Here is a 57,671-nt window from a genome sequence, read left to right on the forward strand (position 1 = left end):
AGCCCATGCGATGACCGACGGCCTGTTCGAAAGCTGGATACGCACCGCCGGCGCCATCATGATCCCAGGCGGGCAATTGTCGCTGATCGCCAGGCCCCAGTCGATCGCCGAGATCATCACGGCCTGCGGTCGGCGCTTCGGCGGCATCGAGATCACAGCCATCCATCCACGTCAGGGTGAAAACGCCGTACGTATCCTGGTGACGGCGATCAAGGGATCGCGGGCGCGGCTGTCGCTGCGGGCGCCGCTGATCATGCACGAAGAGGGGAGCCACAAGTTCTCCCCTCTCGTCGATGACTTCAACAACGGGCGGGCGGCTTATATGAGACTTTAGATCTCTCGCAATTGCGGACGGAAAACCGCTTCATGCTTTCCCGGATTTGCTTCAGCCGGTGACGAAGTCGAGGAGCAGCTTGACGTTCAGCCCCGCGATCACGATCGCGATCAGATAGGCCAGGCCGCTCAGCCAGCGCGGCGCCACGAGTTCTCCCATCTTGGCCTTGTTGGCGGTAAACATCACCAGCGGGAAGACGGCGAAGGACAGCTGCAGGCTGAGCACCACCTGGGTGAGGATCAAAAGCTCCGCCGTGCCTTGGTCACCATACCAGATGGTGACGATCGCTGCCGGCACGATGGCGATGGCCCGGGTGATCAGCCGGCGCACCCATGGCTTCAGCCGGATCTTGAGGAAGCCTTCCATGACGATTTGGCCGGCAAGCGTTGCCGTTACCGTCGAGTTGAGACCGCAGCACAGAAGCGCGATGCCGAACAGCGTCGGCGCGATGGCGAGACCGAGCAGCGGCGACAGCAGCGAATAGGCATCGCCGAGTTCGACGACGTCGGTCCTGCCGTGCGCATTGAAGGCTGCGGCAGCCAGGATCAGGATCGAGGCGTTGATCAGCAGCGCGAAACAGAGGGCGACCGTCGAGTCGATCGTTGCAAAGGTCAGCGCCTCCTTCTTTTCGGGAACCGTATGGCCGTAGGCCCGCGTCTGCACGATGCCGGAGTGGAGGTAGAGATTGTGCGGCATGACGGTCGCACCGAGAATGCCGAGCGCCAGGTAGAGCATCTCGGGATTGGTGACGATCTCGGTCGTCGGGAAGAAGCCGGTGAGAACCGCGCCCCATTGCGGGTCGGCCAGCAGGATCTGCACGCCGAAGCAGACCGCGATGACGCCGAGCAGCGCGATGATGAAGGCTTCCACCCAGCGGAAGCCGAGCTTCTGCAAAAAGAGGATCACGAAGACGTCGAGCGCGGTAATCAGCACGCCGAGCTCGAGCGGGATGCCCATCAACAGGTTGAGGCCGATCGCCGTGCCAATCACCTCGGCGATATCGGTGGCGATGATGGCGATTTCCGCAAAGGCCCAGAGCGGCAGCGAGACATATTTCGGAAAGGCGTCGCGGCAGGCCTGCGCGAGGTCGCGGCCGGAGGCGATCGCCAGGCGCGCGCAGAGCGATTGCAGCACGATCGCCATCAGGTTGGAAAGCAGCGCGACGGTGAGCAGCGCATAGCCGAATTTCGAGCCGCCGGCGAGCGAGGTCGCCCAGTTGCCGGGGTCCATGTAGCCGACGGCGACCATGTAGCCCGGCCCGGCGAAGGCCGCCGCCCTTCGCCACATCGAGCTGTGACGCCCGGTTCCGACGGTGCGGTAGACATCCGACAGCGACGCTTCTCCGCGTTCGTGCCGCCAGCCGCTCTTTGTATTCGGATTGAGCACGTCCATGCGATTTCCACCTGTTTTATCGTGCACGCACTATGACGAGTTAGAATGATAATGCAAGTCATTCGCAACAACAAATTTAAGCCCGATGTTTTCAGGCCCAATGTTTTCAAGAACGCAGCCATTGCGTTTGCCGTTCCAGCGCATACATGGGTGACGATCGTGCGACCCGAAGCGAAGGATGGGAAATGGCCGGATTCTTGAGAAAACTGATGCCGAAACGGTTCCGCAAGGACGGCATCACCATTCCGGTCGTTCGCCTGCAGGGGACGATCATCAGTGGCGGTGGCCAGTTCCGGCCGATCCTCAACCTTGCCAATGTCTCTCCGGTTCTGGAAAAAGCCTTCGCCATGAAGGACGCACCGGCAGTCGCCATCTCCATCAATTCGCCGGGCGGCTCGCCCGTGCAGTCGCGCCTGATCTTCACCCGCATTCGCGAGCTCGCCCGCGAGAAGCAGAAGAAGGTTCTGGTCTTCGTCGAAGATGTCGCCGCCTCGGGCGGTTACATGATCGCGCTCGCCGGCGACGAGATCATCGCCGACGCCACCTCTATCGTCGGCTCGATCGGCGTCGTCTCCGGCGGTTTCGGCTTTCCCGAGCTCTTGAAGAAGATCGGCGTCGAACGCCGGGTCTATACGGCGGGCGAAAACAAGGTGATCCTCGATCCTTTTCAGCCGGAAAAGGAAAAGGACATCGAGTACCTGAAGAGCCTGCAGCTCGAAATCCACCAGGTCTTCATATCCATGGTGCGCGAGCGGCGCGCCGGCAAGCTGAGGGACGATGCGGCGGTGTTTTCCGGCCTGTTCTGGAGTGGCACGCGCGGCCTTGAACTCGGCCTGATCGACGGCCTCGGCGACATGCGCCAGGAACTGAAGCGGCGCTACGGTCAGAAGACCAAGCTGGAGCTCGTCACCGCCGGCCGCGGCCTGTTCGGCCGCCGGATTCCCGGTGTATCTCCTGTGACACTCGAAGGTGCCGCATCCGGTCTCGCGACGGGGCTTGTCGAAGCGGCGGAAGAGAGAGCATTGTGGAGCCGGTTCGGGCTTTGAGAGGAGCAAGAGAGGGGCATGGCACAGCTTATTACGATCCTGGTCCTGGTTTTCTCAGCCTGGTGGCTCTACCGCCGCTTCGTCTCCGATGCCCGCAAGCTCGCCGAAAAGTCGCGCCGCGCTGAAAAGGAGCGCCAGACCGGCGCGATCGGCACGCTGGTCAAGGACCCGGAGACGGGGGAATACCGGCTGAAGCGCGAGGGAGAATAAGAGGCCTCGCCACTCATCTGCCTCTCATCCGGCAGCGGCTCCGCAGTGCGGGCTTGTGACCCCGTCTGTCCTGCCGCACATCTCCCCACAGGTGGGGAGATCGGCAAGTGGCTAAGGCTTCCCCAAACAACGGAACGCCTGCGCGGAGCCGTTATGAAAGCCGGGACATTCCCCCCAGCCGATCTCCCCCCATGTGGGGGAGATGTCCGGCAGGACAGAGGGGGGTACCCCCGCAGCGCAGAAAGAATTTCTCTTCCCTATCGGCATTCGACGCCTCTCCGCCGCCGCAAAAGTCTTGACCCCCGACGCCCTCCATGGCACCTGTCGCGCCGATAAATCCCAAGCAATCGGTGCCGTTCGATGTCAGCTATCCCAGACCATATGAACCCGAAGCGCTCCTTCCAGGCGCTGATCCTGACCCTGCATAACTACTGGGCGGACAAGGGTTGCGCGGTGTTGCAGCCTTACGACATGGAAGTCGGCGCTGGCACCTTCCACCCGGCCACCACGCTGCGCGCCCTCGGCCCGAAACCGTGGAAGGCGGCCTATGTCCAGCCGTCGCGGCGCCCGTCCGACGGCCGCTATGGCGAAAACCCGAACCGGCTGCAGCATTATTACCAGTACCAGGTCATCCTGAAGCCGAACCCTGCGAATCTGCAGGAGCTCTATCTCGGCTCGCTGGCGGCGATCGGCCTCGATCCGCTGCTGCATGATATCCGCTTCGTGGAGGACGACTGGGAAAGCCCGACGCTCGGCGCCTGGGGCCTCGGCTGGGAGTGCTGGTGCGATGGCATGGAAGTCTCGCAGTTCACCTATTTCCAGCAGGTCTGCGGCATCGAATGCTCGCCGGTCGCCGGCGAACTGACCTATGGCCTCGAACGCCTCGCCATGTATGTCCAGGGCGTCGACAATGTCTATGATCTGAACTTCAACGGCCGCGACGGCGACGAGAAGATCAGCTATGGCGACGTCTTCCTGCAGGCCGAGCAGGAATATTCGCGCCATAATTTCGAATTCGCCAATACCGAGATGCTGCATCGCCACTTCGTCGATGCCGAGAAGGAATGCCGGGCGTTGCTCGATGCCGGCGCCCCCGGCGATAACGCAAACCAGCGCCTGCACAAATGCGTCTTCCCGGCCTATGACCAGTGCATCAAGGCAAGCCATGTCTTCAACCTGCTTGATGCCCGCGGCGTCATCTCGGTTACCGAGCGCCAGAGCTACATCCTGCGCGTGCGTACGCTCGCCAAGGCCTGTGGCGAAGCCTTCCTGCTGACCGACGCCGGCGGCGTCAACCTGGGCAAAGAAGCGGCATAACGCAACAGCTCGCCAGCCGTATCGTCCATATAAACGGCTGGTCGGGCACCCCGAATCCTCACGGATATCGGCGTTTGACGGCAGCCGGCAAAACCGCTTAGTCTCCGCCTCAACTTTACTTCGCTGCGGGGGATTCGCGATGTATATTGCGCTTGGCGTCATCGTTCTGGTCGCGCTCTATCTCGTCTTCGTCTACAACGGCCTGGTTCGCGCGCGGCAGATGGCGGAAGAAGCCTGGTCGGGCATCGACGTCCAACTCAAGCGCCGCGCCGACCTGATCCCGAACCTGATCGAGACGGTCAAGGGTTATGCCGCCCATGAAAAGTCGACGCTCGAAGAGGTGGTTGAGCTCCGCAACAAGGCGCAGGCCGTGCCATCAGGCGATGTCGCGGGCAGGGCGCAGGCGGAAGGGCTGCTTGGCCAGGCGCTCGGCCGGGTCATCGCGCTCGCCGAGGCCTACCCGGATCTTAAGGCCAATGAGAATTTTGCCGAGCTGCAGGCCTCGCTGGAAACCATGGAAGGCGAGCTGCAGATGGCGCGGCGTTATTACAACGGTGCCGCCCGCGACCTGAACGTCAAGGTCGAAAGTTTTCCGTCCAATCTCGTCGCCGGCCAGTTCGGTTTTGCCAAGCGGGAATATTTCGAAATCACCAACGAGGCCGACCGCGCCGTTCCCACCGTGAAATTCTGACGATCCGGCATTTTGCCTTTGCGAGAAAGCGATTAAGAGCAAGGGCAGATCGCGGCCGGCTAGAGCATGTCGCGCAAAAGTGTGCAGCGGTTTTGCGATAACGACATGCGCAAAACCAAAGACCTAAAGCGCGGCAAGCGCTTTAGGGTCGCCCTATGGACGGAAGAACAGCATGACACGCACAGCCAAACTCACGATCATCCCGCCGGGCAGGCCGCTTTCGGGCCGCGCCATGCCGCCGGGCTCCAAGTCGATTACCAATCGCGCGCTTCTGCTCGCCGGTCTTGCAAAGGGAACGAGCCGGCTGACCGGGGCGCTGAAGAGCGACGATACGCGTTATATGGCCGAAGCGCTGCGCGCCATGGGTGTTGCGATCGACGAGCCTGACGATACCAGCTTCGTCGTCACCGGCAGCGGCAGGCTGCTGGCGCCGAAAGCGCCGCTCTTCCTCGGCAATGCCGGCACGGCGACCCGCTTCCTGACGGCGGCTGCGGCTTTGGTCGACGGCACCGTCATCGTCGATGGCGACGAGCATATGCGCAAGCGCCCGATCGGCCCGCTGGTCGAGGCGATGCGCACGCTCGGCATCGACGTCACCGCCGAGACTGGCTGCCCGCCGGTCACCGTCAGGGGCACCGGCCGCTTTGAGGCCGACCGAATCCTGATCGATGGCGGCCTGTCCAGCCAATATGTTTCGGCGCTGCTGATGATGGCGGCCGGCGGCGACCGTCCTGTCGATATCGAACTCGTCGGTGAGGATATCGGCGCGCTTGGCTATATCGATCTCACGACGGCGGCGATGAAGGCCTTCGGCGCCAAGGTCGAAAAGACCAGTCCCGTCATCTGGCGCGTCGAGCCGACCGGCTACCGGGCCGCCGATTTCATCGTCGAGCCGGATGCATCCGCCGCGACCTATCTCTGGGCGGCCGAAGTGCTGAGTGGTGGCAAGATCGATCTCGGCGTGCCGAACGATGCCTTCACCCAGCCGGATGCCAAGGCCTACGAGGCGATCGCCAAATTCCCGCATCTGCCGGCTAAAATCGACGGCTCGCAGATGCAGGATGCGGTTCCGACGATCGCGGTGCTTGCCGCTTTCAATGAGACGCCGGTCCGCTTCGTTGGCATCGCCAATCTGCGAGTCAAGGAATGCGACCGCATCCGCGCCCTGTCCACGGGGCTCAACAACATCCGCGGAGGCCTGGCCGTCGAGGACGGCGACGATCTGATCGTCCATTCCGATCCTGCTCTCGCCGGTCAGACGCTGCCGGCGGAGATCGACAGCTTCGCCGATCACCGCATCGCCATGAGTTTCGCACTCGCCGCGCTGAAGATCGACGGCATCACCATTCTCGATCCCGACTGCGTCGGCAAGACCTTCCCCGCCTACTGGCGGACACTGGCAGCACTTGGCGTGACCTATCAGGACCAAGATTGACGAAACACGCAGCCGAGGCTGCCGGCGGGGAGACAGGGATGGGGCGTCGGTTTTTCGGATTTTGCTTTGCACTCCTGTTGATGCTTGCCGCCACCGCGGCCTTTGCCGCCGAGGTGATCGACAGTTTCGCCTCCGATATCACGCTCGACAAGAACGGCGCGATGTCGGTGACGGAGACGATCACCGTCAATGCCGAGGGAAATCAGATCAACCACGGCATCTTCCGTGACTTCCCGCTCTATTTCAGCGATGCCGCGGGCCGTCGCCGCAGCGTCGATTTCGATATGGTCTCGGTCCAGCGCGATGGCGAGGACGAGCCCTGGCACACCGAATCGATATCAGGCGGTATCCGCATCTATGCCGGTTCTGCCGATGTGACGGTAACGCCGGGCCGTCATCGATATGTCTTCACTTACAGGACCAATCGCCAGATCCGTTATTTCGACGATCATGACGAACTCTATTGGAACGTCACCGGCAATGGCTGGATCTTCCCCATCCGCTTGGCCACCGCGGCGGTGAAGCTGCCGCCCGGCGTCGGCGCGACGGAGACGATCTTCTTCACCGGCCCCGAGGGCGCGACGGGAAAGAATGCCCGCGCCAGCGAGACCGGCGCCGGGCTGGTCTTTTCCACCACCATGCCCCTTGGCCCCAACGAAGGCCTGACCTTTGCAATCCGCATGCCGAAAGGGTCGATCGATCCGCCGAGCGCGGACATGGAAAGCACATGGTGGTTGAAGGACAACCGCAATTATTTCATCGGCTTCGGCGGCCTGATCCTCGTTTTCGCTTACTACACCCGCTCCTGGCTGAAGGTCGGCCGTGATCCCGCCCGTGGTGTCGTCGTGCCGCGCTGGGACGCGCCTGACGGCATCTCGCCGGCGCTGGTCAACTACATCGACAATAAGGGCTTCTCCGGCGAGGGCTGGACGGCGCTGTCCGCCACCGCGCTCAATCTTGCCGTCCGCGGTTACGTCAAGCTGGAAGACCTGAAGAACTCGATCGTCATCCAAGGCACCGGCAAGCCGCTCGGCAAGGAGAAGTTCCAGGCCGGCGAGATCGAATTGCTGAGAGTTGCCGGCGGAGCCGGCGCGACGCTGACGATCGACAAGGCCAATGGCGAGCGGGTGAAGTCCGTCGGCCAGGCATTCCGCTCGGCGATCGAGAAGGAGCATCGCGGCAAATATTACAATTCCAACCTGATCTATACCGCAGGCGGCATCGCGCTCAGTGCCGCGGCCCTGGTGATCCTGTTCGTCTTCGGTTCGCTGGAGCCCGACACCATCGCGGTGATGCTGATCCCGATCGTCATCTCGGTCTTCGTTTCGGTCTTCGTCGCCGGCCTCGTCAGGTCGCTGCATCGCGGCAAGTCGCTGTTCGGCAAGATCATCGCCATCATCTCCGCCGCGATCGGCGTCTTCGTCGGCATCAGCATCCTGGCGACCATGGGGCTGGCGCTTGCCTCCTCCTTGGTGGAACTGCACGAAACGCCGATGCTCTTTGCTGTCGGCGGCATCGTGCTTTTGAACATCCTCTATTTTTTCATCATGGGCGCGCCGACCCCGCTCGGCGCCAAGATGATGGACGGCATAGACGGCCTGCGCCAATATCTGACGCTTGCCGAAAAAGACCGGATGAACACGGCTGGCGCCCCGGAAATGTCGCCGCGGCATTTCGAGACGCTGCTGCCCTATGCGGTGGCGCTCGGCGTCGAAAAGCCCTGGTCGCGCACCTTCGAAACCTGGCTTGCGGCAGCTGCTGCCGGCGCGGCTGCCGCCTATGCGCCCGCCTGGTATTCCGGCAACTTCAACAGTGGCAGCTTCTCCGATCGCATAGGCGGCTTTTCCTCGTCGATGGCCTCGACCATCGCGTCGACAATTCCCGCGCCACCGCCGTCGAGCTCATCCTCCGGTTTTTCCGGCGGCGGCTCGTCCGGCGGCGGTGGTGGAGGCGGTGGGGGCGGGGGCTGGTAAGCTTTCCTGCTTGACCTTTCGGCCCCTGGCCCTTAACCGCCAGACAGAAAAGGAAAGGGTGGCGCATGAAGGTTCTGTTGATCGGATCGGGCGGACGCGAGCACGCACTCGCCTGGAAGCTGGCGCAATCGCCGTTGATGAGCGAATTCTATGCCGCGCCCGGCAATCCCGGCATTGCCGAACATGCCATCCTCGTGCCCTTGAATATCGAGGATCACGAAGCGGTCGCGGCCTTCTGCAAGGACAAGGCGATCGATTTCGTCGTCGTCGGCCCGGAGGCGCCGCTGGTTGCCGGCCTCGCCGACCGGCTGCGCGCCGATGGCCTGGCGGTCTTCGGTCCTTCCGCTGCCGCCGCCCAGCTCGAGGGTTCCAAGGGCTTCACCAAGGATATCTGCGCCCGCTACGATATTCCGACAGGCGCCTACCAGCGCTTCAACAATGGACCGAAGGCGAAAGCCTATATCCGCGCCGAGGGCGTGCCGATCGTCGTCAAGGCCGACGGCCTTGCCGCCGGCAAGGGCGTGACCGTCGCGATGACGCTCGATGAAGCATTGGCCGCCGTCGACGACTGCTTCGAGGGTGCCTTTGGCGCTGCCGGCGCCGAAGTCGTCGTCGAAGCCTATCTCGATGGCGAGGAGGCGAGCTTCTTCTGTCTCTGCGATGGCAAAAATGCGCTGCCGCTCGCAACCGCCCAGGATCACAAGCGGGTGGGCGAGGGCGATACCGGCGTCAATACCGGCGGTATGGGCGCCTATTCGCCGGCGCCTGTCATGACCGCCGAAATGGTCGAGCGGACGATGAAGGAGATCATCGAACCGACGATGCGCGGCATGGCCGAAAGCGGCCATCCCTTCTCCGGCGTCTTTTTCGCCGGGCTGATGATCACCAAGAAGGGGCCGGAGCTGATCGAATACAATGTCCGCTTCGGCGATCCCGAATGCCAGGTGCTGATGATGCGGTTGAAGAGCGATCTCCTGCCGCTGCTGCTCGCCACCGCCCACGGCACGTTGGATCAGGTCAACGCCGAATGGAGCGACGATCCGGCACTGACGGTGGTCATGGCCTCGAAGGGTTATCCCGGCGCCTACGAGAAGAATACACCGATCCTCTCCCTGCCCGACGCAGGCGAGGGTGAGAAGGTGTTTCATGCCGGCACGGGTCTGAAGGATGGCGCATTGGTTGCGACCGGCGGCCGCGTGCTGAGCGTCACCGCGTCAGGCGGCACGGTCGCCGAGGCCAAGGACCGCGCCTATGCGCTGCTTGACAAGGTGAGATGGGAAAACGGCTTCTGCCGGCGCGACATCGGTTGGCGGGCGATCGAGCGCGAAAGCGGCTTGGAATGAGTATAAACCGCCGCGTTCTTTAAATTTTTACCCTTTCCCCTGACGGGATGGAAACAAAGCTGCGCTAATTTGCTCCGAAGGTGAGACGGAGTAACTTTGATGCGTCAGATTTTCCTCGGTGCGGCAATCCTGCTGATGGCAGGTTCTGCAATGGCGTCCTCGATAGAGGTGGTTAGCAAGACCGCGTCGTCCGCTGAAGGCAGCATCGTCACCGAAAGCTGCGCCCATTGCCCGCCACTCCAGGCCGAGCTGACCAAGAGGGACTATACGGTGCCGGAGCTCAAGCCTGGCGTCCTCCAGGCGAGTGAAATCCGAGATGTCGGCGGCGAAAAGAAGATCTATCGTACCGAAGGCTGGATGGGCGGCTCGCCCGTCGTCTTCGTCAGCAAGGCGACCCCGGAAGCGATGCTTGCCGCGGCGCCTTCCGCCCCGCCTGTCGACGGCATCGACATGAATGCGACGACGGCGGCCGTCATCGGCGGCGACGCCAAGCCCGTTGCCGCCGGCATGGCGGAACAACCGGCAGCCCTTAACGTTTCCGAATTCAAGCTGCGTTTCTAAAGCATGTCGCGCAAAAGTGCGCGGCGCTTTAAAACCAAAATTCCCTGCCCCTGCCTGATCAAGGTTTCGATCGATTGGGGTTCCACCACCGGTGGACCGAATGCACCCTCGATGAGCAGCGAGGGTGCATTCTTGTTTTGATATGCTGAGATCCGGCGGTTTTGCTTTGTAAATTACCCCTCGATTTTTAGGGAAACTCGCGCCGCGATCAATAAAGTTAAAGCTTTTTTATAGGGTGAGCATCAAATTGTTCCTTACCCGGTCGCAGCATGTTTGTTCTAGCAGCGGTAGACGCGTCCTCTCTTTGGCGCGCTCGCACAGGCGGTAGAAAACCGCACCGGAATGCAGCCATCCATTCCCGTTGCGAGGCGTCATGAAAAATTTGAAGATATCGAAGCAGCTCATATTGCTGGTCGTCGGCCTGATGATCGCCTTTGCGATCGCCACCTCCCTGCAGATCCGCTCCTCGGTCGATGCGATCTACAAGGAGCGTTACGACATGCTGCGCGCCGAGGTTCAGTCGGCGGTCTCCGTTCTCAAGCTTTACCAGGCCAAGGTCACATCAGGCGAAATGACGCTGGAGGATGCCCAGAAGCAGGCCTACACCACCGTCAACGGGATGAAATACGATCCGGACGGCTATTTCTTCGGCTATAGCTACGACGTCCAGATGATGTTCCATTACGACGCTGCGAAAGTCGGGCAGAACCTGAAGGCTCAGCCGGACAGCAAGGGCAAGCTCTATCGCGAAGAGCTGGTTAAGCTCGGGCAGCAGCGCGGTGGTCTCGTCGAATATTATTCCACCAGCAAGCCGGGCCAGCCGGCCGGCGATTACCGCAAGACGGCCTATGGGCAGGCCTTCGAACCCTGGAAGGTCGTCGTCGTCACCGGCGTCTACATGGACGATCTCGATACTCAGGTAAACAGGACGATCCTGACTGCACTGTCCGGCAGCATCGTCCTGTTCTTCCTTGCCATGGCCGCCGCCTACTTCGTCATCCGCGGCATATCGGGACCTCTCAACAACGTCCATGCCGCTCTGAAGGCTGTCGCCGAAGAGGATGTTTCGATCGCCATCCCGCATATCGGCATGAACAATGAAGTGGGCATGATGGCCAAGGCGACGCAGTCGCTGCAGGAAAAGATCAGGGAACGCCATGCGATGTCCGATCGCGAGGCGGCCCAACAGCTGGCGCTGGAAAGCGAGCGCGAAAACAATCTGCGCCGGCAGCAGGACGAAGCTACGCTGCAGGCGCGGGTGGTGACGACGATCGGCCAGGCGCTGGAGATGATCGCCCGCGGCGATCTCACCGTCCGCTGCGCCGATCTCGGCCAGAAATACGCCGCCCTTCGCGATAACTTCAACGATGCGCTGTCGCATCTCGAAGCCGCCATGGCCAAGGTCAGCGCCAAGGGCACCGATATCGGCACCAGCAAGGAAGAGATCCGCCGCGCTTCCAACGAGCTGTCGCAGCGCACCGAGCGCCAGGCCGCCAGCCTGGAAGAAACCTCAGCCGCACTCGATGAACTGACCGTCGCCGTCCGCCAGACCGCCGATGGCGCCCATGAAGCCAGCAAACGCGTCCACTCGGTCAGCACCGAGGCGACCCACAGCGATGCGATCGTCACCCAGGCGATCGAGGCGATGAGCGGCATCGAGAAGTCGTCGTCGGAGATCACCAAGATCATCGGCGTCATCGACGAGATCGCCTTCCAGACCAATCTGCTGGCGCTGAATGCCGGCGTCGAGGCAGCGCGCGCCGGTGAAAGCGGCAAGGGTTTTGCGGTTGTCGCCCAGGAAGTCCGTGAGCTTGCCCAGCGCTCCGCCGCTGCGGCCAAGGAGATCAAGGATCAGATCGCCCGCTCCTCCAGCCAGGTCGACCACGGCGTCCGTCTGGTCGGCGAGGCAGGCGAGGCGCTGAAGCGCATCTCCGACCAGATCAAAGCCGCCAATGAGATCGTCGCCAAGATCGCCCACAGCGCCTCCGAACAGGATACGACGCTGCGCTCGATCTCCTCGTCGATGAACCAGCTCGATGCCGCCACCCAGCAGAATGCCGCCATGGCCGAGGAGACCACGGCATCGGCCGAAACACTCGCCAGCGATACCGACGAGCTGATCGACCTCATCCGCGGCTTCCGCGTCAGTGGGGCCAACACAGCTACCGCTGCACATCAGGGTCGCCGCGCCGCATAAACGGCGCGGGAACAATAAGAAATTTTATCACCAAATTCTTAGCGGCCGTCGGTTCTCCGGCGGCCGTGCCATTTTGAAGCTCATCGCGCGATACGTTCGATCAACAGTTCGATTTCGCGATCGGAAAACACTTCGACACCGGCTGCTTTCAGCGCCGCCGCCGTCACGCCATTACCGGCCTGCTTGCGGCCGGAAAACGTGCCGTCATAAATGAAACCGGATCCGCAGGACGGGCTGCCGTCGATGAGCAGCGCATAGTGGCAGCCGGTCTGCCTCGCGAGCGCCACGGCATTCTTTGCTGCCCGCAGGAACTCTTCCGTTACGTCGGCGCCCGTCAGCTCGACAACCCGCGCCTTGCCGGCCAGCACCTCTTCGCCGCTTGCCGCCTCTGCGATCTCCGCCGGCGGCCGCGGCACCGTCATGCCCGCCGACATCTCCGGACAGATCGTCACCAGCCGGCCCTCGGCCCGCCATGTCTCGATCGCCGGATGAAGCAACGGCTTCGCTCGCCCGTCATACCGAACGGCGTGGCCCATGAGACAGGCGCTGACGAGAATCTTGCTCTGCATGTCTCTTGAATAGCGCCGCGGCGGCGGCAATGCCAGCGTTGGATAGCCGCTCTTCAAGGGGTAACGACTGCACCAGCCCCTCATCCGCCTGCCGGCACCTTCTCCCCGCTCGCGGGGCGAAGGGGATAGCCGCAACCTCTCCGTTCCTCGCCCACCTCTCGTAGGGCACGTTCCCTCGCCCCGTTACGGGGAGAGGGTTAGGGTGAGGGGCAGATGTTTTTGAGACGGCGCAACATCGGCGCCAAACGTATTTAACGCCAGCACCCACGTGGCAAGCGCCGCGTGCGTACTGGCAACATCACCCCGAAATCTTCGAGAAATCCGCAACCGTCCCCGTCGCCTCGCGGATCAGCCGCAGCAAAGCGAGACGGTTGGCGCGGATGGCGGCGTCCTCGTCGTTGACGAGTACCTCTTCGAAGAAGCGGTCGACCGGGCCGCGCAGCTTGGAGAGCGCTTCCATCGCCGAGCGGAAATCCTCACCGGCAACGGCGTCCGAGGCATCCTTCGAGGCGCTGGAGATTGCGGTGAAGAGCTCCTTCTCGGCATCGAGCTTCAGAAGCGCTGGCGAAACGCCGTCGGCGATCACGGTGCCCTTCTTTTCCTCGGCGGCGAGCAGCTGCGTCGCGCGTTTGGTGCCGGCAAGCAGGTTCTTGCCGTCTTCCGAGGTGATGAAGGCCGTCAGCGCTTCGACGCGGCGCGCCACCATCAACAGGTCGTCGGCATCAGGCGTCAGCACGGCGTCGATCAGATCGTGGCGGGCGCCCTGGTCGCGCAGATAGACCTTGAGACGGTCGTGGAAGAAGGAGAGCAGGTCGCCATCCCTGGTCGTTGCCATCAGCGGCAGGCGGATCCTTCGCTCGAGCAGGATCCTGACGACACCGAGTGCAGCGCGGCGCAGCGCAAACGGATCCTTCGACCCGGTCGGCTTTTCTTCGATCCCCCAGAAGCCGATCAGCGTATCGAGCTTGTCGGCAAGGGCGATGGTGATCGCCACTCTGTCCTCCGGCACGCGGTCCGACGGACCCTGGGGCTTGTAGTGGTCCTCGATCGCTGCGGCAACGGAGGCATTCTCGCCCTGCAGCACTGCATATTTGCGGCCCATCAAGCCCTGCAGCTCCGGGAATTCGCCGACGGCTTCGGTGCGCAGATCGGCCTTGGCGAGCACGGCGGCGCGATCGATGAGAGCCGCGTCGGCGCCGGTGATATCAGCCAATTCCTTGGCCAGCGTGCGGATGCGGGCGACGCGTGCGCCCTGCGTGCCGAGCTTGGCATGGAAGGTCACATTGAGCGCATCGAGCTTGGCCATGCGCTGGTCGAGCGGCTTGTTGATGTCGAGGCCGAACTTTGCCGCCGAAGCCGTGAGCGTATCGAGATCCGGCAGATTGCCCTGGTCGCGCTTCCAGAAATGCAGCGCATCGGAAAGCCTTGCCCGCACCACCTTGCCGTTGCCGTGGACGATTTCCTTGCCGCCGTCGCTTGCCTGGATGTTGGAGACGAGGATGAACTTGTTCGACAGCGTCTCGCTGCCGCTCGCGCGCGTCACGAAACATTTCTGGTTGGTCTTGATCGTCAGCCGGATGATTTCGGAGGGGATCGAGAGATAATCCTCCTCGAAACTGCCCATCAGCACCTGCGGCAATTCGACGAGGCCGGAGACTTCTTCCAGCAGACCTTCGTCTTCCACCAGCTCCAGCCCGTTGGCAAAGGCGATGTCGCGGGCATCGTGCAGGATGATGTCTTTGCGTCGCTCGGCGTCGAGGATGACCTTCGCCTTTTCCAGGTTCGCCGCATAATCGTCGAAGCGCCGCACGGTGATCGCCTCGGGCGCATGGAAGCGATGGCCGTAGGTGATGTTGGAAGCGGTGATGCCGTCGATCTCGAAGGGGATGACGGTAGTCTCTTCATGCTCCGGGCCGAAGGTACAGACGATCGACTGCAGCGGCCGCACCCAGCGCAGGGCGCCGGGCTTCGACGAGGCCTTGCCCCAGCGCATCGATTTCGGCCAGGGAAAATCTCGGATGATGCCGGGCATAATATCGCTGACAATCTCTTCCGTCGCGCGGCCGGGCTTGGAGATGACCGCGACGTAGAAATCGCCCTTCTTCGGATCGCTCACCACCTGCGCCTCGGAAACCGAGGAAAGCCCGGCGCCGCGCAAAAAGCCTTCAATCGCCTTCTCGTTGGCGTCGGTGCGCGGTCCCTTGCGTTCCTCGCGCACATCGGCGGAGCGTGCCGTCAGGCCATGGATGTCGAGCGCAAGCCGCCGCGGCGTCCAGTATTCGCGTGCGCCCTCGTAGGACAGACCCGCTTCGACAAGCGCATCGGTGACGAGCTTCTTCAGGTCGCCGGCAGCCTTGCGCTGCATGCGGGCCGGAATCTCTTCGGAGCGGAGTTCGAGAAGAAGGTTTGGCATGTCGAATTTCCTTGCCTCCCGCGACAGGGGAGGGATGGCATAGGCGCCGGGTCAAAACGTTGCTTCTGCTAGCAAAGAATGGCGCATCTGCACAACCGCAAAATCGCCGTCTTTCCGGCCTGCTTATCCTGTGGATCGGCGCTCGGCCGTAAACTCCAACATTGCCTTGCCGCTTTTCGCCGCTATGGTCCCGCCACCTCTGACGAAACAGGAAATCTCATGGCCGCAGACCTCCGTTTTCTCGCAGCCCGCATCTCCGCCGAAATCAACGCCCGGCCCGAACAGGCCAAAGCCGCCATCGAGCTGCTCGACGAGGGCGCAACCGTGCCCTTCATCGCCCGTTACCGCAAGGAAGTGACGGGTGGGCTGGATGATACGCAGCTGCGCAATCTCGCCGAGCGGCTGGTGTATCTGCGCGAACTCGAAGCCCGGCGCGACGCGATCGTCGAATCGATTACCGGCCAGGGCAAGATGACCGACGAGCTGATGGTGAAGGTCGCAGGCGCCGAAACCAAGGCCGAGCTGGAAGATCTCTACCTGCCCTACAAGCCGAAGCGCCGCACGCGGGCCGAAATCGCCCGCGAACGCGGCCTCGGCCCGCTCGCCGAGACGATCCTTGCCGACCGCGCCAGGGAACCGGCGGCATTGGCCGAAGGCTTCATCACAGCTGATGTGCCCGATGTGAAGACGGCGCTGGAAGGCGCGCGCGACATCATCGCCGAAGGCATTGCCGAAAATGCCGACCTGCTCGGCAAGCTGCGCGCCCATATGCGCCAGGCCTCGCTGCTGAAGGCGAAAGTCGTCGACGGCAAGCAGGCGACGGGCGAGAAGTTTTCCGACTATTTCGACCATTCCGAACGCTGGGCGACCGCCCCCGGCCACCGCGCGCTCGCCATGCTGCGCGGCTGGAACGAGGAGGTGCTGACGCTGACGATCGAGGCCGACGCCGAGACGACTTCTCCGAACAAGCCGGTCGAACGCATGATCGTGGCGGCCTACGAGATCGGTACGAGCCGTCCCGGCGACCGCTGGCTGATGGAGGTCGCAAGCTGGACCTGGCGCGTCAAGCTTTCCATGTCGCTCTCGCTCGACCTGATGCGGGAACTGCGCGAAAGGGCCGAAGAGGAGGCGATCCATGTCTTCGCCCGCAATCTCAAGGACCTGCTTTTGGCAGCGCCCGCCGGCTCGCGCGCGACGATGGGTCTCGACCCCGGCATCCGCACTGGCGTCAAGGTCGCCGTCGTCGACGGCACCGGCAAGGTGGTGGCGACATCGACCGTCTATCCCTTCCAGCCGAGGAACGATGTGCGCGGTGCCCAGGTCGAGCTCGCATCGCTGGTCCGCAAGCACAATGTCGAGCTGATCTCGATCGGCAACGGCACCGGCAGCCGCGAAACCGAAAAGCTGGTGGCCGACATGCTGGCCGAGTTGCCGGCGCCGAAGCCGACCAAGGTCATCGTGTCGGAAGCCGGCGCCTCGGTCTATTCCGCCTCGGCGACCGCAGCGGCAGAATTCCCCGATCTCGACGTGTCGCTGCGCGGCGCCGTCTCCATCGCGCGGCGCCTGCAGGATCCGCTGGCCGAACTCGTCAAGATCGAGCCGAAGTCGATCGGCGTCGGCCAATATCAGCATGACGTCGACCAGCAGAAGCTGTCGCGTTCGCTCGATGCCGTGGTGGAAGACGCGGTGAATGCCGTCGGTGTCGACCTCAACACGGCGTCAGCGCCGCTGCTCGCGCGTGTCTCCGGCCTCGGCCCGTCGATCGCCGACGCTATCGTCCGCCACCGCGACAGCGAGGGCCGTTTCGAGACGCGAAAGGATCTCCTGAAGGTCGCCAGATTGGGCGGCCGCACCTTCGAGCAATGCGCCGGGTTCCTGCGCATTCCCAACGGCAAGGAGCCGCTCGATTCCTCCTCGGTGCATCCGGAGGCCTATGGCGTCGCCAAGAAGATCGTCGCCGCCTGCGGCCGTGATCTGCGCGCGCTGATGGGCGATAGCGCCGTGTTGAAATCGGTCGATCCGCGCCAGTTTATCGACGAGAAATTCGGTCTGCCGACGGTCAGGGACATTATCGCAGAGCTGGAAAAGCCCGGCCGCGACCCGCGTCCGAGCTTCAAGACCGCGACCTTTGCCGAGGGAGTCAACGAAATTTCCGACCTGAAGCCCGGCATGGTGCTGGAAGGCACGGTGACCAACGTCGCCGCCTTCGGCGCCTTCGTCGATATCGGCGTGCACCAGGATGGTCTGGTGCACGTGTCCCAGCTTGCCGATCGTTTCGTCAAGGACCCTCACGACGTCGTCAAGGCCGGCGACGTCGTCAAGGTGCGTGTTGTTGAAGTCGATGCCAAGCGCAAGCGCATCGCTCTCTCGATGAAACGTGATGACGGCTCTTCAGCGCCGCCGCCGCGTGGTGATTCTCGCGGAAGTCAGGGTTCCCGGCCACAGAACGAGCGCCGGCCGGCGGCGCAGAAAGCCGAAAGCCAGGGTGCATTCGGTGCAGCACTTGCCGAAGCCATGAAGCGAAAATAAGGGTTTAGCCGGAATTTCGGCAAAAATGCAACAGTTTGGCAGCGTTCTGAGCGGAGTGCTAAATCCGGCGCTTGTAAGGCGAAAGAGAGCGATTAAGTTGATGTGACCATCCTGTCACATTTGCGAGGCGTCCATGGCGTCGGCATTCTTATCGATCGTCCAGCAAATCGTCCGCAAGGGTTCGTTGAAACTTACCCTTGCCAATGGCGAAACCCACATTATCGGCGACGGCACCGGTGAAACCGTTGTCGCCCGCCTTGCCGATCAGGAGGCCGAGGACGCCATCCGGCGCGACCCGACCATGAAGCTCGGCGAAATGTACATGCAAGGCCGGTTCATTCTCGAACAGGGCAACATCTATGATTTCCTGTCGCTGGTGAAGCAGAACACCACCAACGAGATCTTCGATTTCAAGATGGCGGCACTGCTCCTCGGCCGCATTGCCTGGCAGCAGCTGAAGAGCCGCGTGCCGGTCAATCGCAACAAGCACAATGTCGCCCATCATTACGACCTGTCGGCCAAGCTCTTCGATCTTTTCCTCGACGAGGACTGGCAATATTCCTGCGCCTATTTCGAGCCGCCGGGCATTGGTCTCGACGAGGCGCAGCTCGCCAAGAAGCGCCATATCGCCGCCAAGCTTCTGCTCGAGCCGAACCAGCGCATCCTGGAGATCGGCTCCGGCTGGGGCGGCATGGGCATGTACCTGACGGAGGCGACGGAAGGTGCCGAGTTCACCGGCATCACGCTGAGCGAGGAGCAGCTCAAGGTCTCGCGTGCGCGCGCCGAAAAGCGCGGCCTTGCCGACCGTGTGCGTTTCGAACTGCAGGACTACCGCACCATGACGGGCAGGAAGTTCGACCGTATCGTCTCGGTCGGCATGTTCGAACATGTCGGCATCGGCCACTACGGCAATTTCTTCCGCAAGGTATCGGATCTCCTCGATGACAACGGCGTCATGGTGCTGCATTCGATCGGCCGCCCCAAGCCGAGCTTCGGCACCAATGCCTTCATCGAGAAATACATTTTCCCGGGCGGCTACATCCCTTCCGTCGGCGAGGTCGTGCCGCCGCTTGAAAAGGCCGGGCTGCTGGTCAAGGATATCGAAATCCTGCCGCTGCATTATGCCTATACGCTGCGTCATTGGCGCGAGCGTTTCGTGGCGCGCAAGGCCGAAGCGGTGGCACTTTACGACGAGCAGTTCTTCCGCATGTGGGAATTCTATCTGGCGGGTTCCGAAATGGGCTTCCGCTGGGACGAGCTTTTCATCCTGCAGATCCAGATCGCCAAGAACCAGTTCGCCGTTCCCGACAATCGCAGTTACATTGCGCGGAATGAAGCGAAGTTGAAGGAATTCGAGGCGAGGCGCGCCCCGCTCGAAAAGGTGACATTCTGATCCCCCGGAAATGCCGCTTCCGCTGGCGATTTTGCCGAGGAGCCAATTCTCATGAAAGGTTGTGCCGATGAGCAGTGCGTTTCCCGAGATCTACCTGGTCCGCCACGGCGAAACCGAATGGAGCCTGTCGGGGCGGCATACCGGACGCAGCGATATTCCCTTGACGGCGAACGGCGAGGCCGCCGCCCGCAAACTCGCCGACCGGCTGGCGGGCCTTAGCTTCTCCGCCGTCTGGTCGAGCCCGTCCGAGCGGGCCCGCAAGACCTGCGCGCTCGCCGGGTTCGGATCGGGCGCGGTGATCAACGACGATCTCGCCGAATGGGACTACGGCTCTTATGAAGGCATCACCACCAAGGCGATCCTTGCCAACCGCCCCGGCTGGCAGCTCTTTCGCGACGGCTGCCCGAAGGGCGAATTCGCCGCCGATGTCGGCGATCGCGCCGACGCCGTGATTAGCGGACTTCGTCAAACGGCCGGCACCATCCTGGTCTTTTCGAGCTCGCATTTCCTGCGCGTCCTCGCCGCCCGCTGGCTCGGCCTGCCGCCGGAAGACGGCTCCCGTTTCGTACTCGATACGGCCAGCATCAGCGTGCTCGGCTACGAGCACGATCTGACCGAGCCGGTCATCCGCCGCTGGAACCAGCGGTAAAAACCAGACGCAGTCGTCTGCCTGGTTAACATTGGGGTAACGACATCAGGATAGATGTAGCGACCGCCGCCCTCCGCGGCTTTGTTTTTGCGTTTTCTGGAGTGTGGACGTGTCTCATCGATCAGTCGTATCGATCTCTTTGGCTATTGCCCTTTTATCTGCTGGCTCGGCGGCCGCCCAGGAAAGCGGCCAGCACTTCTGGTCCGGCGACTGGTATTTGAGCGTCGGCGTCGCTGGCTTCTCCGCCCCGAAATTCGAGGGCTCGTCGCACAATGAATTCAAGTTCAGCCCGTTGATCTCGGTCGGTCGCCAAGGCGCCGGCCCGCGTTTTTCCTCGCGCAACGACAATCCGTCCTTCGCCCTCATCGACAAGGGCGCTTTCCGCGCCGGCATCGTCGGCAGGTTCGTGCCGTCGCGCGATGACGGCGACGGCAGCGAGCTGAAGGGCTTGAAGAAGGTCAAATGGGGGGCGGAAGCCGGCGGTTTCGTCGAGGTCTACCCGACAGATTTCCTTCGTGCCCGCGCCGAAGTCCGCCAGGGCATCCGCTCGCATGACGGCATCGTCGCCGATCTCGCGGTCGATGCCTTCACCGATATCGCCCCCGACCTCCAGCTATCAGGCGGCCCGCGTGCGACCTTCGCCACCAGCGGCTATTACGACGCCTATTATGGCGTCAACGCCAAGCAGGCGGCGGCAAGCGGCCTTGATCCCTATAAGCCGTCGTCTGGCATCCAATCCTATGGCGCAGGCGCGGCGCTGACCTGGAAGGCGACGGAAAACCTCTCGGCAAGTTCCTTCCTCGAATATAAGCGGCTGGCAGGCCCTGCCGCCGACAGCAGCCTCGTGCGTGACCGCGGCTCGAAGAACCAGGTCCTGATCGGCGTCTCGGCGACCTACAAGTTCAATTTCTCACTGCAGTGATTGACGCGGCTGCGCATCCCATCTCAGATGCGCAGCGCTGTAATGCTTTGAATTGCCCTATAATTTCACCGTTGGATCAGAATCGATCCAACGGTGATGCAAATGGCAGTGCAATGATCGCTTCTTGACCGCATCGACGGCCCGCCGCTAGATGAGCGGCATGCACGATACCGGCGACTTCAACCATCGCGTCTCCGACGCACCTTCCGATAACTGGGTCTACCGGATCCTGCCGCCATGGCTTTGGCCTTATGCACAGCTCGCACGCTGGGACCGCCCCATCGGCTGGCAGCTCTTGATGTGGCCGTGCTTCTGGTCGGCGACACTTGCGGCCAATGCGGCGATCGGCGAGGGGATCTATTCCGGCAGCTTGCTGGTGTCTCATTTGTTCCTTTATTTCATCGGCGCGGTCGCCATGCGCGGCGCCGGCTGCACCTATAATGATCTCGTCGACCACGAGATTGACATGGAAGTGGCGCGCACGCGGTCGCGTCCGCTGCCCTCCGGCCGCGTCACGCGCGCCCACGCGAAAATCTTCATCGGCCTGCAGGCGCTGGTCGGCCTCATCGTGCTGTTGCAGTTCAACTGGCTCAACGTCTTCCTCGGCGTGCTCTCGCTCGGGATCGTGGCGTTCTATCCCTATGCCAAACGTTTCACCGACTGGCCGCAATTCTACCTCGGACTTGCCTTCTCCTGGGGCGCGCTGATGGGCTGGGCCGGGATTATGGGCGGCCTCTCCTTCGCCGCTATCCTGCTCTACGCCGCCTCCGTCGCCTGGACGATCGGTTATGACACGATCTATGCGCATCAGGACAAGGAGGATGACGAGCTGATCGGCGTCCGTTCCACCGCGCGCCTGTTCGGCGACAGGACGCGGTTATGGCTGATCGGCCTTTACGGGCTGACGCTGGTGCTGATGTTCATCGCTTTCGCTCTTGCCGGCGCCAATCTCATTGCTTTCCTGGCCCTGCTCGGCGCCGCCGGCATGTTCGCCTGGCAGATCGTCCGGCTCGATATCAACGATGCCGACCAGTGCCTGGCGCTCTTCAAATCGAACAACCGCGTCGGCCTGATCATCTTCTTCGGCCTCTTCGTCTCGCTGCTGTTTGCCATTCCCTGATTGGGACGGTGGATGAAACGATAAACCCGGCGCGGGCGCCGGGTTTCAAAATGGCATTGCCACATTGGGACTTTCGCGATCTCGCTTAAGTCCGGGCGATAATTTCCTTGCCCTCAATCTTCATGGCGACGCCCAGCCGGCCGGTGGTGCGGCGCACGAGGAAGCGCGGGCGGCGGTTGGCAAAGTAGGAATGACGGCGGCGCGGCTTGAGGTCGCTGGTGCGCAAGGCGCCGATGTGATCCTCGAGCGGCCGGGCGACGCCGTCGGCCTCGACCATCAGCATCGGAATGCGGAAGGCTTCGGACCAGCTTCGCCAGTCGGCGGCGATGTCGCTGAGATCATGGGCGACGAGCAGCGGAATGCAGAGCTCCGGATCGGTGTGATGGAGTTCGAGAGTGACAGTGACATCGCCGTCGCCATGGTCGATGGCGCGGGCGGCGACGCCCTTGAAAACGCGCTTCGGCAGCGCAATCGAGAGCGGCAGGCCGCTGGAGGGGAGGACCTTGCGCAGGACCGCACCGCGTTCGTCTATGGTGATATTGACGTCATCCGAACAATCGTGGATGGCGTAGCTGACCTGCTGGGGAAAGCGGGACGGATCGAGGCGTAACGTCGTGCCAGCCCAGGCGGGCTTCATAACGGGATTGTTCATTTCATTCTACCCTTGTCTTACCTGAGAGCCGATTTCCGGTCTTCTCCTTGGGACTTTTCGTCCTCTATGGCCGACAATAGGCAGCCGCCGTTCCGTACAGCTTAAAAATTGCGGTTAAGAAAACTTTGCCTCCTCTGATGGTTATCAAAACCGAATCCGGCAGGGTTTCCGGAAGGTGAACGATGTGGTGTCCTGGAATGATGCATCCGGAGGTAAGCCTCAGGTAAGCTTTCTATGGCAAAATATGCTCACCAGCATTTCGTCGTTCTTTTAGAGATTTTGCCGAAAAGGGCGCTTTCCATGATCACGGCTTCCCTCGCTTACACAATCCTGTCGCGGGACATGACGTCGAGCCTCAACAAGGTTGCGTCGCAGACGACGGTCAAGAAGGATGCCCAGTATTACGCTGACCATATCAACAAGGTCACCAATGTCGACGACTTCCTCGGTGACTACAAGCTCTACAGCTATGCGATGAAGGCCTATGGCCTCGAGGACATGACCTACGCCAAGGCCTTCATGAAGAAGGTGCTGGAAAGCGATCTCACCGATCCCGACAGCTACGCCAACAAGCTCTCCGATACGCGCTACCGCGAATTCGCCGCCGCCTTCAATTTCAACGCGCCGGAGAAGGACGTGCAGACGGATGCGCAGGAGGACGAGCTCATCGGCCTCTACAAGCAATCCTTCGCCGATGCCGAAAAGGCCGCGAACGCCGAGAGCACCTATTACAGCAACAATATCGATAGCGTGCAGACCGTCGACGATCTGGTCAACAACACCCGGTTGCGCACCTATGTGCTGAAGACCTTCAAGATCGATCCCACCTATGCGTCGAAGGACTTTCTGCGGCAGGTGCTGACCAGCGATCTCAGCGACCCCACGAGCGTCGTCAATACGCAAGGCGGCGACAAGTATAAAGCGCTTGCCGCCCAGTTCAGCTTCAACGCCGACGGCACCGTCACCGGCACGGCCCAGACCGCCGCGCAAAAGGCCTCGGTCATCGAGTCCTACACACTGAATTCCCAATCGGTCATCATCGACAATTCGGTCGGCTCCGACGTCTATTACGTCGGCAAGACGGCGGCCGAATACAACAAGGCCTATTACACCGCCAAGATCGGCACGATCACCAATGTCGATGACCTGGTCGCCGACAACCGGCTGACCTCGTATATCAGGACAGCCTACAGCATGGGCGCCGACTTTACCGCCGCAGCGCTGCGTACGGTGCTGACCGACCCCGGCTATGCCCAGCTGATGGGCTTTACCAATGTCTACAATGCTTTCAATTTCAAGGCGGACGGTTCGACGTCGAGCACGGCGCGCGCCCAGTCTATCGCCCAGGCGAACAATCTGCAGTCGGCTGCGTCGAACACCGGCAGTTATTATACCTTGACCTCGCAATCGAGCAGCATCACCAATGTCGACGACCTGCTCGCCGATGATGTGCTGGCGCGCTATATCAAGGATGCCTATGGTCTCGGCACGAATTTCAGCAATGCCGACCTCAAGAGCATTCTGACGGATTCGGCCTATGCCGCGGCTCAGGGCCATGCCGACATCAATGCCGACTTCAATTTCCAGGCGGACGGTTCGATCAACGGTTCGATAATTCAGACGGAAGCGCAACGAAAGTCGACCACCGACAAGTCGGCAGCGAACGCCGCGCATTTCAACGGCATGATCGGCAATGTCACCAATGTCGATGACATCATGTCCGATGCCGTTGCCGTCAGCTACATCAGAAACAGCATGCAAATCGCAGACAGCGTCTCCGATGCGACGTTGAGGACCTTCCTGATCGATCCCGCGGCCGCCAGCGCCCAGGGCTATAGCGACGTCCACGATCTTTTCAATTTCAAGACGGACGGTTCTGTCGCCACCCTTTACGCCTCGCAAAGTGCCTCGCAGAGCGCGAGCACCACCAGCAAGGCGAATGATGCGGCCGTCTACTATCAGGCGACCATCGCCGGCATCTCGGACGTTGATCAGTTGCTGGCGGACCAGAAACTGAATAATTTCGTCCGCAACGCCTTCGGCATCCCGTCGACGGTCAGCGATCTCGATCTCAGAAATATCCTGACTGACCAGAGCGGCACCGGCACTTATGCCGACGTTGCCGCTGCCTTTAACTTCAAGGCGGACGGCACACTTGAAGATGGTATGCAGGCGCAGACGGCCGCCCAGATCAGCAATACGAAAATTAGTTCGACAGCCCGGACCAACGACTATTCCGCACGGATGGGGGCGATCGCCAATGTCGATGATCTCATCGCCGATGACGCCATCACCAATTTCCTGAAGAGCACTTACAATCTGCCTTTCGATATCTCGGACGCCGACCTGAAGAGCATTCTGACCGATGCGACGGCGGCTGCAGCAGCCGGTCACGCCGATCTCAATGCCGACTTCAACTTCGCCGCCGATGGATCGCTTCCAGTCGTCAGCTCAGTCCAGACGGCCGATCAGGCGCAGACCACCAATGACAACTATGCGGCGCGCTACGACGACGAGCGCGACGAGGCGATCGACGAGGTCGCATCCAACTACCAGAAGCTCATGGCCGACAGCAGCAGCCTGCTGAATTTCTCCGACGTCAACAGCGTCAATGATTTCCTGCGCAGCAATTCGGCGGCCGATTTCAGCAAGAGCAACGACAATCTCCCGGATCTCTTCCATGTGGCGCTGCAGGCTTTCGGCCTGACCGACCAGGACGTATCGCGTTCGATGATGCGCAAGATCCTGACCAGCGATGCCTATGATCCGAACGGCTATGTCGCTTCGCTCAAGGATGAACGCATCACCAACCTTGCGCGCGCCTTCAACTTCGGCCCCGACGGCAAGGCGGCATCACCCTTCCAGGCGCTGCCCGACGCGACAATGGCCAAATACGGCACCGACTATAGATCGCATATCACCATGCTGATGAAGGACGGTCCGGTGAAGGACAAGGCGGCGAAGGATGCGACGGCGGAAGTCGATTATTTCGCCAAGGGCATGGCAAAGGTAAAGTCGCTTGACGACTTCCTGGACGACAGCCGGCTGACCGACCTGGTGCTGAAGGCGAATAACCTTGACCCCGAGGATTACGACAAGGCAACGCTGAAGAAGATCTTCACCTCCGATCCCGACGACAAGAAGAGCTATCTCAACGCCACCGCCGACGCGCGATTCCAGGACATCGTCGCTGCCTTCAATTTCGACAAGGACGGCAACCTGACCCGCGCCAAGATCGGCACCATCCAGAACAAGGCGGCCGAGGAACACACCCAGGAGCTCTACGTTCAGCAAACGATGGAAAACCAGGAGGGCGAAAGCAACGACGGCGTCCGCCTGGCGCTCTATTTCAGCCGCAAGGCCTCGAGCATCACCTCGATCTATGGGATCCTCGGCGACAGGGCGCTTTATCAGGTCATCACCACAGCCTACAGCCTGCCGTCGCAGATCTCCGGCATGGATGTCGCCAAGCAGGCCGATCTCATCAACCGCTTCGTCAAGCTCGAGGACCTCCAGGACCCGAAGAAGGTCGATAAGCTGCTGCGGCGGTTCACCGCGATGTACGACGTCCAGAACGCCACCCAGCAGTCGCCGGCGCTGATGATCCTGACCAACGGCGGTACGCAGTAGGCGCCTGATGGCGTGCAGCCTCACGCATCGAGGCTGACAACCTTTCCCGGGTTCATGATATCGGCAGGGTCGAAGGCGCGCTTGATGCGGCGCATCAGCTCGATTTCAATCGCTGGCCGGATCGCCGCCAGTTCGTCGCGCTTCAGCTGACCGATGCCGTGCTCGGCCGAGATCGAGCCATCATAGGCAAGCACCAGTTCATGCACGATATGGTTCATCTCATGCCAGCGGGCAATGAAGGCGTCCTTGTCGGCGCCGAGCGGTTGAGAAATATTGTAATGAATATTGCCGTCGCCCATATGGCCGAAGGCGCAGATGCGGGCGCCAGGCATCGCCGCCATCACCGCTTCTTCCGCCTCGGCCATGAAATGCGGGATCTTCGACACGGGCACGGAAACATCGTGCTTGATCGATCCGCCTTCCGGCTTCTGCGCATCCGACATGCTTTCGCGCATGTGCCAGAGCGCCTTCTGCTGCGCCACGGATGAGGCGATTGCGGCATCGAGCACCAACCCGGCCTCAAAACCCTGTTCCAGCACGCCGCTCATCATCCGTTCCGCCGTCTCGGCCGAATCCGATGTCGAAATGTCGATCAGCACGTACCAGGGGTAGGCCGTTTCCAGTGGATCGCGCACGCCGTCGATATGGCGGGTGGTGATCTCGACGCCGAAACGCGGCATCAACTCGAAACCGGTGAGCGAGGCGCCGCAGAGGCTGGAGGCCAGGTTGAAGAGGGCAAGGGCATCCGTCACCGAATTCAGACCGGCGAAGGCCACCTGATGGCCGAGCGGCTGGGGAAAGAGTCTCAGCACCGCGCCGGTGATGATGCCGAGCGTCCCCTCGGCGCCGATGAAAAGGTCGCGGAGGTCGTAGCCGGTATTGTCCTTCTTCAGGCGGCGCAAGCCGTCCCAGATCTCCCCGGTCGGCAGCACCACTTCAAGGCCGAGGCAGAGCTGACGTATATTGCCATAGGCAAGCACGGCCGTGCCGCCGGCGTTGGTGGAAAGATTGCCGCCGATGCGGCAGGAGCCCTCGGCGCCAAGGGACAGCGGAAACAGCCGCCCATGCGCCTCGGCCGCCTTCTGCACCTCGGCAAGGATGGCACCGCCGTCGGCCACCAGCACGTTCGCCACCGGATCGACATCGCGGATCCTGTTCATGCGTTCGAGCGACAGGATGATATCGGACTTGCCCTGACGCGGTGTCTGGCCGCCGACGAGGCCGGTATTGCCGGTCTGCGGCACGATTGCCGTTCCGGTCTCCGTCGCAAGCCGCATGATATCAGAGACTTCTTCGACCGAACCGGGCTTTAAGAGGAGAGGGGAGGAGCCGTGATAGAGCCCACGGTTTTCGATCAGATGCGGTGCAAGATCGGCCTCGCTACGCAGCGCGTATTTTTCGCCGACGATGGCCGCGAAGCGATCGAGGAGTTCGGTGGAAATGCTGGAATTGCTCATCAGGCTCGGTCCTCCATCGTGATGCGCGGTCCTTCAGTCGCGGGGCGCGGCTGCCCGCTGCAGCCGGTCGTTGATCGCTTCGCCCAGCCCGTCCTCGGGAATCGGCGAAAAGGCAATGCTCTGAGCGCCGCTGGCATCGGCCCGCTTCATATAGTCGAAAAGATTGGCCGCCGCCTCGGCAAGGTCGCCGCGCGGGCTGAGATCAAGGACGATCTTTGCACTGTCCGCGCCGGAGACCACAGCGCTGCCGAAGGCGATCAGCGCTTCGCCGGGTTCGACTGCCGTCGCATTGAGGCGCACGGTAGCACCCGGCGCGTAATGGGAGGCAAGCATGCCCGGCGCCTCGATGGCCGCCGATGCCGCCTTCGCCCGCAGCAGCGGTTGGCCTGCAACACGCTCGATCTCGCGCGCCGCCAGTCCGCCCGGCCGAAGCAGCCTGAGTTGGCCGCCCTCTGCCTTGACGATCGTCGATTCGACGCCGACAGCACTTGAACCGGCATCGAGGATCAACGGGATTTTCGCTCCGAGATCGGCTTCGACATGGGCAGCACTCGTGGCGCTGATCCCGCCTGAGGTATTGGCACTGGGGGCCGCGAGCGGCCGTCCGAAGGCGCCGATTAAAGCGCCTGCAAACCCCTTCGGCACGCGGATGCCGACGCTGTCGAGCCCGGCGGTCGCCAGCGAATGGATCGAGCTCTGAAGCTTCAGCGGCAGCACGAGGGTGAGCGGGCCAGGCCAGAAGGCTTCAGCGAGCGCTCGCGAGACCGGGTCGAACTCGGCATGTTCTTCGGCCATTGCGAGGTCGGCCATATGGCAGATCAGCGGGTTGAAGCGCGGCCGTCCCTTTGTCTCGTAGATGCGGGCGATGGCCAAAGGATTGGTGGCGTCGGCGGCAAGGCCGTAGACGGTCTCAGTCGGGATGGCGATGGCAAAGCCGTCGGCAAGAGCGGCTGAGGCCGCCTCCAGCGCTGCCTGCCTGTCTGCCGTGATATCGATCGTGCGTGCCATGTCCTGCCCGTGTTCGTCCCGGCAGTCATTAGGCTTTCCGCCGCCCGCGATCAATCGCTTAAAGCTGCCGGATGATTTCGCGCAGCTGTTCGTTGCGGGCGCCGAGCAGCAGGATGTTGCGGATCGCCGCCTGCGGATCGTGGGTGCGGAAAAGCAGGCCGTTGCCGCGCACCGACCGGTCGATGGTCATCTTTTCCGCGGACTCTTCGCCTGGCTTTATGGCGACGGCGAAATACATGCGGGAATAACCGACGTCGATGCGCTCGAAGAAATTGTCGTTGTCGCCGATGTCGGAGTAGAAATTGGCGATATAGAAAGCCCAGCTCACCTCCTCGTAGCGGGCGAACTTCGTCCGTGCGGCGGTGACGTGGCAATAGCCGAGATGCGGGCTATCCTGCAGCGTCCGGTGGAAGATCATCTTCGGAAACTGGATCGAATGGTGGAAACCGTTGATGTTCTGATGCGTTTTTTCGCCGGCCACCTGCAGCTTGCGGCCGGTCTTTGCGGCGACCTCGTCATGGGTGAAATACCGCTTTTCCTCTGCCAGCCAATGCCGCCGCTCGCGGGGAATGCGGCCGGTGCGCAAGAATTCGGAATGAGCGGCAATCAGCTGCGGCTCTTGCGATCTGCTCGCATCTTTCGCGTCGAAATAACGGAGTTTGGCCATGGTTCGCGTTCTTCGGTCGGTCGGTGATCACCAGGAGGATAGGACCGTATGCTTAAGGCGATGTTAAAAAAATAGTCTCGCAGCCGGCCGGCGGAAGGGCAAATTCCGGCAGATGTCGCAAACGAGACGGCGGTCGATCTCGGCAGCAGACCTCTTTGCGGAGCGGGTCTTTACGCCATGTCGCAATTGACGATAATTGCCCGGAGAGTCGGGCGATGTCATCGACTGGGATCGGCAGCTTGCGGCTTGCCGCATCCTGTCGTCAATTTCGAAGCCGATGTCGCATTACAACCAAGCGGCAGGCAAGCTCGGTGATTAAATGCATGAACAACTCTCCCGAAGGAGAAGGAAGCGGGCGCGCTTTCGCCGGCCTTCTTGCCGGAAGGCGGCAGCCGGGTGCACGAGGACATGAAGATGGATATTCGCAGCAACGTTTTGCGTCAGCTCAAGAGCCGCCGTGAGGGCTTCAGCCTCGAGCAGCCGTTCTATATCGACGAGGATTATTTCCAGCTCGACATGGAGATGATCTATTATCGCGACTGGCTGTTCATCGGCCATGATTGCGAACTGCCGAAGCCGGGGGCCTATTTCACAGTTCAGATCGGTAGCTATCCCGTCGTCATCGTCCGCGGCCGCGACAATGTCATCCGCGCCTTCCACAATAGCTGTCGTCATCGCGGCTCGCGCGTCTGCACCAAGGAGCATGGCTCCTCCGTGCGTCTCGTCTGCCCCTACCATCAGTGGACCTATGATCTCGAAGGCAAGCTCGCCTTCGCCCGCCACATGGGCGATGATTTCGACAAGACCGGGTTCAATCTGAAGCCCGTCCATTGCGAAATCGTCGCAGGCTATGTGTTCATTTGCCTTGCCAACACTGCCCCCGATTTCCAGCCGGTGCGCGACAAGATCGAACCCTATGTCGCGCCGCACCGGATCAGCGAGAGCAAGGTCGCCTTCCAGAGCACGATCATCGAGAAGGGCAACTGGAAGCTTGTCTGGGAAAACAACCGCGAGTGCTATCACTGCGCCGCCAATCACCCCGAGCTCTGCCGCACCTATCCCGAAGCCCCGAGTGTCACCGGCACGGATGGCGGTGCCGACGATCCGGAGATCGCCGGCCATTGGGCGCGTTGCGAGGCCGCTGGCCTGCCGAGCAAGTTCCAGATTTCGCCGGACGGTCAGTTCCGCACCGCCCGCATGCCGCTGATCGAAGATGCCGAGAGCTACACCATGTCGGGCAAGAGTGCCGTCAAGCGCCCGCTCTCCGACGATATCTCGATCAGCCACATCGGCACCATGCTGCTCTTCCATTACCCGACGACGTGGAACCATCTGCTCGGCGACCACGCCATCTCCTTCCGGGTGCTGCCGCTCAGCGCCAATGAGACGGCGGTGACGACCAAGTGGCTCGTCCACAAGGACGCCGTCGAAGGCGTGGATTATAATCTCGAGGAACTGACCCACGTCTGGACCGAAACCAACGATCAGGATCGCCGCATCGTCGAGGAAAACGCCTTCGGCATTCACTCGCCCGCCTATGAGCCGGGCCCCTATTCTTCCCTGCATGAAGGCGGCGTCATGCAGTTCCTCGAATGGTATTCGAACTTCATGGTGAACCGTCTGCAGGGTGACCAGGCGAAAATTTCCGCCGTGGCCTAATGCATGTAGCCCGGAACTGTTACGGTTCCGGGCTAACGGCATGCATGAACAAAGGACTGAAGTGCGTTCCGGGCGACATCATCGGCCTCCCGGTTAATGCCCGGTTCAGATCGATTTCTGTACACATACGAAAGCAGCTGGCCCCGGCCGCTTTCGGAACCATTCCGGCACGAAAGCGTTGCTGAGCAGGCGGTTATCGCTGTTGAATGGGAGAGAAGAATGTTCGGTTTGAGTAACAAGATCGCGACCGCAATTCTGGCGGCCGCCGTGGTGCTGACGGGCTTTGCGCCGTCGCAGGCAATCCAGATGCCCACCGCCCCGCAGGTGGAAAAATCCTCCGCCGTCGAGAACGTGCAGTACCGCCGCTATTATCGCCCCGGTTACCGGCCTGGCTATCGTCCCGGCGCCTACTACCGGCCCGGCTATTACGGTGGCTATCGCGGATATTCCTATTACCGCCCGGGATACCGCCGCTATAACGGCTACTGGTATCCGCTCGCCGCCTTCGGCGCCGGCGCGGTCATCGGCGGCGCGATTGCCGCACAGCCGCGTTACGTCGCACCTGCGCCCCGCATGGGTTCGAGCCACGTCGCCTGGTGCGCCAACCGCTACCGGTCCTACCGCGCCTACGACAACACGTTCCAACCCTATAACGGCCCGCGCCAACAGTGCTATTCGCCGTATTGAGGCTAGGACGGACAACGTCCCCACACTGGCCCCTCACCCTAACCCTCTCCCCGTAAAAACGGGGAGAGGGGACGTGCCATGCGAGAGTTTCGCGGTGGACGGAGAGGTGGCGGCACATCCCCTTCTCCCCGCAGGCGGGGAGAAGGTGGCGGCAGCCGGATGAGGGGCTGCGCGCCCTCAGAATGCCGAAAACTTCACCCTCAAAGAATATCCACCCGCCTCAGCAGCCACCAGGCAAGGGCAACGGAGGCGAGGATGAGGACGACGGCGTATTCGGTGCCGTAGTCGCCGACGGCGAAGGGCAGGTTTGCCGTGTTCATGCCGAAAAAGCCGGTCACCAGGGTCGGCGGCAGCAGGAAGGCCGTCATGATCGACAGCAGATAGAGGTGACGGTTGGTTTCGGAGGATTGTTTCGAATCGATTTCTTCGTGCAGCAGGCGTGCCCGGTCCTGCAGCGCATAGATATCGTGGTCGACCGTTTCCAGCCGGCCCGTCAGCCGCCGCGCCACGTCGTCGAAGCCGAAGGGCATTTCGTCGTCGTCGGCCGCCGCCGCCCGGCGCATCAGCGCCAGCACGGTGCGCAGGTGCCGATGCAGCCTGACCACGGTTCGCCGCACCGGCGCCAGGCGTCGGCGCTCGTCGCGTTGTGCGCTGTCGTAGACGATATCCTCGATCTGGTTCAGTTCTTCGGTGAGCTCGATGACGATCGCGATCAACGTCCGCTGGAATTCGATCACCAGCAGTTCGAACAGATCGACCGGCCGCGAGAATTTGCCCGGATTCTTCTCGATCAGGGCGCGTGCCCGTTCGACGCTGCGCAGCGGCTGCAGCCTTGTTGTGATGAGGAAGCGGTCAGACATGGCGAAATGCAGCCAGCCGAGATTGTTGGTATCCTCAGCGAAATCGCGCTGGCAATCGACGAGCGTGCCATAGAGCATCTGCTCGTCGACGGTGATGGCCGCATGCGTATCCCGCGTCGTCAGCGCCGATTTCGCGTCCTCCGTCAGCCCCTCCAGCGTATCGAGCAAGGCCGGCACGCGGGCGTCGACAAGGTTGAGGTGCAGCCAGTAGAAACAGTTATCCGCGGTCAGTTCCGCCACCGTCGCACTGTTGTTCAGCCGCACCGCGGCCTTTTCATCCGGCGAGAAGCGATAGGCCCAGACAAAACCGGGTATGTTGACGGGCAATGTGTCCACTGTTCGCCGGTCCTTTGCGAAGGCGATGTCTTTCCTTAGAGTTTGTTCATGACGTCCATTTGGCCGACGGTGCAAGCGCAAAGCGTCATTTCAGCCAAACTATCGCATGACCACTAAAGAAATCGAAATTGACGTTTACGTAAAAATCAATTAGCCCTTGCCTCGGAGGGGCTTTGCCGTGCGCGAAGCCGGTCTGCGGAGGAAAAACCATGTACAAGGCGCCCGTCGAGGAAATCGCATTCACGCTGAAGCATGTCGCCGGCATGGGCGAGGCGATCTCAAAGGGGCTTCTCGGCGATCTCGGCGAGGATCTCGTCGACGCCATCCTCGCCGAGGCGGGGCGTTTTGCCACAGAGGAAGTGGCCCCGCTTGCCGAAATCGGCGATCGCCAGGGCGCTCGTCTGGAGGGTGGCGAGGTCCGGCTGCCGGATGGCTGGCGCGATCTCTACCGCCATTGGATTGCCGGCGGCTGGAACGGACTGACGGCGCCCGAGACTTTCGGTGGCCAGGCCTTGCCGCATATGCTGAATGTCGCAGCCCTCGAAATGTGGAATTCCGGTTCCATGGCCTTCGCGCTCGCTCCGACGCTGACGATGGGCGCCATCGAGGCGGTCAGCACCCATGGCAGTGCTGCGCTGAAAGACAAATATCTGAAAAAGATGGTCTCCGGCGAATGGACCGGCACCATGAACCTGACTGAGCCGCATGCCGGCTCCGATCTCGGCGTGCTGAAAGCCCGCGCCGAGCGCCGCGACGACGGCAGCTACCGCCTCTTCGGCCAGAAGATCTTCATCACCTGGGGCGAACATGACGCGGCCGACAACATCATTCATCTGGTGCTGGCCCGTCTGCCGGATGCGCCGGCCGGCACACGCGGCATCTCGCTGTTTCTGGTGCCGAAATTCCTGGTGAACGACGGCGGCTCGCTTGGGCCCCGCAATGATCTGTTCTGCCATTCGCTGGAGCACAAGCTCGGCATCCATGGTTCGCCGACCTGCACGATGATCTACGGCGACGGAAAATTCGGCGGTGAAAAGGGCGCTGTGGGCTGGCTGGTCGGCGAGGAAAACAAGGGACTCGCCTGCATGTTCACGATGATGAACAATGCCCGCCTCGCCGTCGGCATGCAGGGCGTGGCGATCGCGGAGGCCGCCACCCAGAAGGCGCTTGCCTATGCCAGGGAACGAACCCAAGGCAGGGCGCCGGGTTCAAGCGGCGCCGGCATGAGCGCGATCGTCGAACATCCCGATGTCGCCCGGATGCTCCTCACCATGAAGGCGCTGACGCAAGGGGCGCGCGCCATCTCCTATGCCTGCGCCCATGCGATCGACATGTCCCATCGGGCAGGTGATACCAGCCGCCACTGGCAGGAGCGCGCCGCCCTTTTGACGCCGATTGCCAAATCCTTTTCGACCGATGCCGGCGTCGACGTCGCCTCGCTCGGCATTCAGGTGCATGGCGGCATGGGCTTCATCGAGGAGACGGGTGCCGCGCGTTATCTCCGCGATGCCCGCATCGCCCCGATCTACGAGGGCACCAACGGCATTCAGGCGATCGACCTCGTCACCCGCAAGCTGCCGCTCTCCGGCGGCGATCAGGTCAAGCGCTTCATCGCCGAGCTTAAGCAGATCGCCGACGACGTCCGCCGCTCCAATCTTAATGGTTTCGGCGAGACCGCTGTGAGGCTCGACGCGGCGATCGCCGACCTCGAGCAGGCGACCGCCTGGCTGATAAAGACGCTTGCCGATGACCAGACCGCCGAGGCGCTCTCGGGTGCTACGCCCTATCAGCGCCTGTTCGGGCTGGTGCTGACCGGCTGCTATCTTGCCAAGGGCGGTCTCGCCGAGAGTGCCGATGGTGCGGCCGAAAACCGCATCGCGCTCTGCCGCTTCGCCGCCGAAAACCTGCTTGCCGAGACCGCAGCCCTTCGCGACCGGGTCGTCAATGGGGCGGCAAGCCTTGCAGCCGCCCGTATTCTGCTTGCCTGAGGAGACCTTATGACCGATCACATCATCGTCGAGCAGCCTTCCGCCCATCCCGGCGTCCAGTTGATCCGCTTCAATCGGCCGGAGAAGAAGAACGCCATCACCCGCGCCATGTACCGGACAATGGCCGATGCGCTGAATGCGGCCAACACGAATCCTGGCATCCGCGCAACCGCTTTCCTCGGCACCGAAGGCTGCTTCTCGGCCGGCAACGACCTCAACGATTTTCTCGCTGCCGCAATGGGCGGCCGCGGCTTGGAGCAGGAGATCCTTGATTTCCTCTATGCGCTGGTGAACGCCGAAAAACCCGTCGTCTCGGGCGTCGACGGCCTGGCGATCGGCATCGGCACGACGATCCATCTCCATTGCGACCTGACCATCGCATCCAGCCGCAGCCAGTTCCGCACCCCCTTCGTCGATCTGGCGCTGGTGCCGGAGGCCGGTTCCAGCCTCGTCGCGCCGCGCCTGATGGGGCATCAGCGCGCCTTCGCCCTGCTGGCGGCCGGCGAAGCATTCTCCGCCGAGGAAGCGAAGGAAGCCGGCCTGGTCTGGAAGGTCGTTGAGCCAGGCGAGGCCGATGCCATGACGCTTGGCCTCGCTGCAAAGCTCGCGGCCAAGCCGCCGGAGGCGCTGCGCATCGCCCGCGATCTCATTCGCGGCGATCGCGGCGAGATTATCGCCCGCATCGACGAGGAGGCCCGCTATTTTTCCGCGCGGCTGAAAAGCGCCGAGGCCCGGGCGGCATTCGAGGCCTTCATGCGCCGCTGAGCACAGCCGGGTTTCGCTCGCGGCAATCTCGGTCGTTTCCGAAGAATCTATGGCAGTCGTCTGGCAGCAAACGGACGCCGATTAGACCGCGGGCACATCGAATACTTCGCCGGCCCTGAGCGGCCGGAAACGTTCCGGGGGAATATCATGCTCGCGCATTGCGTCTTGCAACGCTCTTGCCGGCGCATCGACCGCTTCGTTTGTCAGTTGGAACGTGGCGAAGTGATGCCCGGCCACATAGGCCGCATTGGCCAACTTCATCCCGATCACCGCCTCCTGCGGATTCTGGTGCTGCCCTTTCATGAACCATCGCGGCTCGTAGGCGCCGAAGGGTAAGATGGCCAGACGAAAGCCGCCATGCTTCTGCTGTGCCGCTGTGTAATTGATGCCGTGGTGAAAGCCGGTATCTCCGACGTGATAAATTTTTCCGGCTGGAGTCGACAAAACGAACGACGCCCAGAGTGCCATCCGGCGATCGGCGGTTCCGCGGGCGGACCAATGGTGTGCAGGCTCCGCATCAATGCTTATTCCGGCGTGCGAAATGCGCTCGCCCCAGTCCATCGATGTCGTCTCTATATCAGGCACGGCACGGCGTATGATCGTGTCATTGCCGAGTGGCGTCACGACACGCGGCCGATGCTTCGCACCCAACCGCCTGAGCGTTGCGATATCGAGATGATCATAATGATTGTGCGATACCAGCACGAGATCGATTGGCGGCAAATCATCGAACGCGATGCCCGGTGGGACGACGCGCTTGGGTCCGGCAAAAGCCAAGGGACTCGCGCGCTCCGACCACACCGGGTCGGTGAGGATATTCAGTCCGGCGACCTGCACGAGCATTGTTGCATGGCCGACCATGGTCACCCTTAGGTCCTCGCCGTCGACGTATGGATCCGGCTTGGCCGCCGCGTACGGACTTGGGACCGACCTCGGCCAAGGCTCACGGCCACCGCCGAATTGCCACCGCATCAGATCACGGAAACCAAGGGGCTCAATACCTTCGGGATTGAAGAAATGCGTGCCGTCGAAATGATCGGACACGGGGCCGTTATAGTATGGGTTGCGTCTTTTGGTCTTTTCGACAGACACGCCTATTTCTCCAGCGTCGCCACCACCTCGACATGCGAGGTCCAGAGGAACTGGTCGATCGGCGTCACGCCGGTAATGCGGTAGCCGCCCTCGACGAGGATCGCGAGATCCCGCGCCAGCGTCAGCGGATTGCAGCTGACGGCCACGATCCTCTTCACGCCTGAGCGGGCGAGTTCCTGGCACTGGAACTCGGCACCGGCCCGCGGCGGGTCGAAGACGACGGCATCATAGGGCTTGAATTCCTGCGTCATCAAAGGACGGCGAAAGAGATCGCGCTTTTCGACGGTGATCGGTTTCAGCCCTTGCGTGTTGCGGGCCGCATGATCGAGTGCGGCGAGCGCCTTTGCCTCGGCTTCGACGGCGTGCACACGGCCGATCCGCGCCAGGCGCAGCGAAAACGTGCCGGAGCCGGCAAAGAGATCGGCGATCCGCTTCGACTTGCCGACATGAGCAAGCACCAGTTCGGCCATCGCCTCTTCCGCGGGCTTGGTTGCCTGGGTGAAGCCGCCCGGCGGCGGTGAAACCTGGACGCCGCCGAATTCGACCATCGGCTTCGACGGCTCGACCAGGATTTCGCCGTTCAGCGAAACACGGGCGATGCCGCGCAGGCTGAGCGCGGTCTCGATCGCCTTGCGCCGCTGCGGGTCGGAGAGCTTCTTCACGTCGTCGACTGAGATGTCGAGGCCGGAAAGCGTTTCGAGTACGGCGACGCGGAAGGGTTCGGCACTGGTCGCGAGCGATGCAGCCATCGCCCTGATCGCCGGCAGCCGGGCGATGATCCCTGCCGACGAGATCGGACATTCCTCGATGGCGACGATATGGTGGCTTTCGGCCTGGTTGAAGCCGATTAGCATGTCCTTCTCGGTCTTGCGCGCCGCAAACACCACGCGCCGCCGTTCGCCCGGCCGAGCCGGAACGATCTCCCCGACCTCTGATGTCAGCCCCTTCGATTTCAGCGCATCGATGACCAACTGTCGCTTGAAGGCGCGGTAGGGCGCATCTGCCATATGCTGCAGCGTGCATCCGCCGCAGGTGCCGTTGACGCCATCCGGGCCGAAATGCCGGCAGGGCGGCTCCTGCCGGTCGGGCGATGGCGTCGTGATCGACATGATCGTGCCCTGGCTCTTGACCCGGGCAATCGCCACCGTTTCGCCGGGCAGGGAAAAGGGCACATAGACAGGTCCGCCGGCGCTGCTGGCGATACCGTCGCCCTGGGCGCCGAGCTTCTCGATCTTGACGGTTTCGGTGCTCACGGTTTCAATCCTGCCAGAAGAAATTCCTGATTGCCATCGCCGCCGGAAATCGGGGAGGGGATGAGGCCGAGGCTTTTCCAGCCCATATCCTCGATGAACCAGCGCTCCAGTTCCGCAGCAACGGTGGGAGCGGACGAGGGGTCCTTCAGCATCCCGCCCTTGCCGATCGCCTCGCGCCCGGCCTCGAACTGCGGCTTGACCAGCAGCACGGCGACAGCGCCGGGTTCGGCGATCTCAAGAGCCGGCGCGAGCGCCAGTCTCAGCGTGATGAAGGAGACGTCGGAAACAATGAAGGTGGCGGGATGGCCGATATCCTCTGCCGTCAGGTTGCGGGCGTTGAGGCCCTCCCTGTTGGTCACGCGCGGATCGCCTGATATGCGCGGATGCATCTGCCCATGGCCGACATCGATCGCGGTGACATGCGCGGCGCCGCGCTGCAGCAGCACCTCGGTGAAGCCGCCGGTGGAAGCGCCGACATCGAGACCGTGATGGCCGGCAGGATCGAGCCGGAAATGGTCAAGTGCGGCGGCAAGCTTCAGTGCGGCGCGCGAGACATAATCCTGCGCCGGATCGTCGATCTCGATTGCCGCGTCTGCGCTAAACAGCGCGCCGGCCTTCGTGACCACTTGGCCGCCGATCCTGACGGTGCCGCGCTGCACGGCGTCGCGGGCGCGTGAACGGCTGGCAAAGAGGCCGAGGGAGACGAGAAGCTGGTCGAGGCGTTGGGTGTTTTGATCTGACATCGGCTGTGCATGACCGGCAAAGCCGCCGGTTGCAAGCATTTTGTTCCCCAGACCGTCATTGACCCTCGAAAGCTTTCGGCGATAATCCTGCCGCGGCGATCGCGGAGCGAGCCGCATGGGGGTGCTCTATGCTGAAGCTCTTCACTCTTCTTGTAGCGGCTGGGATCGCATCGCCCGCGCTGGCGAACGATACTCTGGCCGAGATCAAGACCGGCGGATTGATCTTTGCCCAATCGGACGATGTCAGCATGGCGCAAGAGGATCTCTTCATCTCCGCTTCGGAAGTGCGCGTCGACTACGTCTTCGAAAACAGCTCCGACAAGGATGTCGAGAGCCTGGTCGCCTTCCCGATGCCCGACATATCAGGTCAGGTGGACAACAATTCCGCCATCTCCGATTATGACAGCGACAATTTCCTGCATTTTTCCACCCTGCAGGATGGCAGTCCGATCACCGCCAAGCTGCAGCAGCGCGTCGTCTCGCTCGGCATCGACGTCACCGACGAGTTCGCCAAGCAGGGCATTCCCGTTCTGCCCTATAGCCAGAAGACCACCGAGGCGCTGGCCAAACTTCCCGAAACCGTCCGCAAGGACTGGATCGCCCGCGGCCTTGTTTATCCCATGGGCGCCGGCGATGCCGAGATTGATCTCGTGCCGCTCTGGACGCTGCGCTCGACCTATTGGTGGCGCACCACCTTTCCGGCAAAAAAGAAGGTCAGCGTCGAGCATCGCTACAAGCCGGCCGTCGGCGGCACCGTCGCCATCAGCTTCCTCGAAGGTGGCGAGCCGAAGGGTGAGCGCTTCGAGGAATATTCCCGCAAATACTGCCTCGACGGCGACTTCGTCAGGGTCGCCCAGCAGCGTGCCCGGGAAGCCGAGACCGGCGGCGCCAACTATACCGAAAGCTGGATCTCCTATGTGCTGTCGACCGGCGCCAACTGGGCGGGGCCAATCAAGCGCTTCCAGCTGACGATCGACAAGGGCAAGCCCGGCAGCCTCATCAGCTTTTGCGGCAGCAACGTTCAGAAGATCGGCCCGACGATCTTTCGGATGACATCAGAGGATTTCGATCCCTCAAAGGATTTAGACATCCTGATCCTCAATCCTCCGGAAACGGCACAATAATCCGCAGGTTTGGCCGCTGCTGCGCTGCACAAATTTAAACAAATTTAAAGCCTGCGCGGGTAGGGTCGGTGTGATTGCAGCGGTTCATTCGATCCGCTCGGCGCCATGACGGCGCACGCGTTTCCACGCCGATCATGTTCTCAGCTTCAAACATCCCGGCGGTTGCGTCTTGCGCGACCTGCCTCTCGCCGCGTCGACTGTCGTCAGGAGAAATCACCGATGTCCGCCAAAAACATATCCTTGAACGGTAAGCTTGCGGCCACGTTCGCAGCCCTCATTCTCATTTTCGTCGCCGTTTCCGCTTTCGTCTATTCCAAGGCGACGGCGTCCGCGTCCGCTTCCGCCGAACAGGAAAAATCCGAGCTGCTCGTCAACCAGATCGACGATGCGTTGCAGGCGATGCTCGAACAGGCCGTCAATCTGCGCGGCTTCATCCTCTTCCGCAGCGACAGCACCTATGGCGATGTCTTCGCCAACCGCGAGCGCATGCTGAAGGCTATTGCCGCCGCCAAGCAGACGGCGGCCGGCGAGCCGCAGCTGGTCGAGATGATCGACGGCATGCAGAAGGCCGCCGATCTCTACTTCCATGAGCTTGCCGAGCCGCAGACCAAGGCGCGCAAGGAAACCGACATGCCGATCGCAGAGGTCGTCAAGATCGGCGTCAACGCCACCAAGGGCCAGCTCGACGGCTTCCGCCAAGCCTCCGCCAAGATCAAGGCCACCGCGCGTGAAAAGTCGAATGCGCTCGCCGCAATCCGCGCCGATGCCAACAGCCATCTGAAGACGACGCTCATTGCCGGCGGCATCGTCGCCTCGCTTGCCGCCGCCATGCTTGCCTGGCTGATGTCGCGCATCATCGTCCGCCCGGTCGTCGGCATGACCGCCGCCATGGACCGCCTTGCCGGCGGTCAGAACGATATCGAGGTTCCGGCTGTCGAGCGCGGCGACGAAATCGGCCGCATGGCCCAGTCGGTCCTAGTCTTCAAGCAGGCGGCGATCGAGAAGCTGCGCCTTGCCGGCGAGACCGACCGCATGCGCGATGACGCCGAGCGCCAGCGCCGGGCAGGCGACGAGCAGAAGGCGCGCGAGGAAGGCGAGATCCGCTATGCCATCGACGCTTTGGCGGGCGGCCTTGCCGAACTTGCCAATGGCGATATGGCCGGTCGTCTCCAGACGCCCTTCGCCTCGCAATATGACAGCCTGCGCAACGACTTCAACCACGCCGTCGAAAAGCTGCAGGCGGCACTGCAATCGGTCGGCCGCAACGCCTCGGCGATCAATGCCGGCGCCGGCGAAATCCGCTCCGCCGCCGACGATCTGGCCCACCGCACCGAGCAGCAGGCCGCCGCCGTCGAAGAGACCGCAGCTGCGCTCGAGGAAGTGACGACGACCGTCCGCGACAGCGCCAAGCGCGCCGAGGATGTCGGCAATCTTGTCGAGCGCGCCCGTCTCGGCGCCGAAAAATCCGGCGAGGTCGTCCGCAAGGCCGTCTCCGCCATGCAGCAGATCGAGAAGTCCTCGGGCGAAATCTCCAACATCATCGGCGTCATCGACGACATCGCCTTCCAGACCAACCTTTTGGCTCTGAACGCCGGCGTCGAAGCCGCCCGCGCCGGCGATGCCGGCAAGGGCTTTGCGGTCGTCGCCCAGGAAGTGCGCGAGCTCGCCCAGCGCTCGGCAAAGGCTGCCAAGGAGATCAAGGCGCTGATCACCACCTCGGGCGAACAAGTCGTTGCCGGCGTCGGCCTCGTCGGCGAAACCGGCAAGGCGCTTGAGGTCATCGTCTCCGAGGTGCAGGAGATCAACCACCACGTCAGCGCCATCGTCACCGCCACGCGCGAACAGTCGATCGGCCTGCAGGAGATCAACACCGCCGTCAACAACATGGACCAGGGCACACAGCAGAACGCCGCCATGGTCGAGGAGCAGACCGCGGCCAGCCATGCGCTCGCCCAGGAGGCAAATGCTCTCGAAGAATTGCTGCGCCAGTTCAAGCTCGGCCAGGTGGCCCCTGCGCCGCGCGCAAGCGTTGCCGGCACCAATGCCCGCCCGGTCGCCTCGCCGGCCCACGCTTTGACCCGCACCGTCGCCAAGGCCTTCGGTGGAAGACAGGCGAGTGCCGCGGCGACCGTTCAGGAAGAGTGGACGGAGTTCTGAGAGGCGCCGTTCTCAGGGACGTTAAATGAAGAGGGCGGTGCAGAGATGCGCCGCCCTTTTTTATTGGATGGATCTGCCCTCACCAAAATGCTATCCCGCCACCCCAACCGCAACACCGCGCCCCAGCGCCCTGAACACCGTCGAGACGATGCCGGCGCGGTCGAGGCCGGCGTGGGCGTTCATGGCTTCGGGCTTGGCCTGTTCCATCCAGATGTCGGGCATGACGAGCGAGCGGATCTTCAGCCCGTTATCAAGCAGGCCTTCGCTCGAAAGGTACTGCATCACATGGCTGCCGAAGCCGCCGATCGAACCTTCCTCGACGGTGATCACCATTTCGTGGTGGCGGGCAAGCTGGCGGATCAGGTCGCGGTCGAGCGGCTTGGCGAAACGCGCATCGGCGACCGTCGTCGAAAGCCCCGCGGCATCGAGATCCTCGGCGGCCAGCAGACAATCGGCAAGCCGCGTGCCGAAGGAGAGCAGCGCCACCTTGGTGCCTTCCTTGACGATGCGGCCCTTGCCGATCTGCAGGATTTCGCCGCGCGCCGGCATGTCGACGCCGACACCTTCGCCGCGCGGATAGCGGAACGAAATCGGCCCGCCGTCATAAGCGACGGCCGTGCGCACCATATGCTTGAGTTCGGCCTCGTCGGCCGCCGCCATCACCACGAAGCCGGGCAGGGTGGTGAGGAAGGCGGTGTCGAAGGAGCCGGCATGGGTCGGCCCGTCGGCGCCGACGAAACCGGCACGGTCGATCGGAAAACGCACCGGCAATCCCTGGATCGCCACGTCATGCACGACCTGGTCATAGGCGCGCTGCATGAAGGTGGAATAGAGCGCCGCAAACGGCTTGTAGCCTTCCGCCGCGAGGCCGGCGGCGAAGGTCACGGCGTGCTGTTCGGCAATGCCGACATCGAAACAGCGCGACGGAAAGGCCTCGGCGAGCTTGTCGAGGCCGGTACCATTCGGCATGGCAGCGGTAATGCCGACAATCTTGTCGTCGAGGGCGGCTTCCTGCACCAGCGCTTCGGCAAAGACGCTGGTATAGCTCGGCGCATTCGGCTTGACCCTTGCCTGGGCGCCGGTGATGACGTCGAACTTGTTGACGCCGTGATATTTGTCGGCCGCGGCTTCCGCCGGCGGATAGCCCTTGCCCTTCTGGGTGACGACATGGATCAGCACCGGCCCGCGCCCATTGTCGCGCACGTTGCGCAACACGGGCAGCAGGTGGTCGAAGGAATGCCCGTCGATCGGCCCGATATGATAAAAGCCCATTTCCTCGAACATCGTGCCGCCGGTGACGTAGCCGCGCGCATGTTCGACGGCGCGGGTGATCGCCCGGTCGATGTTCTTGCCGAGATAGGCCGTCAGCTTCTTGCCGAAGTCACGAAAGCCCATATAGGTGCGTCCCGAGGCGAGGCGCGCGAGATAGGCGCTCATGGCGCCCGTCGGCGGCGCGATCGACATGTCGTTGTCGTTGAGGATGACGATGAGGCGCGCATCGAGCGCGCCGGCATTGTTCAGCGCCTCATAGGCCATGCCGGCCGACATCGCCCCGTCGCCGATGACGGCGATGACGCGGCGGTCTGATTTGTCGAGGTCGGCGGCAATCGCCATGCCGAGGCCGGCCGAGATCGAAGTCGAGGAATGCGCCGCACCGAAGGGATCATATTCGCTTTCGGCCCGGCGGGTGAAGCCGGACAGCCCGTTTTCCTGGCGCAGCGTCCGGATGCGGTCGCGCCGGCCGGTGAGGATCTTGTGCGGATAACATTGATGGCCGACGTCGAAAATCAGCCGATCATCAGGCGTATCGAAGACGCTATGAATGGCGATCGTCAATTCGACGACGCCGAGACCGGCGCCAAGATGGCCGCCGGTGCGCGACACCGCATCGATCATTTCGTCCCGGACTTCGCGGGCGAGTTGCGGCAGGTCGCGATCCTCGAGCTTGCGCAGGTCGGCGGGATAGTTGACCTGGTCGAGCAGGGGGGTCTTCGGCAGTTGTGTCACGGGCGGGCGCTCTTTCTTGCTTTTCCTTGTTCCGCTTTATTCGATTAGATTGCGGCAAAACAAGTGCATTTCAGGAACCGAAGCTTTTCACCTTAGAGCATGGTGTCGAAAAGTGTGAACGGTTTTCGGAGTATACCCTGGTCTATTTCTCTCATTTCGTGGCGCTCAGCCCTCCGGCAACGGCACGAATTCCTCTTCGTCACCGGGCACGATATCGAAGCGGCCGCTGCGCCATTCTTCCTTGGCCTGTTCGATCCGCTCCTTCGAGGAGGAGACGAAATTCCACCAGATATAACGTTTCGAATTGAGCGCCGCACCGCCGAAGAGCATCAGATGACAGCCATCGCGACTGGCTTCCAGCGTGATCGCATCGCCCGGCCGAAAGACCAGCAACTGGTCGGCGGCAAAACGGTCGCCTGATATGACGACCTCGCCCGAGAGCACATAGACGGCGCGCTCTTCATGAGCCGAGCCGAAGGGAAATTTGGCGCCCGCCTGCAGGTCGAGATCGACATAGAGCGTGTCGGAGAAAACACCGACCGGCGATGTCATGCCTTCGAATGAGCCGATCACCACACGCCCGCGTACGCCTGCCATCTCGATCAGCGGCATGGCGGATTTTTCCGTATGGGCGAAGGCAGGATCGATCTCTTCCTTGTCGTCGGGCAGCGCCAGCCAGGTCTGCAGCCCCGACATCAGCAGCGGATGGCCGCGCAGATTGTCGGGCGTGCGCTCGGAATGGACGATGCCGCGGCCGGCCGTCATCAGGTTGATATCGCCGGGACGGATGACCTTTTCGGTGCCGAGGCTGTCGCGATGGCGGATCTCGCCGTCGAACAGATAAGTGACCGTCGACAGCCCGATATGCGGATGCGGCTTGACGTCGAGCGCCTCATCCGGCTTCAGGATCGCCGGCCCCATGCGGTCGAAGAAGATGAACGGCCCGACGAGCCGCCGCTGCCTGCTGGGCAGCGCGCGGCGCACCTGAAAACCGCCGATATCGCTGGTGCGCGGGATGATCAGGCTCTCGATCGCGTCGCAGGCGAAGGCATCGCCGGGCAGGGGATCTTTACCGGGAAAGAAGGACATTGGAATCTCCGATCGCTACAGTGCCGAGCGTCATCGCCCACAGATAGCGCCTGGAGCGCCGCGCGTCCAATCGGACGCGCTTAGACGCTCCAACACTTGAAAGCGTGCCGCGCGTCCAATCAGGCGTGCGTCGGGCTCAGATCGCGGTAAAACCATTGTCGACGAAGAGATGGGCGCCATTGACGAAGCTCGATTCGTCGCTGGCAAGATAAAGCGCGGCCCGCGCCACGTCTTCGGGCTCGCCGATCCGCCCCTGCTGGGCGGCAATGGCGGCATCCGAAACATCGACACCGAGAGCCTGCAGGTCGGCAACCTCGCGCAGGCCATGCGGCGTGCGAATGAAGCCGGGGCAGACGGCGTTGCAACGGATGTTGCGGTCACGGAACTCCACCGCGATGGCGCGGGCAAACATATGCACCGCCCCTTTGGTCGTGTCGTAAAGCACTTCCATCGGCGTGGCGGCGACCGCCGAGATCGACGAGGTGCAGACGATCGACCCGCCGCCGCTTTCAATCATCTTCGGCAGCACGGCCTTGGTCATCAGGAACATCGAGCGCACATTGACCGCGTGCAGCCAGTCCCATTCCTCGACGGTCGTTTCGAGGAAAGGCTTGATGACGATCGTGCCGGCATGGTTGAAGAGCACGGTCACTGCGCCGTAGCGTTCTTCGACGCCGGCGACGGCGGCATTAACGGCTGCTTCGTCCGAGACATCGGCAGTCCAGCAATCGGCCTCGCCGCCGGCATCACGGATCTGCTTCACGGTCTCGGCGGCTGCATCGCCATTGCGGTCGATGATCGCAACGCGCGCGCCTTCCGCCGCAAAAAGCTTCGAGGCGGCGCCGCCCATGCCGGTCGCGCCGCCCGAGATAATGGCGACCTTGCCCTTCAACCTGTCCGTCATTCCGATGTCCACTCACTGTTTTGCAAGGGGATGATAGATCGGCCCGAAGCCGATAGCCAAGCGCATTCAAAAGGGAGGTTTGCTGTCTCAGGCGCCGTCCAGCGGCTCGACGCCCTGCGGCTTGCCGGCGCGATCGAGCCGGATCTTCTCGATGCGGTTCTCGGCGGCCGAAAGCAGCGTTTCGCAATGTTTCTTCAGCGCTTCGCCGCGCTCGTAGATCTCGATCGACTCATCCAGCGCCACATCGCCGCGTTCCAGCCGGGCGACGATGCTTTCGAGTTCGGCGACCGCCTTTTCGAAGGAAAGGCCGGATACCTCCGGCTTGGCGCTGTCAGTCATTCTCAACCCTTCATCATTCTCAGAATATGCATGCCCGCCGATTCGGCGAGTCCCTCGAGATCATAACCGCCTTCGAGCAGGCTGACGACCCGGTTCTTCGCGTGCCGGTCCGCCAGTTCCAGCACGCGCCCGGTCGCCCAGTCGAAATCCTCGCCGGTCAGATTGATCTGCGCTAAGGGATCGCGGTGATGCGCGTCGAAGCCGGCGGAGATGATGATGAGATCCGGCCGGAAATCGTCAAGGGCGGGCAGCACGCGCGATTTGAACGCCTCGCGAAAGTGGTCGCTGCCGACATTCGGCGACAGCGGCGCATTGACGATGGTGTTGTGCTTGCCCTTCTCGTCCTTGGCGCCGGTGCCGGGATAGAGCGGCATCTGATGCGTCGAGCAGAACAGCACCGAAGGATCGTCCCAGAAGATATCCTGCGTGCCGTTGCCGTGGTGCACGTCCCAGTCGACGATGGCGATGCGCTCGGCGCCATGCGTCTTTTGCGCATGCCGGGCGGCGATCGCCGCATTGTTGAAGAAGCAGAAGCCCATCGCCGTCATCTTTTCGGCATGGTGCCCCGGCGGGCGGGCGGCGACGAAGACATTGTCGGCCCGGCCGGTAAAGACATCGTCCACCGCCGCCATCGCCCCGCCAATGCCGGTCAGCGCCGCCTGCAGGCTCTTGCTGCTGGCATAGGTATCGGCTTCGATCTGGTTGATCTCACCCTCTTCCTCGGGAATCTCCCGCATGACGGCGGTCAGATGCTCCTCCGGATGCGCAAGCAGCACCGCATCCTCATTCGCCTGCGGCGCCTGCCGGCGCTCCAGCCGCTCGAAATTCGGATGTTCCAGCGCAACATTGATGGCGCGGATCCTGTCCGATCGCTCCGGATGGCCGGCGGGCGTGACATGTTCCAGGAAGATCGGGTGTTCATAAAGACGGGTGCTCATGAAGACACTCTATCGGTCGCTTATGTCATGTGCCACAGCAGATGGGGCGTTGCCTGGGGATTTCAACAAGCGCTCTTGCGGCGCCTTCCGACCGTTCGCCTATCACACTGTCTCGTTTGCGCCGTTCCCGTCGATCAGGTCCAATTGCAACGGCCCGCACCTTTCCGGTACGTGGAGGACACTGTAACACTTTGAACTATTGCGTAATTTTATCCTTAAGCCGGTTCCGGTATAAGCAATTATGAAGTAGTGTTGCCATGGGAACTCTGTAGGGCAGATTTGTTGATGAGTCAGTCGAAACGTCCTGATGTGGCGGAAATACGCGTGCCGTTTCGCGATGTCGATATGACCGGCCGGATGTTTCTGGCATCCTATATTTCCTATGCCGAGTCCGTGCTTGCGAGCTTCTGGTCCTCACGGCCCGATGTCGACGACGAACCCGTCTATAGCCCCAGCAAGGTTTCCTGCTTTCTCCACCGCCCGCTCCACTACGACGAGCCGGCAACCTTCACCGCCACCGTCGACAAGATCGGCGTGCGCTCTATCGGCTTCCTCATCTCGATCGAGACGGGCGAGGAGCGCGCCGCCGAGGTGGAAATCATCTGGCAGGCCCACGCCCCCGAAGACGAATCGCCGGCTCCGTTGCCGGAGGAGACGCGCGATTGGCTTTATCGGTTTTTGAATTAGGACCACGGCGCGTGATCGGCCTGAGCTCAAGCCCGGCTATGCGCTGACCGGCTCCGAAACGCTCTTTCGCGAACGCCACTCCTCCTTGGTCTGCGTCTTGATGTCGAACTGGTCGCGCGTCCTTGCGTAGGTATGGCCGCCCATTCGTCCGACGGCGTCCATCAGTTGCTGGTCGATATGCAGGTTCGTCGGATCGACCGCATCACTTCTGACATAGACGCCGAGGACTTCGCCAAGGATGATTTCGCGGGCCGGGCCAACCTGCAGGGTCGTGTGGCGGCGGCATTCGAGTGCTGCGGGTGCTGCCAGGATGCGCGGGCTTCTGACCATCTGTCCCGGCGCCGTTGCCAGTCCGGCTTCGGAGAGTTCGTCGACCTCGGGTCCGAACTTGATGGCGCAGACCTCCATCTGGTCGACGAGGGCGTCATCGCAGATATGGACCGTGAACTCGCCGGTTTCGCGGATGTTGCGGGCGGTATCCTTGAAGCGCATGTCGGCATAATTCTCGACGCCGATGGCGACGATCGCCGGGTCGTGGGTGAGGACGTTGAAGAAGCTGAACGGGCCGGCATTCGGCAGGCCCTCCTTGCTCAGGGTGGTGACTAGCGCAATCGGGCGCGGGATGACCGTGCCGATGAGGATCTTGTAACGCTCGCGCTCGGTCAGCTTGGCGAAATCGAAATGCGTGTGTTGTTTATTGTTGGTCATGTCAGGCCTCGGCAGCGACGCGGTGGGTTTCAAGCGGGGTATGGCGGCTGAGGTTCTCGAAACCGTCCTTAGTCACGACATACATGTCGCCGATATTGCAGCCGGCCGACAGCGGCTCCAGCCACTGCGTGTGCAGCACGAAGACCATGCCCTCCTCCATCCTGTCGTAATTATGCGAGGAGATGTTGAAGCTGTTCTGGCCGCCAGCCATGCCGACCGAATGGCCGAGGTTCGGATTGTGCGGTCCGTGCGTTGCCGGATAGACATGCATGAGCTTGCGGCCCTGCGCCTCCCAGTCGATGTCCTTGACATACTGATGGGGGATCAGGCGTGCGCCGCCGTCTTCCATTGGCGACCAGTTGTAGGGCATGGTGCGCGCCTCGCGTGAGGTCAGCATGCCGCGCTCGATCATAGGTTCGAAGGCGGCATTGTTGACGTCGCGCATCAATGCGCCGGGCTTGATCAGCTTTTCGGCCCGCTTGACGCCTTCGGTGCAGGCGGCAAGCACCTCCTCCTGACGGCTGGTGATATCGCCGACAGCGATCATGCGGGCGGTCTGGGCCGTGTAGCCGCGACAGGTGACGTTGGAAATATAGAGGTTGATGAGGTCGCCGGGCCGGACGATGTGGCCATAGGGTTTGCCGCAATGGGTGCCGAATTCGTTGATGCCGATCTGGTAACCGTCGCCCGTCTCGCCGCCGAGCGCCATCTGCGCATAGGTGAAGGCAGCCAGGATTTCATGGTCGGTGACGCCTGACTTCGCCACATGATAGGCGGCCTGCGTGCCGATGCTGATCAGTTGGGCGGCAGCGCGAAACATCTCGATCTCGGGCAGTGAGCGGACCTTCTGCATGCGGTCGAGAATGGCGTTGTCAGCCACGAACTTGCTCTTCGGCAGCAGTTCGTCGAGCGCTGACCAGAAGGTCAGCGACGTGCGGTCGCCGATCCTGCCGATCTGGGCCTTGGCGAGGCCTAGGCTGGCGAGAACCTCGGCGCATTTCTCGGCGGTCTTGATAACGGAATCGCCGGGGCGGTCGGCATATTCGCGGCCGATCGGGCCGATCTGCCAGATTTCGTCGACGAGCACTGGCTCGCCGCCCGGCGGCAGCAGGACGGATTGGGTGAAGAAGGAGAGAAGCACCATCGCCTTGTCGGCATCAGTCGGAATGATCAGCACGCCTTCGCGCATCCAGTCGCAGATGTAGCGCAGATAGGCATTCGAGGCGTGGAACCAGCCGACGCTGCCGGCATGAACGATCAGCGCGTCATGACCGGCTTCGACCGCCTGACGGCGAATTCTGCGAAGGCGATCCTCGAACTCTTCGACAGGAAGCGGCAGCGGGGCGGAGAAATCGAAATCCGGCTGGAAATCGGCCAGCAGCGATCCCATCCGGTAGCCGCCTGCGTTTGTCGCGCGCATGTTCATGAGTTTGTTCCTTCTAATAGGTCAAATGGCGGATCGTTCAGGCCTGCCGCGGCGGCGCAAGAACGCGCCGGGCAACCAGCAGTCCCAGCAGCGTCACGGCGATCAGAATTCCGGAGATTGCCGCGACGCGCACATCGAGCGATTCCTCGATCAGCGCGAACATGCGCAGCGGCAAGACGGTCGTTCGGGCATCGGCGAGGAAAAGCGATACCGACACGTTATCGAGCGACTGGATGAAGACGAGGAATGCGCCGGCCAGGATGCCGGGCATCAGCAGCGGCAGGGTGACGCGCCGCAGCGTCATGAACCAGCTCGCGCCCATCGTCGTCGATGCCTCGGCAAGCGAGGGATTGAGACCCTGGGCGACGACGGAGGCGGCGCGGTACATCAGCGGCCCGAAGACGACGACATGACCTGATACGGTCAGCCAGAGCGACGGCTTGAAGCCGATGAAATTGGCGACGATCAGGGCGGCAAGGCCGTAGACCAGGCTCGGCAGGACGAGCGGGGCGAGCAGCAAGGGCTCGATGGTGCCGGCGGTGCTGCGCCTCATGCGCGTCATGCCGATGGTTGCCGGAACCGCAAAGATCAGCGATCCGAGGACGGCAAGGCCGGCAATCTTCAGCGAATTCCAGGCGGCGATATGTTCGGTTGCCGAGCGAACGGGATCGAGCAGCGCCGCATACCACCTGAGCGAAAAGCCCTGCGGCGGATATTTCAATGTCTGCCCCGAGGTGAACGACATCGTCAGCGCAATCACGATGGGTGCGACCAGATAGATGACGCAGAGCCCGCCGAAACCGTAGACGAATGCCTTGTAGAGCATGACGGGAATGGGATTTTCGCGACGATCAGGCATGACCGACCAACCTCCTGTGACGGGACATCATGGTAAGGGCGACCAGCAGGCAGCCGGTGGAGAGCAGCAGGACGACGGCGATGGCCGAGGCCAGCGGCCAGTCGAACAACGTGCCGACTTCGCGGTAGATCAGCTGCGGAACATAGACGTTGCGCGCGCCGCCGATGACGGCCTGGGTGACGAAGGAGCTGCTGGTGCTGGCAAAGACCAGGATCCAGCCCGCCAGCAGGCCCGGCAGCATCAGCGGCAGAAGCACGGTGACAAAGATGCGCCAGGGGCCGGCGCCGGAAACCTGGGCCGCTTCCGTCAGTTGCACCGGCGTGCGCGACAGGATCGCGATCAGCGGCAGGATGATCAACGGCAGGTCGATCTGGCACATGGCTATGACCAGGCCGAGTTCGGTAAACAGCAGGCTGGTCGGCATTCCCGTCAGGCCGAGCCCGACCAGCGCTTCGCTGATCGGCCCCTGGCGTCCGAGGATGACGATCCAGGCGAAGGTGCGCACGACATTGCTGGTCAGCATCGGAATGAGCGTCAGGAAAATCAGCACCTGCCGAAGGTTTCGGCCGCCGTGCCAGTAGAGGAGTGCGATTGGCACGCCGAGCAAGGTCGTGCCGATGACGGTTTCGAGCCCGAGCCTTGCGGTATTGACGAGGACGCGGAAATTGAACGCGTCGCCGAAGAAGCGGACATAATGTTCGATGGTCGCTCCGCCAGGGCCGGCGAAGCTGAAACCGACGAGGACGGCGAGCGGCGTCGCAAAGAACGCCACGGAAAGCAACAGCATCGGCAGGACGTATGGGAAGCCGCTCGCCTTCATCACATCACCTCAACCGGCAACGAGCGCGTCGAACTGGCGGATCCAGCCGTCGCGGTTCTTGTTGATCGCGACCCAGTCCGGATAGACCATGGTCTTGATCTGATCGCGGGTGACATAGGCTTCGATGCCCGGCGTCAGCGCCACGTCCTTGTTGGTCGGGAACATCTCGGTCGGCGGCTCCTTGAGCTGGTCCTGGGCGGCCTTGGAGATGGCTGCATCCATATAGGCATAGGCCGCGTCGAGATTGGCCGTGCCCTTGGTCAGGTGGATATTGACCGGGGCTGCCGGCGAGCCGGTTTCGGGTTGGACGAACTCGGCGTTGAGGCCGAGGCTCTTCAGGCGGGCGACATTGCCGGTCGAGCACATGAAAACGGCGATTTCACCCTGCTGGAACAGCGTCATCTGATGGTTGGTGCTGTCGACCACGCCCTTCAGATGCTCCGGATGATCCTTGAACAGCTTGAAGACGGCGTCCATGTCGTTGGGGCCGGAACCGAAGATCTTGGCGATCTCGGTATAGGCCATGACGGCGGTGTTCGAGGCAAAGCCGGTCCAGGAAACCTTGCCGCTATAGGCCGGGTTTTCGAAGAGATCGCGATAGCCCTTCGGCTTCGGAACGAGATCGGGATTGTAGGCGATGCCGTTGACTTCGATGGTCACGGTCGGGCCGTATTCGCCCTGGAAGGCTGGGTCGAGCATGCCCCAGTTCTTGAGCTTGCTCGGATCGATCTTCTGGATGAGATCCTTTTCGATGGCGACGGCCATCTGGCCAGGCGACATCAGCAGCGTGTCATAGGGCGGGTTGCCGGGGCTCGCCATGATCTTGGCAAGCTGGTCCTGCGCCATCGCCGGGGCAATTGTCAGGTCATAGCCCGCATCCTTGACCATCGGCGTCAGCACTGTGCGGTAGGCGTCTTCCCAGCTGCCCGGGAAAGTGGCGGCAACGGCTCCGCCACCGGCAGCGCGGGCGGCGAATGGAAGCATGGCCGATGCGGCAACACCAGCCGCCAGGAAACCGAACCCACGACGGGTAATCTGAAAGTCCTTCATCTCGTTCACCTCTGTTGAATTGTTTCTTCACTCATGATTTCCGGTTCGCCCGGAAAGGCGTGACACCTTGCAGTGTCGATCTCGGCAAATAGCTGCGTTCCCGGTTCGGGAATGAATGTGGTGGGGCCTCTGACCTCGGAGGCGCGCAGGCCTGTGCCGTCTTCCAGAACAAGGTCATGGACGAGCGACGGGCCGAGCGGCACGGAAACCGTCATGCGAACCGGCAGGGTGCTCTCGCCCGGCTGAGTCGACAGGCGAACCTCTTCCGGCCGGAAGGTGATCGTCACCTTCGAGCCGAGGGTGAAATTCAACCGGCGCGGCAGGAGTAGGGTCCGGTCATTGGCAAGGCCGATCAGCGTGCTCTCGGCATCGAGCCGCAGCGCCGTTCCGTTGAGAAGGTTTGCCTGGCCGATGAAGGTGTTGACGAAAAGCGTCTTCGGGCGATCGTAGACGGTCATCGGCGTGTCGATCTGCTCGACATTGCCCTTGTTCATCAGCACCAGGCGGTTCGCCAGGCTCTGGGCCTCCTCCTGATCATGCGTGACGATCAGCGTCGTGATGCCGAGCGTCTTCTGCAGGTGAAGCAGTTCCACCTGCAGATCGAAACGCAGGGCGCGGTCGAGCGCGCCGAAGGGTTCGTCTAGAAGCAGAAGGGAGGGGCGCCCGGCGATGGCGCGGGCGACGGCGACGCGCTGCTGCTGTCCGCCGGAGAGTTCCCGCGGCAGGCGGTTGCCATAATCCTTGAGCCTGACGAGCGACAGCATCTCCTCGACGCGCGCCTTGCGCTGAGTGCGAGGAAGCTTCTGGCAGGCGAGCGGATAGGCGATGTTTTCTGCGACCGTCAGATGCGGAAACAAAGCATAGTTCTGGAAGACCATGCCGACGCCGCGTGAGCGGGCCGAGACATCGGCCAAGTCTTTCTCCCCGAGCACAATCCTGCCGGTCTTCGGCTGGATCAGCCCGGCAATGGCGCGCAGCACGGTCGACTTGCCGCAGCCGCTCGGCCCGAGCAGGGCAACGATCTCGCCGGCCTCGATATCGAAGGCCACGTCGCTGATCGCATTCTGGCCACCATAGCTGTGTGTGAGGCCCTGAACGCTGAGCCGTTTGCGTTCAGCCGTATTCGGTATGCCTGGCATAGGGCCTCCCTGGTTCTGGGTCGAGGTCACGGATTGCTGCGCGGTCTCCGGCACAAGTCGGAGATGCGGTCCGGCGAGAAATTTTGCGTCGAGCTTGTTCATGAGAAACGAATTGCAAGCGGCGTGCCAGTTTTGCCGCGCGTCGTTGATGAAAGTGCCAAGTCTATGAAAATAAATCGATATTTCTGACTTATAAAGTTTCGAAACTTTGTAATAATAATAACGAAATTTTAAATTCGCATTTACTTTTGTGTAAATTTTCGCCAGCGTCGTATATTAAATGGGCATCGGATAGAAGTAGCAACGGCCCCTGAGCCGGGATCAAGCGCCGAAAAGTGCGGGTTTTGGCCTCTGAATCGGTGATTTTGGGTCTTGGGGGCGAATGAGGCGGTCAAAAACGATGCGGCGGGGCCTGGGAGAGTAAAAATTGTGCATTGTGCGTTCGAAACTTTATGCGAATTCTATTGCGAAACTCTATCCGAAATATCGTCATAAACAAAAATCATATTAATATCAAGTATTTATTGACAAATAGCTGCAAGTGGCACGGCGATTGCATGGATGATCCCGAGAATTCACCGATACAAAAATGACAGGGGATCACATGATGCGCATCCAGAAAATCTTGAAGGCCGGAGTTGCCGGAGCGATGGTCACTTTGATCGCGGCCTCTGCTTACGCTGCCGGAGGTGCCGCCGAGAAGATGACGGCCGATGCCGATGTCGCCAAGCTCTCCGGTGTCGTCCTCACGCAGAAACTGGCCGACGGGCTGCCACCCTCCATCAAGTCATCGGGCGTGCTGAAGGTCGCGACCGACCTGACGCCGCCGATCAGCTTTCATGGCGAAGACGGCAAGCTGATCGGCATCGATGCCGATATCGCTGCCGCACTCGGCGTCATCCTGGGTGTCGATGTTGAGATGACCGATGTCGGCGCGGGTGCCGCAATCGTGCCCTCCATATTGGCGAAGCGCTTCGACATCTCGATCTCGGGCATCAACGACGATCCGGAGCTGGAAAAGCAGGTCGACGTCATCGACTATATGTATGACGCGACGACGATCATGACGATCAAGGGCAATCCTCTCGCCATCAAGGGCCTGGAGGATCTGTGCGGCAAGAAGGTCGCCGTTCCCGTCGGCACCTTCCAGGCGAAAATGGTCGAGGCGGCATCGGCCAAATGCGCGACGCCGGTCAAAATCATGTCGATCCCGAAAATGCCGGATGTGCTGCAGGCCGTCCGCACGGGGAGAGCTGACGCCACGGTCAACGGTTACGCCACCAGCGTCTACACGACCGAGCACCAGACCGGAAACGGCAAGGGCCTGCAGGCGCTGCCGGATATCCGCCTTGCCGTCGGGTATCTCGGCATGCTGACCGCCAAGGACAATCCGCAGCTGCGCGACAGCGTCGTTGCCGCCTTGCAGCAGATGGTGGACTCCGGCGCCTATGAGACCATCATGAAGAAGTGGAGCCTCGGACCGCTGGCCGTGAAGACCGTCAAGGTCAACGATGCTGCCAGCATGCCTGCGGATTGACGCCGATGGCCCTGTTTCAAGCGTCACCCATATCGCTCTCGCTTGCGCCATCGGTCGGAAGACCGATGCGTTGGGGCCAGATCGCAACCGGTGCCATCGCGATTTCAGCGCTGGCCTTCTTCGCGCTCATCGTCGGGCAGAGCCAGAGCATCCAGTGGTCGGAGATCCCCCGCTATCTGGTGGATCCTTCGATCCTGCGCGGCGTGCTGCTGACGCTTGAACTGACGGCAGGCGCCATGGTGTTCGGCATCGTGCTCGGATGCCTGCTGGCGCTGATGGCGACGAGCCAGAACCTGGTTCTCAAGGTGATCGCCGCCGGCTTCGTCTGGTGGTTTCGCGGCGTGCCGCTGATTGTCCAGATCTTTTTCTGGTTCAATATCGCCCTCTTCATCCCGCAGGTCGGGATGGGAAGCTTCACCATTTCGATCAACGATCTGGTGACGCCGGCCCTGGCCGGCTTCCTCGCACTCGGACTGCACGAAGCCGCGAACATGTCGGAGATCATCCGCGGCGGCCTGGTCGCGGTCGATCGCGGCCAGCGCGAAGCGGCAACGGCGCTCGGGCTGAAAAAGACACAGACTTTTCTCACCGTCATCATGCCCCAGGCCACGCGTATCATCGTGCCGCCGACGGGGAACCAGGCCATCGGCATGCTGAAGGCCAGTGCCATCGTCTCGGTCATCGGCATGCAGGATCTGCTGACGCAGGCCCAGGCGATCTACGCCCGGAACTTCCTCGTCATCGAACTGCTGTTCGTCGCCTCGATCTGGTACCTCGCCATCACGAGCGTCGCATCCATAGGCCAGCACTATCTCGAAAAGAGCCTCGTTCCGAAAGGCCGGACAGCAGAGAAGCCTCGCGCTCCCGGACGGGCGTGATCGCGGATCCATCGACGTGAATTGAGATCAACAACGAAGGGGTCGCCAGTGCAGCGCGCCCCATCAGGAAACAGCAGAGGAGCATGACATGAAATTGGGTATCGACAGCATAAAGCTGCCCGAGGCAAAAAAGCGGGGGCCTCTGGCAAGCCTTGATCACGTCAAGGAGCTTGGGCTCGCAGGCATTTTCTTCAGTACGGCGCTGGACATGAGCCCCGATCTCGACACCGGCCTGCTGCGCGAGATCAGGGCGAAGGCCGACGACCTTGGCCTCTATCTCGAAAGCGGCATCGGCAAGATCAATCCCTATTGCAGCGCCGAGGAACCGGCGCTCCGGGCCGCCGGCGGCGGCGATATCATCGCCGGTTTCACGCGCATGATCGAGGCAAGTGCCGCAATCGGCTGCTATGAGCTCTGGGTCGCTCCGGGCAATTTCAAGAGCGAATATCGCGGCCGGCTGGCCAATGACCGCTTCCGCACCGACGTGACCTGGGAAGAGCAGTTGCTCGGGATCGAAAAGGTCCTCCGCAAGCTCGCGCCCGTCGCCCGCGCCAATGGCGCACACATGAACATTGAAACCCATGACGAGATCACCTCCTTCGAGATCCTGCGATTGATCGAGAAGGTCGGTGACGATTGTGTCGGCGTTGTCTTCGACACGGCCAACGGACTGCAGCGGGGCGAGCATCCGGTCTTCGCCGCCAAGCGCCTGGCTCCCCATATCCGCCAGACCCATATCAAGGATGCCTATGTCGGGCGCGCTCCAGGTGGACTCGATTTCCAGGCCAGACCTGTTGGCGGCGGCATCGTCGATTTCGCCACGATCCTTCCCATTCTTGCGGACGCCAACCCGGTTCTGAACCTGTCGCTGGAGGTTGCCCAGTCTGTCGCCGACAGGCCGCGCAAGGCTAATCCGCGCCAGTGCATCGAGATCGACGATCCTATCTGGCGCGCCGGCCACCCCGACCTGACGGCGGATGAGCTTGCGGCCTATATGGCGATGGTGGATGCCTATGAGAAACGGGTCGCCTCCGGGGCTGTTCTCGACTGGGAGGCCTATGAGAGCAGCCGCTACGGCTATCCGACCTATGAGGTGCAATCCTACGGTTTCGACGAGG

Annotated in this window: 48 protein-coding genes (2 of these 48 running past the window's edge); 26 read left to right on the forward strand and 22 right to left on the reverse strand. The window is 62.1% G+C overall.

The features are described 5' to 3' along the window. A protein-coding gene (locus HFO71_RS09470; protein WP_168338021.1) for a tRNA1(Val) (adenine(37)-N6)-methyltransferase crosses the window boundary here: on the forward strand, positions 1-334 show its 3' portion. Its footprint begins 437 nt before the window's first position; the window shows 334 of its 771 coding nt (coding positions 438-771); its start codon lies beyond the left edge, outside the window; its stop codon occupies positions 332-334. A 51-nt stretch (positions 335-385) separates the two neighbouring features. Here the strand turns inward: HFO71_RS09470 and HFO71_RS09475 are convergent, their stop codons facing one another. Next, the gene (locus HFO71_RS09475; RefSeq protein WP_221972205.1) at positions 386-1,726 is read right to left on the reverse strand and encodes an Nramp family divalent metal transporter; all 1,341 of its coding nucleotides are present in this window, start codon (positions 1,724-1,726) and stop codon (positions 386-388) included. A 185-nt stretch (positions 1,727-1,911) separates the two neighbouring features. On the opposite strand from HFO71_RS09475, the gene HFO71_RS09480 reads away from it, so the two are divergent. From HFO71_RS09480 to HFO71_RS09520, 9 genes are all read left to right on the forward strand, one after another. Next, entirely contained in the window at positions 1,912-2,772 is an 861-nt protein-coding gene (locus HFO71_RS09480; protein WP_131642890.1) for a S49 family peptidase, read from the forward strand. Between the two features lie 18 nt (positions 2,773-2,790). Continuing rightward, on the forward strand, positions 2,791-2,982 hold the full coding sequence (locus HFO71_RS09485; protein WP_020048688.1) for a membrane protein: 192 nt from the start codon (positions 2,791-2,793) through the stop codon (positions 2,980-2,982). Positions 2,983-3,342: 360 nt separating this feature from the next. Then, on the forward strand, positions 3,343-4,299 hold the full coding sequence (locus HFO71_RS09490) for a glycine--tRNA ligase subunit alpha (RefSeq protein ID WP_077976583.1): 957 nt from the start codon (positions 3,343-3,345) through the stop codon (positions 4,297-4,299). Between the two features lie 139 nt (positions 4,300-4,438). Beyond that, a complete protein-coding gene (locus HFO71_RS09495) occupies positions 4,439-4,990 on the forward strand; it encodes a LemA family protein (RefSeq protein WP_077976582.1) in 552 nt (183 codons plus the stop codon). 172 nt (positions 4,991-5,162) lie between these two features. Further along, positions 5,163-6,425, forward strand: coding sequence for a 3-phosphoshikimate 1-carboxyvinyltransferase (gene aroA, locus HFO71_RS09500; protein ID WP_168338024.1), 1,263 nt, complete (start codon positions 5,163-5,165; stop codon positions 6,423-6,425). Between the two features lie 38 nt (positions 6,426-6,463). Next, positions 6,464-8,398, forward strand: coding sequence for a DUF2207 domain-containing protein (locus HFO71_RS09505; protein ID WP_221979088.1), 1,935 nt, complete (start codon positions 6,464-6,466; stop codon positions 8,396-8,398). 65 nt (positions 8,399-8,463) lie between these two features. After that, entirely contained in the window at positions 8,464-9,741 is a 1,278-nt protein-coding gene (gene purD, locus HFO71_RS09510; protein WP_221969714.1) for a phosphoribosylamine--glycine ligase, read from the forward strand. Positions 9,742-9,840: 99 nt separating this feature from the next. Next, a complete protein-coding gene (locus tag HFO71_RS09515; protein WP_131642428.1) occupies positions 9,841-10,302 on the forward strand; it encodes a plant virulence effector HPE1-like domain-containing protein in 462 nt (153 codons plus the stop codon). Between the two features lie 373 nt (positions 10,303-10,675). After that, positions 10,676-12,499: a methyl-accepting chemotaxis protein gene (locus HFO71_RS09520; RefSeq protein ID WP_221987919.1), complete on the forward strand. Its 1,824-nt coding sequence runs from the start codon at positions 10,676-10,678 to the stop codon at positions 12,497-12,499. Positions 12,500-12,579: 80 nt separating this feature from the next. On the opposite strand, the gene HFO71_RS09525 is transcribed toward HFO71_RS09520, so the two are convergent. Both HFO71_RS09525 and glyS read right to left on the reverse strand, forming a co-directional pair. Next, positions 12,580-13,068 carry a 2-thiouracil desulfurase family protein gene (locus HFO71_RS09525; protein WP_221969704.1) on the reverse strand — a complete coding sequence of 163 codons (489 nt, stop codon included), beginning with the start codon at positions 13,066-13,068 and terminating at the stop codon, positions 12,580-12,582. 298 nt (positions 13,069-13,366) lie between these two features. Then, the gene (gene glyS, locus HFO71_RS09530) at positions 13,367-15,481 is read right to left on the reverse strand and encodes a glycine--tRNA ligase subunit beta (protein WP_221969702.1); all 2,115 of its coding nucleotides are present in this window, start codon (positions 15,479-15,481) and stop codon (positions 13,367-13,369) included. A gap of 219 nt (positions 15,482-15,700) precedes the next feature. Between glyS and HFO71_RS09535 the strand changes: the two genes are divergently transcribed. The 5 genes from HFO71_RS09535 (at position 15,701) to ubiA (ending at position 22,094) form a co-directional block, all read left to right on the forward strand. Further along, positions 15,701-18,010: a Tex family protein gene (locus HFO71_RS09535; protein ID WP_170268266.1), complete on the forward strand. Its 2,310-nt coding sequence runs from the start codon at positions 15,701-15,703 to the stop codon at positions 18,008-18,010. 133 nt (positions 18,011-18,143) lie between these two features. Continuing rightward, positions 18,144-19,403: an SAM-dependent methyltransferase gene (locus HFO71_RS09540; protein WP_131642433.1), complete on the forward strand. Its 1,260-nt coding sequence runs from the start codon at positions 18,144-18,146 to the stop codon at positions 19,401-19,403. 67 nt (positions 19,404-19,470) lie between these two features. After that, positions 19,471-20,052, forward strand: a complete 582-nt coding sequence (locus tag HFO71_RS09545; protein WP_017959209.1) for a histidine phosphatase family protein — start codon at positions 19,471-19,473, stop codon at positions 20,050-20,052. A gap of 109 nt (positions 20,053-20,161) precedes the next feature. After that, entirely contained in the window at positions 20,162-20,974 is an 813-nt protein-coding gene (locus HFO71_RS09550) for a MipA/OmpV family protein (protein ID WP_017959210.1), read from the forward strand. Between the two features lie 160 nt (positions 20,975-21,134). Further along, a complete protein-coding gene (gene ubiA / locus HFO71_RS09555) occupies positions 21,135-22,094 on the forward strand; it encodes a 4-hydroxybenzoate octaprenyltransferase (protein WP_221969696.1) in 960 nt (319 codons plus the stop codon). Positions 22,095-22,179: 85 nt separating this feature from the next. Here ubiA and HFO71_RS09560 read toward each other — a convergent pair whose 3' ends face one another. Then, positions 22,180-22,746 carry a DUF6101 family protein gene (locus tag HFO71_RS09560; RefSeq protein WP_027666623.1) on the reverse strand — a complete coding sequence of 189 codons (567 nt, stop codon included), beginning with the start codon at positions 22,744-22,746 and terminating at the stop codon, positions 22,180-22,182. 300 nt (positions 22,747-23,046) lie between these two features. Between HFO71_RS09560 and HFO71_RS09565 the strand changes: the two genes are divergently transcribed. Continuing rightward, complete coding sequence (locus HFO71_RS09565; protein ID WP_221969695.1) at positions 23,047-26,376, forward strand: DUF1217 domain-containing protein; 3,330 nt, start codon at positions 23,047-23,049, stop codon at positions 26,374-26,376. A gap of 20 nt (positions 26,377-26,396) precedes the next feature. Here HFO71_RS09565 and HFO71_RS09570 read toward each other — a convergent pair whose 3' ends face one another. From HFO71_RS09570 to HFO71_RS09580, 3 genes are read right to left on the reverse strand one after another with little or no spacing between them, the layout of a single operon-like run. Beyond that, positions 26,397-27,833, reverse strand: a complete 1,437-nt coding sequence (locus tag HFO71_RS09570) for an FAD-binding oxidoreductase (protein WP_221979094.1) — start codon at positions 27,831-27,833, stop codon at positions 26,397-26,399. A gap of 33 nt (positions 27,834-27,866) precedes the next feature. Next, entirely contained in the window at positions 27,867-28,841 is a 975-nt protein-coding gene (locus HFO71_RS09575) for an L-threonylcarbamoyladenylate synthase (protein WP_168257656.1), read from the reverse strand. Positions 28,842-28,899: 58 nt separating this feature from the next. Beyond that, complete coding sequence (locus HFO71_RS09580; protein WP_131642439.1) at positions 28,900-29,508, reverse strand: DUF6656 family protein; 609 nt, start codon at positions 29,506-29,508, stop codon at positions 28,900-28,902. 414 nt (positions 29,509-29,922) lie between these two features. On the opposite strand from HFO71_RS09580, the gene HFO71_RS09585 reads away from it, so the two are divergent. Both HFO71_RS09585 and HFO71_RS09590 read left to right on the forward strand, forming a co-directional pair. Further along, on the forward strand, positions 29,923-31,167 hold the full coding sequence (locus HFO71_RS09585) for an aromatic ring-hydroxylating oxygenase subunit alpha (RefSeq protein WP_077976694.1): 1,245 nt from the start codon (positions 29,923-29,925) through the stop codon (positions 31,165-31,167). 219 nt (positions 31,168-31,386) lie between these two features. Next, entirely contained in the window at positions 31,387-31,854 is a 468-nt protein-coding gene (locus tag HFO71_RS09590; protein ID WP_025393412.1) for a BA14K family protein, read from the forward strand. Between the two features lie 200 nt (positions 31,855-32,054). Here HFO71_RS09590 and HFO71_RS09595 read toward each other — a convergent pair whose 3' ends face one another. Further along, complete coding sequence (locus HFO71_RS09595) at positions 32,055-33,050, reverse strand: transporter (protein ID WP_221969693.1); 996 nt, start codon at positions 33,048-33,050, stop codon at positions 32,055-32,057. Positions 33,051-33,259: 209 nt separating this feature from the next. On the opposite strand from HFO71_RS09595, the gene HFO71_RS09600 reads away from it, so the two are divergent. Together HFO71_RS09600 and HFO71_RS09605 are read left to right on the forward strand one after the other, a co-directional pair. Beyond that, positions 33,260-35,038 carry an acyl-CoA dehydrogenase family protein gene (locus tag HFO71_RS09600; protein ID WP_221969692.1) on the forward strand — a complete coding sequence of 593 codons (1,779 nt, stop codon included), beginning with the start codon at positions 33,260-33,262 and terminating at the stop codon, positions 35,036-35,038. Positions 35,039-35,047: 9 nt separating this feature from the next. Beyond that, positions 35,048-35,803, forward strand: coding sequence for a crotonase/enoyl-CoA hydratase family protein (locus HFO71_RS09605; RefSeq protein ID WP_131642441.1), 756 nt, complete (start codon positions 35,048-35,050; stop codon positions 35,801-35,803). A gap of 81 nt (positions 35,804-35,884) precedes the next feature. Here the strand turns inward: HFO71_RS09605 and HFO71_RS09610 are convergent, their stop codons facing one another. Genes HFO71_RS09610 through HFO71_RS09620 form a run of 3 tightly spaced genes read right to left on the reverse strand, consistent with a single transcriptional unit; the run spans position 35,885 to position 38,930 of the window. Next, complete coding sequence (locus HFO71_RS09610; RefSeq protein WP_168257651.1) at positions 35,885-36,895, reverse strand: MBL fold metallo-hydrolase; 1,011 nt, start codon at positions 36,893-36,895, stop codon at positions 35,885-35,887. Positions 36,896-36,897: 2 nt separating this feature from the next. Further along, positions 36,898-38,148, reverse strand: coding sequence for a class I SAM-dependent RNA methyltransferase (locus tag HFO71_RS09615; protein WP_170268273.1), 1,251 nt, complete (start codon positions 38,146-38,148; stop codon positions 36,898-36,900). Further along, complete coding sequence (locus HFO71_RS09620) at positions 38,145-38,930, reverse strand: TlyA family RNA methyltransferase (RefSeq protein WP_221969690.1); 786 nt, start codon at positions 38,928-38,930, stop codon at positions 38,145-38,147. Before HFO71_RS09620 ends, HFO71_RS09615 begins: the two co-directional genes overlap by 4 nt. 89 nt (positions 38,931-39,019) lie before the next feature. Between HFO71_RS09620 and HFO71_RS09625 the strand changes: the two genes are divergently transcribed. Further along, a complete protein-coding gene (locus HFO71_RS09625) occupies positions 39,020-40,015 on the forward strand; it encodes a DUF4424 domain-containing protein (protein WP_221969688.1) in 996 nt (331 codons plus the stop codon). A 219-nt stretch (positions 40,016-40,234) separates the two neighbouring features. Next, the gene (locus tag HFO71_RS09630; RefSeq protein ID WP_077976563.1) at positions 40,235-42,172 is read left to right on the forward strand and encodes a methyl-accepting chemotaxis protein; all 1,938 of its coding nucleotides are present in this window, start codon (positions 40,235-40,237) and stop codon (positions 42,170-42,172) included. Between the two features lie 90 nt (positions 42,173-42,262). Here the strand turns inward: HFO71_RS09630 and dxs are convergent, their stop codons facing one another. From dxs to HFO71_RS09655, 5 genes are all read right to left on the reverse strand, one after another. Continuing rightward, positions 42,263-44,179 carry a 1-deoxy-D-xylulose-5-phosphate synthase gene (dxs, locus tag HFO71_RS09635; protein WP_077976562.1) on the reverse strand — a complete coding sequence of 639 codons (1,917 nt, stop codon included), beginning with the start codon at positions 44,177-44,179 and terminating at the stop codon, positions 42,263-42,265. Positions 44,180-44,344: 165 nt separating this feature from the next. Continuing rightward, the gene (locus HFO71_RS09640; RefSeq protein WP_221969686.1) at positions 44,345-45,268 is read right to left on the reverse strand and encodes a pirin family protein; all 924 of its coding nucleotides are present in this window, start codon (positions 45,266-45,268) and stop codon (positions 44,345-44,347) included. Positions 45,269-45,404: 136 nt separating this feature from the next. After that, the gene (locus HFO71_RS09645) at positions 45,405-46,172 is read right to left on the reverse strand and encodes an SDR family NAD(P)-dependent oxidoreductase (protein ID WP_131642448.1); all 768 of its coding nucleotides are present in this window, start codon (positions 46,170-46,172) and stop codon (positions 45,405-45,407) included. A gap of 87 nt (positions 46,173-46,259) precedes the next feature. Then, positions 46,260-46,511, reverse strand: a complete 252-nt coding sequence (locus tag HFO71_RS09650) for an exodeoxyribonuclease VII small subunit (protein ID WP_003545921.1) — start codon at positions 46,509-46,511, stop codon at positions 46,260-46,262. A 2-nt stretch (positions 46,512-46,513) separates the two neighbouring features. Further along, on the reverse strand, positions 46,514-47,449 hold the full coding sequence (locus tag HFO71_RS09655; RefSeq protein WP_017959231.1) for a histone deacetylase family protein: 936 nt from the start codon (positions 47,447-47,449) through the stop codon (positions 46,514-46,516). 285 nt (positions 47,450-47,734) lie between these two features. On the opposite strand from HFO71_RS09655, the gene HFO71_RS09660 reads away from it, so the two are divergent. Then, positions 47,735-48,136: an acyl-CoA thioesterase gene (locus HFO71_RS09660; RefSeq protein WP_024321263.1), complete on the forward strand. Its 402-nt coding sequence runs from the start codon at positions 47,735-47,737 to the stop codon at positions 48,134-48,136. A gap of 36 nt (positions 48,137-48,172) precedes the next feature. On the opposite strand, the gene HFO71_RS09665 is transcribed toward HFO71_RS09660, so the two are convergent. The 6 genes from HFO71_RS09665 to HFO71_RS09690 are packed head-to-tail and all read right to left on the reverse strand — an operon-like array spanning position 48,173 to position 54,240. Continuing rightward, positions 48,173-48,844, reverse strand: a complete 672-nt coding sequence (locus tag HFO71_RS09665) for a flavin reductase family protein (protein ID WP_221969682.1) — start codon at positions 48,842-48,844, stop codon at positions 48,173-48,175. A gap of 1 nt (position 48,845) precedes the next feature. Beyond that, on the reverse strand, positions 48,846-50,270 hold the full coding sequence (locus HFO71_RS09670) for a M24 family metallopeptidase (RefSeq protein ID WP_221969680.1): 1,425 nt from the start codon (positions 50,268-50,270) through the stop codon (positions 48,846-48,848). Between the two features lie 37 nt (positions 50,271-50,307). Then, on the reverse strand, positions 50,308-51,129 hold the full coding sequence (locus HFO71_RS09675) for an ABC transporter permease (RefSeq protein WP_131642451.1): 822 nt from the start codon (positions 51,127-51,129) through the stop codon (positions 50,308-50,310). Beyond that, positions 51,122-51,949: an ABC transporter permease gene (locus HFO71_RS09680; RefSeq protein ID WP_221987921.1), complete on the reverse strand. Its 828-nt coding sequence runs from the start codon at positions 51,947-51,949 to the stop codon at positions 51,122-51,124. Before HFO71_RS09680 ends, HFO71_RS09675 begins: the two co-directional genes overlap by 8 nt. A gap of 9 nt (positions 51,950-51,958) precedes the next feature. Next, positions 51,959-53,008 (reverse strand): extracellular solute-binding protein, encoded by a 1,050-nt coding sequence (locus tag HFO71_RS09685; RefSeq protein WP_221969674.1) that lies wholly within the window; start codon positions 53,006-53,008, stop codon positions 51,959-51,961. Further along, positions 53,005-54,240 carry an ABC transporter ATP-binding protein gene (locus tag HFO71_RS09690; RefSeq protein ID WP_131642453.1) on the reverse strand — a complete coding sequence of 412 codons (1,236 nt, stop codon included), beginning with the start codon at positions 54,238-54,240 and terminating at the stop codon, positions 53,005-53,007. Before HFO71_RS09690 ends, HFO71_RS09685 begins: the two co-directional genes overlap by 4 nt. A 502-nt stretch (positions 54,241-54,742) precedes the next feature. On the opposite strand from HFO71_RS09690, the gene HFO71_RS09695 reads away from it, so the two are divergent. The 3 genes from HFO71_RS09695 to HFO71_RS09705 all read left to right on the forward strand — a co-directional run. Further along, positions 54,743-55,675, forward strand: a complete 933-nt coding sequence (locus HFO71_RS09695) for an ABC transporter substrate-binding protein (RefSeq protein ID WP_131661480.1) — start codon at positions 54,743-54,745, stop codon at positions 55,673-55,675. Between the two features lie 5 nt (positions 55,676-55,680). Then, positions 55,681-56,553, forward strand: a complete 873-nt coding sequence (locus tag HFO71_RS09700) for an amino acid ABC transporter permease (protein WP_131642455.1) — start codon at positions 55,681-55,683, stop codon at positions 56,551-56,553. A gap of 88 nt (positions 56,554-56,641) precedes the next feature. After that, on the forward strand, positions 56,642-57,671 hold the 5' portion of the coding sequence (locus HFO71_RS09705; RefSeq protein WP_131642456.1) for a sugar phosphate isomerase/epimerase family protein. 101 nt of this gene lie beyond the right edge of the window; only the first 1,030 of its 1,131 coding nucleotides appear in the window; it begins with the start codon at positions 56,642-56,644; its stop codon lies beyond the right edge, outside the window.

The organism is Rhizobium laguerreae (genome assembly GCF_019778565.1).
Lineage (GTDB): Bacteria > Pseudomonadota > Alphaproteobacteria > Rhizobiales > Rhizobiaceae > Rhizobium > Rhizobium laguerreae.

Bases quoted from the DNA above. Each gene is read 5' to 3' on its own strand.
- HFO71_RS09560 (WP_027666623.1), bottom strand. From the start codon at position 22,746: ATGAACAATCCCGTTATGAAGCCCGCCTGGGCTGGCACGACGTTACGC.
- HFO71_RS09640 (WP_221969686.1), bottom strand. From the start codon at position 45,268: ATGTCCTTCTTTCCCGGTAAAGATCCCCTGCCCGGCGATGCCTTCGCC.
- HFO71_RS09545 (WP_017959209.1), top strand. From the start codon at position 19,471: ATGAGCAGTGCGTTTCCCGAGATCTACCTGGTCCGCCACGGCGAAACC.
- HFO71_RS09655 (WP_017959231.1), bottom strand. From the start codon at position 47,449: ATGAGCACCCGTCTTTATGAACACCCGATCTTCCTGGAACATGTCACG.
- purD (WP_221969714.1), top strand. From the start codon at position 8,464: ATGAAGGTTCTGTTGATCGGATCGGGCGGACGCGAGCACGCACTCGCC.
- HFO71_RS09625 (WP_221969688.1), top strand. From the start codon at position 39,020: ATGCTGAAGCTCTTCACTCTTCTTGTAGCGGCTGGGATCGCATCGCCC.
- HFO71_RS09650 (WP_003545921.1), bottom strand. From the start codon at position 46,511: ATGACTGACAGCGCCAAGCCGGAGGTATCCGGCCTTTCCTTCGAAAAG.
- HFO71_RS09675 (WP_131642451.1), bottom strand. From the start codon at position 51,129: ATGCCTGATCGTCGCGAAAATCCCATTCCCGTCATGCTCTACAAGGCA.
- HFO71_RS09700 (WP_131642455.1), top strand. From the start codon at position 55,681: ATGGCCCTGTTTCAAGCGTCACCCATATCGCTCTCGCTTGCGCCATCG.
- HFO71_RS09535 (WP_170268266.1), top strand. From the start codon at position 15,701: ATGGCCGCAGACCTCCGTTTTCTCGCAGCCCGCATCTCCGCCGAAATC.
- HFO71_RS09690 (WP_131642453.1), bottom strand. From the start codon at position 54,240: ATGAACAAGCTCGACGCAAAATTTCTCGCCGGACCGCATCTCCGACTT.
- HFO71_RS09590 (WP_025393412.1), top strand. From the start codon at position 31,387: ATGTTCGGTTTGAGTAACAAGATCGCGACCGCAATTCTGGCGGCCGCC.
- HFO71_RS09495 (WP_077976582.1), top strand. From the start codon at position 4,439: ATGTATATTGCGCTTGGCGTCATCGTTCTGGTCGCGCTCTATCTCGTC.
- HFO71_RS09630 (WP_077976563.1), top strand. From the start codon at position 40,235: ATGTCCGCCAAAAACATATCCTTGAACGGTAAGCTTGCGGCCACGTTC.
- HFO71_RS09645 (WP_131642448.1), bottom strand. From the start codon at position 46,172: ATGACGGACAGGTTGAAGGGCAAGGTCGCCATTATCTCGGGCGGCGCG.
- aroA (WP_168338024.1), top strand. From the start codon at position 5,163: ATGACACGCACAGCCAAACTCACGATCATCCCGCCGGGCAGGCCGCTT.
- HFO71_RS09585 (WP_077976694.1), top strand. From the start codon at position 29,923: ATGGATATTCGCAGCAACGTTTTGCGTCAGCTCAAGAGCCGCCGTGAG.
- HFO71_RS09490 (WP_077976583.1), top strand. From the start codon at position 3,343: ATGTCAGCTATCCCAGACCATATGAACCCGAAGCGCTCCTTCCAGGCG.
- glyS (WP_221969702.1), bottom strand. From the start codon at position 15,481: ATGCCAAACCTTCTTCTCGAACTCCGCTCCGAAGAGATTCCGGCCCGC.
- HFO71_RS09620 (WP_221969690.1), bottom strand. From the start codon at position 38,930: ATGCTTGCAACCGGCGGCTTTGCCGGTCATGCACAGCCGATGTCAGAT.
- HFO71_RS09600 (WP_221969692.1), top strand. From the start codon at position 33,260: ATGTACAAGGCGCCCGTCGAGGAAATCGCATTCACGCTGAAGCATGTC.
- HFO71_RS09485 (WP_020048688.1), top strand. From the start codon at position 2,791: ATGGCACAGCTTATTACGATCCTGGTCCTGGTTTTCTCAGCCTGGTGG.
- ubiA (WP_221969696.1), top strand. From the start codon at position 21,135: ATGCACGATACCGGCGACTTCAACCATCGCGTCTCCGACGCACCTTCC.
- HFO71_RS09520 (WP_221987919.1), top strand. From the start codon at position 10,676: ATGAAAAATTTGAAGATATCGAAGCAGCTCATATTGCTGGTCGTCGGC.
- HFO71_RS09605 (WP_131642441.1), top strand. From the start codon at position 35,048: ATGACCGATCACATCATCGTCGAGCAGCCTTCCGCCCATCCCGGCGTC.
- HFO71_RS09575 (WP_168257656.1), bottom strand. From the start codon at position 28,841: ATGGCACGCACGATCGATATCACGGCAGACAGGCAGGCAGCGCTGGAG.
- HFO71_RS09665 (WP_221969682.1), bottom strand. From the start codon at position 48,844: ATGACCAACAATAAACAACACACGCATTTCGATTTCGCCAAGCTGACC.
- HFO71_RS09515 (WP_131642428.1), top strand. From the start codon at position 9,841: ATGCGTCAGATTTTCCTCGGTGCGGCAATCCTGCTGATGGCAGGTTCT.
- HFO71_RS09660 (WP_024321263.1), top strand. From the start codon at position 47,735: ATGAGTCAGTCGAAACGTCCTGATGTGGCGGAAATACGCGTGCCGTTT.
- HFO71_RS09670 (WP_221969680.1), bottom strand. From the start codon at position 50,270: ATGAACATGCGCGCGACAAACGCAGGCGGCTACCGGATGGGATCGCTG.
- HFO71_RS09565 (WP_221969695.1), top strand. From the start codon at position 23,047: ATGATCACGGCTTCCCTCGCTTACACAATCCTGTCGCGGGACATGACG.
- HFO71_RS09580 (WP_131642439.1), bottom strand. From the start codon at position 29,508: ATGGCCAAACTCCGTTATTTCGACGCGAAAGATGCGAGCAGATCGCAA.
- HFO71_RS09540 (WP_131642433.1), top strand. From the start codon at position 18,144: ATGGCGTCGGCATTCTTATCGATCGTCCAGCAAATCGTCCGCAAGGGT.
- HFO71_RS09480 (WP_131642890.1), top strand. From the start codon at position 1,912: ATGGCCGGATTCTTGAGAAAACTGATGCCGAAACGGTTCCGCAAGGAC.
- HFO71_RS09475 (WP_221972205.1), bottom strand. From the start codon at position 1,726: ATGGACGTGCTCAATCCGAATACAAAGAGCGGCTGGCGGCACGAACGC.
- HFO71_RS09525 (WP_221969704.1), bottom strand. From the start codon at position 13,068: ATGCAGAGCAAGATTCTCGTCAGCGCCTGTCTCATGGGCCACGCCGTT.
- HFO71_RS09570 (WP_221979094.1), bottom strand. From the start codon at position 27,833: ATGAGCAATTCCAGCATTTCCACCGAACTCCTCGATCGCTTCGCGGCC.
- HFO71_RS09505 (WP_221979088.1), top strand. From the start codon at position 6,464: ATGGGGCGTCGGTTTTTCGGATTTTGCTTTGCACTCCTGTTGATGCTT.
- HFO71_RS09680 (WP_221987921.1), bottom strand. From the start codon at position 51,949: ATGAAGGCGAGCGGCTTCCCATACGTCCTGCCGATGCTGTTGCTTTCC.
- HFO71_RS09695 (WP_131661480.1), top strand. From the start codon at position 54,743: ATGATGCGCATCCAGAAAATCTTGAAGGCCGGAGTTGCCGGAGCGATG.